This window comes from Pseudomonas sp. SG20052 (assembly GCF_031766055.1).
Classification (GTDB): Bacteria; Pseudomonadota; Gammaproteobacteria; order Pseudomonadales; family Pseudomonadaceae; genus Aquipseudomonas; species Aquipseudomonas mandelii.
Genome location: NZ_CP134498.1, coordinates 3,307,106 through 3,364,776 on the forward strand (window position 1 = coordinate 3,307,106; position 57,671 = coordinate 3,364,776).

The window sequence follows — 57,671 nt, forward strand, 5'->3', positions numbered from 1 at the left end:
TTCCGCTTGCGCAAGGCATGTGGCGACTGGCAGTGCTATTGCGAATCCTAAAGCGAACAGCAACTTTTGGGTGTTTGTCATCTCAACTGCTCCTGGCTGAGTGAAGCTATCGCGGATGCAATTTCCAACGCCAATTAGATCTCACTGTCGTTTCCACCAATCACCTTTGCAATAGCATCAATGGCTAAGCTCATCTGCAAGCCCTTTGAATAGCTACGTTGGTACTTCACTCTAGCCCATGGACTGCCTACTGCCGGTTAGCTGTCAGAAATGTAATATTTCAAACAGCGAACCAACGCTGCTCTCGCATAGGCTTTCGATTGCCGACCTCTGGCCCAGGCTGTGTGTGCGTGTATGTAAAAGCGCGGGCACCTTCTTGAAGACGTCGTTGCTACGTAAAAACTGTCAGCGACGCAAGACCGGCGCAGCGAACTTCGTCTACAGGGCACATCGAAGGACTCCATTGATCTGCGAAACCACCTGCATCGTTGCGGCTTCGATCGTTCCTTCATTACGGCATAAAACCCAGCCGTGATCTGCAATCGCTCGTTCGAACGCCTGGGTACAAGCGACATGTTCTTCCAACCGATGGATCACAGTACTGCTCAGCCCACGCTGTCGTGCCGCTGCCCTCGCCCATGAGATATCAGGGGCGGTGACAACTCCGACATGCAGGTCTGGCACTCGCACGTTTCGATCAATGTTCAACTGCAGAATCTCTGCAAACGGGATTATCCGGCGAAACGCGGCATCAGATGGATACCAGCGATCAATCAAGATGATGCTGCCTGGTGGTTGTTTAGTCAGCACGTGCCGGGAGATCCAGGCACGGCTATCGGCGAAGCGCTCACAAACTTCCAACTCCAGATCCCGGCTGGGATTTCTGACGAGTTTGTTCACGAGGGCCATTGTTTCACCCCTGTAGGGATCGCTTTTTTTCTCGCAAAGCCGGATCACTTTTTTGTTGTCTGCCCTCAGTACTTTCGTGACGGCCTCCAACAGTGTGGTTTTGCCGGCTCCCTTGGGCCCATCTAGAGAAACAAACAGCGGACGATTCATTCTTCACATAACGATTGATACACGGTTTTTTTTGCCCTGTTCGTTCGCTGGAACCGCTTGGCGCGACTACCCGAATCGAGTACAGGGCCCTTATGAGCAGACACTGATGGGCACTCTAACTTAGTTTCTGGCGAATGAATGTCCCCCGATGCATTCATGACACCTGTCGATACTGGCGCGGCGTAAACCCGGTCAATGCCTTGAACTGTCGTGTGAACGCACTGTGGTCGGTGTAGCCGCACAGCAATGCCACGTCGGTAATGGGAATTTCGGTGTGCAGCAGTCGGTGCGCATGTTCCAGTCGAATCTTTTGAATCATCTGCCGTGGCGTCAGGTGGAACACGCGCTTGCAATACCGTTCCAGTTGCGCCACCGAAATACCGGCGATCCGCGTCAGTTCGCCCATGGTGATACGGCGATTGAAATGCGCGCGAATGTATTCATCCACCGCCGCCAGGCGCTGATAGGCCGGGTGAGCATCACTGGCCGATTGCAGGTCAACCGAAATTCCCACCAGGCCCATGATTTCACCGCTGCGGTTATACAACGGGCGTTTATGCGTCAGGCACCAACCGGGTTCTCGACTCCCATATAAGTGCAATTCCAATTGGTCTTCCAGAACAAAGCCTTGCTCCAGTACACGACGATCCTGTTCGGTGTAGCCAGGCCCCAATTGTGCTGGAAAGACTTCAGCGCTGGTTTTGCCAAGCAGCGGTTGCAACTGTTTCAACCCGCAGCGCTGAACCAGCGTGCTATTGGCCATGACATAACGCGCCTTCATGTCCTTGATAAAGATCGCGGCATTGGGGATCACGTCCAGCATCGGCAACAGCAGTGCCACGCCCGCCAGTAATTCTTCGAGGGTATCGGGCCGATTCAGGTCGTTTCCTTGGCACAGGATCGCCAATGCGTTCTGCGTCATGACGCTTGTTCTCCCACTCTGCGGACAAGCAAAAATCCTCCCTTGCGCCCTCTCCGCTCAGCAACTGGCCTTCACTTCGGAGCCGGTGTCGAGGCGCGCGCAAGCAGATTGCCCCAAGGTTTACCCCGTGTCGAGGCCATAAGGATTGTGCTGATTTCGTCATTTGCATTCATGGAAAACATCAATCGCTATCGCCCCTGACGCGTTCACTCTATCCGTAGGTTCGGTGGCCTGGTGGTGGCAACCGGCGTACCGGCACACTTCTAAAGGATGGGTTCATGAAACGAGTACATGTCATCGACTCCCACACCGGCGGCGAACCGACTCGCCTGGTGATGAACGGATTTCCCCAATTGCCCGGCCAGACCATGATCGAGAAGCGTGATGCCCTGCGCGATCAGCATGACCACTGGCGCAAGGCCTGCCTGCTGGAGCCCCGGGGAAACGATGTCCTGGTCGGCGCCCTGTATTGCGAGCCGGTCTCGCCGGATGCCACCTGCGGCGTCATCTTCTTCAACAATGCCGGCTACCTCGGCATGTGCGGTCACGGCACCATCGGCCTGGTCAACTCGTTACATTACTTGGGGCACATCGCTCCGGGTGTGCACAAGATCGACACGCCGATCGGCCCGGTCAGCGCGACGCTGCATGAAGACGGCACGGTGACCCTGCGCAATGTGCCCGCCTACCGCTATCGCCAACAGGTGCCGGTAGACGTCCCCGGGCACGGCTGCGTCTACGGCGATATCGCTTGGGGCGGCAACTGGTTTTTCCTGGTGTCCGACCACGGGCAAGTGTTGCAACTCGATAACGTCGAAGCGCTCACCGATTACACCTGGGCAATGCTCAAGGCCCTCGAAGCCCAAGGCATCCATGGCGAAGACGGCGCCGTCATCGACCATGTCGAGTTGTTTGCCGACGACGACCAGGCCGACAGCCGCAACTTCGTCATGTGCCCGGGCAAAGCCTACGACCGCTCGCCCTGCGGTACCGGCACCAGCGCCAAACTGGCATGCCTGGCTGCCGATGGAAAACTGGCCGCGGGTGCGCCCTGGGTACAAGCCAGCATCACCGCCAGTCAATTCGTCGGCAGTTACGAATGGGAAGGCGAACGCGTCCGCCCGTTCATTACCGGCCAGGCCTTCATGACCGCCGACAGCACGCTGCTGATCGACGAACAGGACCCCTTCGCGTGGGGCATTTGAGCGAACACGCTGCATTCCCCACCTCAATCAAGCTGAATAAACGCTTCTAGGAGTGCCAACAATGAGCGCAAACATCTTCACTGGCTGCATGCCTGCACTGATGACCCCCTGCACTGCCGAGCGCAAACCCGACTTCGACGCGCTGGTGGCCAAAGGTCGCGAACTGATCGATATCGGCATGAGTGCTGTCGTGTATTGCGGTTCCATGGGTGACTGGCCTCTGCTCACCGAAGCCGAGCGCCAGGAAGGTGTGGCGCGTCTGGTCGCTGCCGGCGTTCCGACCATCGTCGGCACTGGCGCCGTCAACAGTCGTGAAGCGATTTCCCACGCGGCGCATGCGGCCAAGGTCGGTGCCCAGGGCCTGATGGTCATCCCTCGCGTCCTCTCCCGGGGTGCCTCGCCGGCCGCGCAAAAAGCTCACTTCGCGGCGATTCTGGAGGCTGCTCCAAATCTGCCGTCGGTAATCTATAACAGTCCTTACTACGGCTTCGCCACCCGTGCCGAGCTGTTCTTCGAACTGCGCCGCGAACACCCGAACCTGATCGGCTTCAAGGAGTTCGGCGGTGCTGCTGACCTGCGTTACGCCGCCGAAAACATCACGTCAAAGGACGATGACGTCACCCTGATGGTCGGTGTCGATACCCAAGTGGTGCATGGCTTCGTCAACTGCAACGCCACCGGCGCTATCACCGGCATCGGCAACGCGCTGCCCCGCGAAGTGCTGCAATTGGTGGCCCTGAGCAAACAGGCGGCCAAGGGTGACGCCACGGCTCGCCGCCTGGCCAAAGAGCTGGAATCTGCGCTGCAGGTGCTGTCGTCCTTCGATGAGGGCTGCGACCTGGTGCTCTATTACAAGCACCTGATGGTGCTCAATGGCGACAAGGAATACACCCTGCACTTCAACGAAACCGATGCGCTCAGCGATGCCCAACGGCGCTATGCCGAGACTCAGTACACGTTGTTCCGCCAGTGGTACAAAAACTGGTCGGCCGAACAGAACGTTGCCTGATCCCACCCTGACTGGGCCCGCTGTAAACCCGCCCGGTTTTGCAGCCGGGCCACTTATTCCAGGAAAGCGCCATGACTCTGCCTGCTGCACACAACCCGCACGACATCGCCGACATTGCCGTGGTCGGCGCCGGCATCATCGGCGTCGCTTGCGCGGTGCGGCTGGCACGTCAGGGGCTGCGGGTGGTGGTCCTCGACCAGCAAGACCCTGGCCGGGGCGCCTCGTTTGGCAATGCCGGGCACCTGGCGACCGAACAGGTGTTTCCAATCGCCGACCTGTCCATCCTCAAACGTTTGCCCGCCATGCTCACAGACCCAATGGGGCCGTTGCGCCTGGACTGGAAATACCTGCCACGCGCTCTGCCCTGGTTCACGCGCCTGTTGCTGAACCTGCGCCACGTCCCCTTCCAACGAACCATCGCCGGCCTGCGCGCACTCAACGAAAGCAGCCTGGGCGCCTGGCACCGACTGCTGGAGGACATTGCCCGCCCCCATCTGCTGCGCGAAGACGGCTCGTTGCTGGTGTTCGAACGGGCGGACTCGCATAAAGCAATCGAAGCGCTACAGGCTCGGATGCGCCATCAACACGTACCGGTCGACTACTGGCAGGCCAACGCGGTGCGCGAGGCGGCGCCACAACTCAGCGAGCGAATTCAGGGCGGTCTGTTCTTCCCGCGCACCGGTCATTTTCTCGACCCTTACCGAGTGGTCTGCGAACTGGTCCATGCCGCCAAAGCCTGCGGCGTGCACTTCCTCAAGCACCAGGTCCTGGGCGCACACCTGCATGAACACGGCGTCTCGCTTATCACCGACCAGGGCCGTTTCACCGCCCGCCAGACCCTGATCGCCTGCGGTGCTCACTCCGCGAAGTTGACGGCAGCGCTGACCGGCAAAAAAGTACCGCTGGATACCGAGCGCGGCTATCACCTGATGTTGCCCCATGAACACGGACGGCTGCCGTTCGCCGTCACCTCGCTGGAGCGCAAGTTCATCATGACCCCGATGACCGATGGACTGCGCTTGGCCGGCACCGTCGAGTTCGCCGGCCTCGACCGAGCGCCGGTGATGGAGCGTGCCTGGCAGTTGCACCGGTTAAGTGAAGGCCTGTTCAAACGAGACTTGAACGCTGAGGCGGCGACGCCGTGGATGGGGTTTCGCCCGTCCTTGCCGGATTCCCTGCCGATCATCGACCGGGTGTGCGACGGCAAAGTGCTGCTCGCTTTCGGTCACCAGCACCTGGGCCTGACACAGGCCGCAGTCACAGCCGAACTCATCGCGCAACTGGCTTCGCCTGCGCCTCATACCCATGAATTACCGGACATTGCGCCCTACAGGTTGGATCGATTCTGAAGGTCACCCGCCGCCGGGCGGGTGTGGCAAGTTTCAAACACTGGCATACACTGCGTACACCCATGCAAACGAATGACTGTTCAACGGATCGCCAGGTCCTCGGCAATCCGGGCATCCCAAAATGATCTGGGTGAAGCCAACATGAAAACGGTCACGGCCCTGTTCAGATGCCTGTTCGCTGCCAGCCTGTGCGCGGCGGCGAGCACCTGCGCCCACGCTGCGTCCCCTCCCGGCATCGACTGCGCCAAGACCAGGGCCTCCGTCGAAAAGCTTATCTGTCGCGATCCACAACTGACGCAGATGGACATCGAACTGACGCGTCTTTATCGCCTGGCGCTCACCGATGAACGTTCAGTTCCGCCCCCGGACAAAGTCATCATCGACCAGCAGTTCTGGATCGATGCCCGCAATGGGTGTGCCTCGGGACCGGAACAAAAGATGTGCATCATCCGCAGTTATGCCGAGCGTGCGCACCAGCTTCGCCAAGGCTCGGCCATCGTGCGAACCAAGGATCCAGACCGACTCACCGAAGGCCCCCTGGCGTTTCGTTGTGCAGGATTTAACACGCTGATTACCGCCACTTTCTTCAGTACGCAGCCGGGTGTCGTGTACCTGAAATGGGCCAACACCGCGATCACCCTGAGCCAGGTGCCGAGCGATTCGGGCACTCGATACACCGGCAAGGATTACCAGGGCAATTACAGCTTTTGGCAAGACGGCAACGCGGTGCTTTTCCAGAAGCCAGGCTCACGGGAAATGAGCTGTACGGTCGAACCGGTCAGTTGATGGCTTTGTCGCAAAACCACCCACCGTCTCAGTGCCCGCGAATGTAATGCTCCAATTGCCGAATCAGATCGGCCTGCTCGACGATGGCTTCCTTGACCAGATCGCCAATCGACAGCAGGCCAATCAGTTCACCGTCTTCCACCACCGGCAAATGACGCAGATGACTGTCGGTCATGACGGCCATGCAGCGCTCGATGCTTTGCTGACTCGGCGCAGTCACCACCGGCGAGCTCATGATGTCGCGCACTGGCGTCCCCACTGAAGAGCGCCCCTGCAGCACGACTTTGCGGGCATAGTCACGCTCGCTGATCACCCCGACCACCTGGCCTTTGTCGATGACGGGAAGTGCCCCGACGTTCTTTTCGGCCATGAGCTTCAGGGCCTCCAGCACCATTTCATCAGGTGCGATGCTATGCACCTGACGGTTCTGCACGACCTTGAGTTTGAGCAACTGTGCGGCTGTTTTCATACGTGGCTCCGATTCGATTGCGTGATGCAGTTAATTGCCTTCAAACCGCCGCGACCTCCACCCTCCCCCCGTTCAACCGCACCGGCCAGACCCGCAAACGCTGTTGCGGGTACTCCAGGCAACTACCGTCCTCAAGCCGGAAATGCTGTTTGTAGATCGGCGACGCCACCACCAGGTCGCCCTTGATGCTGCCGATCAATCCGCGACCGATGACATTCGCCCCGGATTGCGGGTCATGGTTGTCAATGGCGTAGAGGGTCTGCCCCTCGGCTCCGGGCAGGTAGAACAGCGCCACTTGTGCGCCGTCGAGCCAGACGACCACGCCGGAGTTACTGACCAGGTCCTGTTGCTCGCAGACGGTTTGCCAGGCGCCGGTGTTTTCCAGGGGCGCAATGCGTCGGGTAGTGGACTGGCTCATCAGGCAATCTCCTCGGTGACAGGGATAAGGTTGAGTTCGGCGGCCATGATCGGACGCCGCTGACCGCGCTCCTGGACAAAGTGAATGTCCGGGTCCGGGCGTTTGTCGTTGACGAAGGTACGGAAACGCTTGAGTTTTTCCGGGTCTTTGAGGGCGTTGGCCCACTCGCATTCATAGCGGTCGACCACCAATTGCATCTGCGATTCGAGCTCTTCACCCAGGCCGAGGCTGTCGTTAATGATCACCTCCTTGAGGAAGTCGAGGCCGCCTTCCAGGCTTTCACGCCATACCGAGGTGCGCTGCAATTTGTCGGCGGTGCGGATGTAGAACATCAGGAAGCGGTCGATGTAGCGGATCAGGGTTTCATCGTCGAGGTCGGTGGCAAACAGTTCGGCGTGACGCGGTCGCATGCCGCCGTTGCCGGCGATGTACAGGTTCCAGCCTTTCTCGGTGGCGATCACGCCCACGTCTTTGCTCTGGGCTTCGGCGCACTCACGGGTGCAACCGGACACCGCGAACTTAAGCTTGTGCGGCGAACGCAGGCCCTTGTAGCGGTCCTCGATGAGCAGGGCCATTTTCACGCTGTCCTGTACGCCATACCGGCACCAGGTGCTGCCGACGCAGGACTTCACCGTGCGGGTCGATTTGCCGTAGGCGTGTCCCGTTTCGAAACCGGCTTCGATCAGCTCGGCCCAAATGTCCGGCAACTCGTGCAACTGCGCGCCGAACAAGTCAATACGCTGACCGCCGGTGATTTTGGTGTAGAGGTCGTATTTCTTCGCCACCACGCCGATGGCGATCAGTTTGTCGGCGGTGATCTCGCCACCTGGGATGCGCGGCACCACCGAATAGGTGCCGTTTTTCTGCATGTTGGCCATGAACGTGTCGTTGGTGTCCTGCAGCGGCACCAGAGAGGCGTCCATGATCGGCTGGTTCCAGCACGATGCGAGGATCGAGCCCACCGCCGGTTTGCACACGTCGCAACCGGTGTGGCCACGGCCATGTTTGGCCAGCAGTTCTTCGAAGGTGATCACCCCTTCTACCCGTACCAATGCGTAAAGCTCCTGACGGGTATAGGCAAAGTGTTCGCACAGGCTTTTGTCGACGCTGACGCCGCGGGCAATCAGCTCATGTTCGAAAACCTGCTTGAGCAACCCGGCACACCCGCCGCAGCCGGTGCAGGCCTTGGTTTGCGACTTGAGCAGGCCGAGGTCGGTGCAGCCACCGTCGATGGCCGAGCAAATGGAGCCCTTGGTGACGTTGTGGCACGAGCACACCGTGGCCGATTCGGGCAACGCGCCCGGGCCCAGGGTCGGCGCGCCTTCGGACGAGGGCAGAATCAGGCTGGCGGGTTCCGCCGGCAAGGCAATCGCGTTCTGCATGTATTGCAGCAGCGTGTCGTAATAGCTGTTGTCGCCGACCAGCACCGCACCGAGTACGTGCTTGCCTGTCGCATCCACCACCAATCGGCGGTAGCTGGCGGTGGTTTCGTCGATGAATTGATAACTGCGCGAGCCCGGCGTGCTGCCATGCGCATCGCCGATGGAGCCGACGTCAACGCCCAACAACTTGAGCTTGGTCGACATGTCCGCGCCCATGAACGGCTCGGCGAATTCGTTGCACAGCCGTGCAGCCACGCCGCGCGCCATCTGGTAGCCCGGGGCGACCAAGCCAAAAATGCTGCCATTCCACGCGGCACACTCGCCGATGGCATAAATGTTCGGATCGCTGCTCAGGCATTGGTCGTCAACCACCACGCCGCCGCGCGGGCCGACTTCCAGCGAGCACTGGCGGGCCAAGGTATCTTGGGCGCGGATCCCGGCGGAAAACACGATCAGGTCGGCCTCCAGAAATTCGTCATTGGCGAAATTCATCCGATAGCGATATTCCTCGCCCGGGCTGATCGATTGAGTGCCTCGCGACAGGTGCACGCCGACGCCGAGGCGTTCGATCTGGGCTTTGAGTGCACGACCGCCCTGCTCGTCCAGCTGCACCGGCATCAGGCGCGGCGCGAATTCCACCACGTGAGCTTCCAGGCCCAGGCTTTTCAGGGCATTGGCGGCTTCCAGTCCGAGCAAGCCACCGCCGACCACCACGCCACGTCGGGCATTGGACGCAGCGGCACGGATTGCATCAAGGTCTTCAAGGGTGCGGTACACCAGGCGCGAATCGCCCTCGGCGCCTTCGATCGGCGGCACAAACGGGTAGGACCCGGTGGCCAGTACCAATTTGTCGTAGGCGACGCAGCCTTGCGCGGTGATCACCTGGCAGCGGGCGCGGTCGATTTCCAGGACCGGCACACCCAAGTGCAAGGTGACGCCCGGGGTCTGGTACAACGAGGCTTCACCCAAGGCGAGCGACTCGGCATCACGTCCGGTGAAGTATTCGGAAAGGTGCACGCGGTCGTAGGCGCGCATCGGCTCCTCGCTGAAAACGTGCAGCCGATAGTGATCAAGGGCACCGCGCTCGATCAGCTGTTCGACACAATGATGTCCGACCATGCCGTTACCGATCACGATCAGCGTTTGCAGCTTGTTCAACGCGGCGACATTGGAATTCATAAGAAGTACCCGACTAAGCCCATCACGGTTCAAAAAGCAAAAAAAAACGCCTGAAACCTTGCGGTTCCAGGCGTCTTTGCCTGTTCTTTTGCGGTGTTGAAACCAGACGTCTATGCCTGACCCACCGATGTTGCCCACGAATCGATCGTCGTTGACCGAGGGGGCTGCCCACTCGACTGCGTTCACGGTGGGCCTGATCGATGTAATGCAGCGATTGTGCCAAGCGCTGAATGTCAGTGTTTTACGGCACCTTCCGGGACTTTAAGGAGATCAACGTGGCGGTTTCTGCCTTGGCTTAGTGCATGCCACCGCACGAAAGCTTTATTAAAGTGCATTTGCACGCTTGGCTTATAGATACCAGCGATACTCCCGCGCACTGATCTCCTGCATGAACGCCAGATGATCCTGGCGCTTGTTCTCGCAATACACGTCTACGAACTCCGCTCCCAGCCCTTCGCGCAGCTGCGGTTGATGCTGCATGGCGCGCACCGCTTCGAGCATCTCCAGCGGGAAGTCGACCCCACTGTTGCGGTCTTCATTGAGCGGCGGGATCGGTTCGTTGCCTGCTTCCAGGCCCTGTTCGAGCCCCACCAGAATCGCCGCCAGCACCAGGTACGGGTTGGCATCGGCACCGGCCAGGCGATATTCGATGCGCAGGTTTTTCGCATCCGATTCCGGAATGCGCAGGCACGCATCACGATCCTCAAAGCCCCAGCTCGCCCGGGTGGCGATGTTGGTGGTGCCGCCCAAACGGCGAAAGGCGTTCTGGTTCGGCGCGAAGATCGGCATGCAATGCGGCAGTAGTTCCAGGCAACCGGCCACGGCATGACGCAACGATTGCTGCTGATTCGCGGCGAGGAGGTTATTGCCGGCGGCGTCATACAGACTGACGTGCACATGCATGCCGCTGCCCGGGTGCTGCAAGTAAGGCTTGGCCATGAAGCTGGCGCGGTAACCGTGTTTCAGGGCCACGCCACGGGTGCTGCGACAGAACAGGGCCGCCCAGTCCGCCGCTCGCAAGCCATCATCAAGATGCCCGAAATTGATCTCGAACTGGCCCGGGCCAAGCTCGGCGGTGATCACTGTGGTATCGATGCCTTGGGCCCGCGAGGCCTCAACCATCTCATCCAGCACCGGCGCAAAACGTGACAGGCGCTCGATGTGCATGTTCGGCTGATCGTCGGCATCGTCGGTCCGATCATCCCGGGGGAATTGCGGCAGTCCGTCGCGCAGCTTTTTATCGAACAGATAGAACTCCAGTTCGAACGCCACCACCGGATGGATGCCTTTGCCGGCGAGCCTGTCCAACACCTGCGCCAGGACCTGGCGCGGCTCGAACACAATCGGCTTCTCGGTGCCGTCCGAGGTGATCAGCATTTGCCCCAGCGGTTGTGCTTCCCAGCTGACCGGCTTGAGTGTGCCGGGCACCAGGCGGCGTAGCGCATCCGGGTCACCGTCGTTGAAGCAGTAGTCGCCAATCTTGAACAAACCGCCTTGCACACCGAGCAGCACACAGTTTTGCGGCAGTTTCAGCGCGCTGCCGGCCGCGACCTTTTCCAGCATTTCCACGGGATAGCGCTTGCCGTAGAAGTGCCCCGGAATGTCCAGGGAAATCAGGTCGACATAACGTACATCAGGGTAGCGTTGGCGAAAGGCGTGCACCTCGGCCAGCAGATCAGCGTCCATCATGGTTGGTCCTATTGTGGTGATCAGGTGTAGACCCAGAGCACTCGCGTGAGGTGCTCGGTGAGGTTGCCGTAGCGGCAACGGGTATGGCTGTCGAACTGAAAGCTGTCGCCGGCCTGCAAGGTGACGGCGTCGTCATCACCCAACCACAGCGTCAACTCGCCTTCGAGCACGTAGCCGCCCTGATCCGAGCTGTCGCTCAAGTGCCGTTCGCCACTGCTGGCGCCGGCTTCGAGGTGACTTTCGAGCATGGAAAACGAAGCCCGCATCTTCGGCGACACCAGAATGTCGGTGATGCCGTTGGCGTAGTACAACGTGCGGCGTTCATCCGGCCGGGTGACCCACGGCAGTTCCTTGGGTTTGGGCAGGCTATAGAAATAGGTGGTCGGCACGCCCAGGGTTTCGCTGATCGCCGTCAGGTCGGCCACGGTGGGTCGTGACAGGCCGCGTTCGACCTGTGAGAGAAAGCCGACGGAACGACCGATCTGGTCAGCCAGATCCTTCAAGGTGTACTTCTTATGCTTGCGCAGATCGTGAATCAGGATCGCCAGCGCGGCGATTTCTTCTTGCTTGTTCATGCCTGGAATTCCGCCAAGTGATTCATCAAATGCTGTCGCGCAGTCGATACCACGCCTTGCCGATGGCTTCCAGCGGCGCCGCCAGGTATTTACCGCCGGGGAAGCTGGGGTTACTCAAGCCCTGATACAACGCCAGTTCATCACTCTGGCCGAGAATCGCGTCGGACACGGCGCGGGCAGCGGCCAGCGTGGGCAGCACGCCATGCCCGGAATACCCCTGAAGCCAGTAGCGATCACCCTTGCGACCAATGTCTGGGGTGCGTTTGAGCGTCAGGTCAATGTGCCCGCCCCAGGCGAACTCCAGCTTCACGCCTTTGAGCTGCGGGAAAACCCGTTCCAGAAACGGCCGGGTTGCGCCGGCAATGTCCCTGGGCATCCCACCCAGATACGTGCATCCACCGCCGAACAGCAAGCGGTTGTCCGGCGTACGACGGAAATAGTCGAGAACGAACTGGTTGTCGGTGACGCAGACATTGCTCGGCAACAGCGCCGTGGCCTGCTCGGCCGTCAGGGGGGCGGTGGCGACTTGATAAGTGCCCACCGGCAACACGCAACTGGCCAGCTGCGGGTCGAGCTCGTCGAGATAGGCATTGCAGGCCAGCACCAGCACATCCGCGCGAATCGACCCGCGTTCGGTGTTTACCAGGAATTGACCGCCCTCCTCTCGATAACTCAGCGCCTTGCTTTGTTCATGGATACGGCCGCCCGCCCGCTCGATGGCGGCGGCCAGGCCGAGGGCCAGTTTGAGTGGATTGAGGTGCGCGCCTTCAGGGTCATAAAGCCCGGCCTGATAGCGCTCGCTGGCCACCCATTCCGGCAACTGTTCACGGCGGATGAACTGCAAGCCATCGTGGCCCCATTTGTGGCTGGCTTCGTGCTGCCACTCCGTCAGCAGACCAACCCGACGGGGCATCACCGATGTCCACAAATGGCCAGCGCGGTAATCACAGTCGAAACCATGGCGAGCCGGCAACTCACGCAGCTCTTGCGCAGCCCAGCGCATGCCGTCCCACAACCGCCGCGCACGCTCGTAGCCCAACGCTGCTTCCAGCGGCGGCATGTCACACGACCAGCCGAGAATGGCCTGCCCGCCATTGCGCCCCGACGCGGCCCATGCCACGCAGCTGGCTTCCAGCAGCGTCACCCGCTTACCAGCCAAAGCCAGGCGCAACGCAGTATGCAGGCCGCTGAAACCGGCACCGATGATGACGATTTCGGTGGTTTGCTCACCGGCAAGCGCCGGTCGGGTGGCCAGACGATCAGCGCAACTGTGGGCGTAATAGCTGGCGACATGCTGCGTGGACTGCTGAAACATACAAGCCTCATGAAATTATATTTTATAATTTCATGAAAAACTACAGCATAAATTTCATACAGGCAACTCAGGTGTGCGGCGATTTATGCCACGGGTAGCCTTGCGCGCTGAGTTGAAAGGCGTAATCAAACAGACGCTTCATGTACTCGCCATCGAATTTCTGATTGCGCGGGCAGATAAAATCCGCGCCGATGTACGCCAGATTGAAATCTGCGCCGTCCTGCTGGGCGATCCGGTAAATGTGATTGAGGTCGCTGATCCCTTGAGTCTGGATCAAGGTGCTGATGGCTCGCCCGCCAATGCTCAAGGTCCGGCGCTTGGTACCGGACCACTGCGGTTCCAGTTTGCCATTGCGAATGACATAGAAATGCCGGGCACGGCGGATACGCGCGCCGGCCACGCTGTTCAACGCCATCACGGTGCCCGGCGGGTAAAGGAACACCTGAGTGAGGACGCCTCCGTCCACGTGCATTTCCTGAAACTGTTGGCCGTCGACCTCCACATCGATCATGACCGGTGAAACGGCACCGGGAATGCTCATCGACGCGATCATGATGTTGCGAAACAGGTGCAGAGCGCCCGGTGCTCCGCTGGAAGCAATCGCGCCCATGTTCCAGGTGACGGGCCGCCCGGCATCGAGGTCGGTGGTGCCGATCATCAGCAGTCGTCCCTTGGCGTATTGCGCAGCGATGGCCGCTAACACGTCGGCGGTGATGTACTTGGCAATGAGGCGCGCCAGGGGCTTGCTGTCCGCGATGCCGTCGCTGGCCAGGCGGGTCAGCACACTTCGCGCATGGAACACATCTTTCGGACCGATTGCGCTGCAGATCCCCAGGATGACCGGGTCATACTCAGGCCCCAGGTAAGCGAACGGTGCGACCAGGGCACCTGCGCTGATGCCGGTGACGACTTTGAAAGGAGGTCGACTCCCATGCAAGCTCCAGCCGGCGATGATGCCCGCCGCGAAGGTGCCGGCGTCGCCGCCCCCCGAAATGGCCAGGTAGTAAGCGAGTGGCAGCGCATCGGTCGGCAACTCTGTGTCGGCGAGCGCCTCGACCTCGCGATCGTTGGCCAGGCTCGCATCCACAATGAACGCCGTCAGGTCCCGGTCCAGCCAGTAGCGCGCATTCGGGATGCCCGGAATGACTGCTTGTTCCGTCAGGTCTTGCGGCACTGCATCACGGCGTTGCAGGCACCCTTCACGCAACATATTCATTGTTGAGGCGCTGGGCCTGGGCAGAAATGGTTTCACGACGCCTCCTCCGGTCCCTGCCATCGACAGAGCGCACTCGACTGACTCGGTGAAAACTGGCCTCCGCCATCATGCGCGCACCCTAAAACCCATGACTACTTTTCAGTCAGGCGGCGGTCTCCTGAAGACCAGCAATTTGCCGGTGGCTCTCTGCACCACCTTGTCATTCTGATTGAGGGTCTCCATGAACATCGTCACTACGCCCCGGTCGGGTTTGGAGCTGGACGGGTCGATGGCCTGCACGGTGCATTGCAGGCGCAACAGGTCATTGGGGTAAGTCGGTGTCGGCCAGCTCAGCTCGATGCCCAACCCGATGATGCCGTCCGCCAACGGCACGCTGTCCACCAGCAGCTTCATGGTCAGGGCGGCGGTGTTCCAGCCGCTGGCGGCCAGGCCGCGGAACAGGCTCAACTCGGCAGCTTCAGGGTCGAGATGAAACGGTTGCGGGTCGTACTCCTGGGCGAAGGCCAGCATCGACGCTCGATGGACCCGCACGCTGTCGCTTTCGAACTGCTGACCCAGGCTCAGGTCATCGAGGTAGAGTTTTTCCCAGGCATGTACGGTCATGATTGTTCCCTGCGCAGCGCATCAGGAATAACCGATTTCGCTGAGATCGATGGCTACCAGCAAGGCATCCATGTCAGCCAGGCCGTCCTTCCCGCGTCGGTAGGCACGACGCTTGCCGGGCATGCGCAGCCCGTCAGCCTCGATGTAGTCAGACACATATTGGGTGGCAGGCATACCACCACTGACATCCACGTTGTAGTCGTGTCGCCGCAGCAGGAAGTCTTCACCGAAGTAGAAATCCTGTACGGCGCAGTGCGTGGCGATGCTTTCGGGAAAGTGCACCCGCAAACGGCGCCAGCGCTCGGTTGCTTCTTGCCAGGGTTCGATTTCCTCGGTCACCACACCCGGCCACTTGAACAGAAAAGGCATGGTCAGGTAGGACCAGAGCGCATACCCGTTGAAGTACGCGCGATGCAGCGGATCCCACGGGGTGTTTTCGGTGTGGTCGCCAAAGGATTCCCGGGGCGCCCGGCGCTCGGCGATCACCTGCCCGTCGGTGGCTTCGATGGCGATTCGATCGGGTGAATAGGCTGTCCGTTTATCCGGGCCACCGAAGGGGGTTACCGAGGCTTTCTGTTCATGCAGCCAAACGGTCATCTGGCGAGGGGCGCTGTCCTGGGTCAGCCCTTTCGCGGCCCAGAGCGAGCCGCCGGTCACCAGGGTGGCGCGCACAGTGTTGAAGCTGTTCCAGCGGTCCAGACCACCATGGGCGATCAGCACCTGATCCAGCAGTGGATGATCCTGCGCATTCACAGTGGCGGCCCTCCTGTTTCCGATGGTCGATCCTGCACCCACTGCCAGAATAATTGATAGCCGACGGCAAGGACCACCGGCCCGATGAACAGCCCGATGATGCCACTGGTGACCATGCCGCCCAACGCACCGATCAACACCACCGGCATCGGCACGTCGACACCGCGCCCCAGCAGCAAGGGTTTGAGGACGTTGTCCACCAGGCCGGCAATGAACACATAGATGGCGAAAATAATGGTCGCGGTGCTGGCGCCTTCGGTGGCAAAAACGAAGGCAATCACCGGTAGCGTAATCAGCGTCACCGGCAATTGCATGATGCCGAGCAGCAGCACCGCCAAGGCCAGCAGACCGGCACCGGGGATGCCCTTGAAGACAAAGCCGAGGCCCACCAGCAGCATCTGGATGAACGCGATGCCGACCACGCCCAACGCCACCGCACGGATGGTAGCGGTGCACAGTTCAGCGATTTTCGGGCCCCGTGCCGGACCGCTGACTCTGGAGGCAATCTGGACCGCGGCGCGACTGCCGCCTTCGCCATGGGCCATGAAAATCCCGGCAATGATCAAGGCGAAGATGAACGTCAGGAAACCCATGCCGACACCCGCGAGTTTACCCAACAGGCCCAGGCTGACGTGTTTGATTTGCGGTACGTATTTGGCGGTCAGCTCGGGAAGATTGGTGGAGGCTTGAAGCCACAGATCAGAGAGTGGCCGGCCCACCAACGGCCAACTGGCAACTGATTCGGCCGGCGGTGGAATGTGAAAACCACCGCCCTTGACGACGTCCATCGCCCGTTCGACCGAATCGGCAATCGAGGTACCCAGCAGGTAGATCGGCACCATCAGGATGACGATGGCGATCAGAATGATCAGCGTCGCGACGTGCCCGGGTTTGTGGCTCCCCCTGAGTCGCTCTTGCAGCGGATAGAGGGTGATCGCCAGGATCAGCGACCACAACATCAAGTCGCGGAACGGGCTGAATATCTGGAAACAGAAAAGTACCAGCACCGCGATCAACCCGGCACGAATCATTACATCGAGCAGGGTGCGGCTCAGCGTTTTCTCGGTAAAGGGTGTGGGCTCCACGGGTGGCTCCTTGCAGATCACTGCAACGGTAGCGGATCGGTTAGCCCAGCATAGACGCTCAATACACGGCGTGAGGCCTCAACGCAATTTCAGTGGATCGACCAGTCCGGCGGCAATGGCCATGCCCACCAGGTCCGGCAGGTTGCTGGCCTGCATGCGCTTCATCACGCGTGAGCGATACAGGTCGACGGTTTTTGCGCTGACGCCCAGTTGCTCGGCGATTTCCCGAGTGGTGTAACCCTGCACCAGCGGCAGCAAGACATCGCGCTCGCGGGGGGTCAGTGTCAGCAAACGGGCTTGCAAGGCGTCATGGCCCTGATTACCCGAACGGTTGGCCGCGCAGTTGCTCAGCGCCTGTTGCACGCTGTCCAGCAACAACTGCTCGTTGTAGGGTTTTTCGATGAAGTCATGGGCGCCCGCCTTGAACGCGCGCACCACAATGGGCACATCGGCGTGGCCGCTGACGAAGATGATCGGCAGGTTCAACTCCCGAGCGCGCATTTCTTCCTGCACGTTCAACCCGCCCATGCCGGGCATGCGCACATCCAGCAGCACGCAGGCGTCGAGCGTGGCATCACAGGCGCTGAGAAACTCCACGCCACTGGTAAAGGGCAAGGCCTTGAGCCCGACCGATTCCAGCAGCCAGACCGTTGAATCGAGCATGCCCTGGTCATCGTCGACCACATACACCACGTGCTCAGTCACACCTGCCATTGCGTTATTCCTGTTGTTGTTTTGTTGGGCCGGCAAGCGGCAAGCGGCAACCCATCAGCAACCCGACCGGTTGGCGCCGGGCCTGCAATTCACCGCCGAAACCTTCGATGATGCTGCGGCTCATGGACAAGCCAAGGCCCAGGCCATCGGCCTTGCTGGTATAGAACGGGGTAAATATCTGCTCCAGTTCGGGCTCACTGACGCCCGGCCCCTGGTCTTGAACACGGATTTCCACGGTGGCACCACCGCCCTGCTCCGCCGTCATCACGATCAGCGAGGGCTGCCCCGGATGTTGTTCGCGGTTGGCGTCGATGGCATTGCGCAACAGATTGAGCAGCACTTGCTCCAGCAACACCCGGTCGGCATAAACGGGCGGCAGATTATCCGGCAGTCGATCCTCGATTGTCACTTGGCAATTGCTCGCTTCCCAGGCACACAAACGCACGGCCTCGCGGGCGACGTCGGTAAAATTCAGGGCCTGCATGCGCCGCTGCCCCTTGCGCAGAAACGCCCGTAAGCGCTTGATCACTTCCGAGGCATGGGTGGCGTGATGGGTGATGCGTTGCAGCCCTTTCGCCACGCGTTCGGCGGCCTCGGGGTTGGTGTCGAGCGTCTGTAAATAGCGTTGACTGGCATTGGCGTAATTGACCACGGCGGCCAACGGCTGGTTGATTTCGTGGGCAATGCCCGAGGCCAGCTCGCCGAGCGTGACCAGTCGCGCCGTGTGTGCCAATTCGTCTTGATGGCGGCGCTGTTGCACCTCGCGCAATTCACGCTCGGTCATGTCCCGCGCCACCAAAGAGTAATAGCGCTCGCCGCCGGCCGAACGGTGCGCCAGCAGCACCAGCGACACCGGCACCGACGTGCCGCCACCGGGCGGTTGCAACCGTGCATCGGTGCTCCACACGCCGTCGCGTTCGGCGCTGCTCCAGCCGTCACGTTGCAGGCGCGTCAGGTCAGCGCTGGCAAACAGCTGCGCCAGGGCCGGCATCGGTTGTTGCTCGTCGATATCGAGGATGCGCCGTGCGGCCGGGTTGAGGTAAGTGACTTGCCCGTCAGGGTCGATGAACAACACCGGATCGGTGTTGGCCTCGACCACTTCCGCCAGGCGCCGCTTGTTTTCTTCGGCCTGTACCCGGGCGGTGATATCCCGGGACACGCTGACCACCTCGACCACCGCGCCGGTGTAGGTTTCACGGATCGCCCGGCTGGCGGTTTCGAACCACAGGTAATGCCCGGCGCGGTGGCGAATGCGGTACGTCATGGTGTGATAACCGTCCTGCTCCAGCGCGTCCCGCGCACGCTGCACCAGGTTGGCGAAGTCCTGGCCGTGAAACAGGCCCTGGGCCATTTGCCCGCGCAACTCTTCGGGCCAGTAGCCAAGCAATGTCCAGGATGCCGGCGAGGCATCGAGAAAACGCCCGTCCGGGGTGTGCCGGGAAATCAGGTCGGTGGTGTTCTCGATGATCAGCCGGTACAGCCGCCGTGCCGTGGCGGCTTCGCGTTCGGCCAATACTTGTACCGTGGCGTCGCGGCAACGGGCGAGCACGCGGTTGTCCTGGGGATCGGGGATAAACGTCCAGATCAGAATCTGCGCCTCGAACTGGGCTTCGACCCCTTCAATGGCACGTTGCTGGTCGAGGCAGGCACGCACTAACACCCGATGATTGACCGGCAAAAAGCCCAGCACTTCGGTCAGCGGTTTTTCCGCGAGCAGGGCCAGCAGCGCGGCGTTGAACTCCAGCGGTCGGCCCTGCGCATCTAGCAACAGACTCGGTTGTGGGTCGTGCCCCAACAGCGGCGACCCCCGCAGCATGCCGTTGACGCTGCTGAGCAAGGTGGTCAACAAATCCTGCACCCAACCCAGCCAGTCCAGACTCACGCCGTCGCAGACTTCCACCAGCAACAGGCCTGACTGCCCCGCCTGTAAGGCCAGATCAAACACTTGGCCATGGCTGATGGCTGCGCGGCGTAATCGGCCGGACAGCCAGCAATCGAGTTGCCGCACCTGGGCCAGGTCCAGGCGCCCGGTCTCGCCCAGCCGATCAAACAGCAGCTGATCGCTGGCCAGCGACGGATCGCCAAGGCCCGGCGGGAAATGCTGGGCGGCGCCTTCGTGGCTGTAAATTCGCGCGGTGGGTTGCCAACTCAGGTAAACCGCCCGCCGCACCTCGGGACATTCCTGCAGCGCACGGCACAACGCATCCGCCCGAGCGGCCAGGGACACGCCCTCGCGCTGCAGGCGCAACCAGCTGTGCAATCGAACGGGAGTCAGGGTCATCACAGGTCCGCATTGTCGGGGGAGCCAAGAATATACCGGCGCTAGAGGTATCGCCGCATTCATTTGGAGGCAGAAGAATAAAATATAGTACAAATACTATACTGCGTAGGTTGTACTTCCATATCCGTGGCAGATTGTTATATAAAGCACACCGGACATAAAGGATGACCTCAGCGGCTACGCTGAACAGGCCCATCCATAGAGCTAACAATCAGCCACCGAGTACCCGTCATGTCGATCTATGAACAAGGGCTAGGCCCTTCGGCTGTCAATCACATTGCTTTGTCGCCGCTCAGCTTCATCGAACGCACTGCCAGCGTTTACCCCCACTACCCCGCCGTGATCCACGGTTCGATCCGTCGTACCTGGGCGCAGACCTACACCCGTTGCCGGCGTCTGGCCTCGGCGCTGGCCGGTCGTGGCATCGGCAAGAACGATACGGTGGCAGTGATGCTGCCCAACATTCCCGAGATGCTTGAAGTGCATTTTGGCGTGCCGATGATCGGCGCCGTGCTCAACCCGCTCAACGTGCGCCTGGATGCCGAAGCCATTGCCTTCATGCTGCAGCATGGTGAAGCCAAGGTACTGATCACCGACCGTGAATTCCATGACGTGATTCACGCGGCCATCGGCATGCTCGATCACCCGCCGCTGGTCATCGACGTCAATGACCCGGAATACGGCGAAGGCAAGGCCGTCAGCGACCTGGATTATGAAGCGCTGCTGGCCGAAGGCGATCCGGATTACGCCTGGCAATGGCCGGACAACGAGTGGCAAGCCATCTCGCTGAACTACACCTCAGGCACCACCGGCAACCCGAAAGGTGTGGTCTACCACCATCGCGGCGCGTACCTGAACTCGCTGGGCAACCAGATGACCTGGGCCATGGGCAACCATCCGGTCTACCTCTGGACCCTGCCGATGTTTCACTGCAACGGTTGGTGCTACCCGTGGATCATCACCGCCATGGCCGGTGTGCATGTGTTCCTGCGCCGGGTCGATCCGCAGAAAATCCTCACGCTGATTCGCGAGCATCAAATCACGCACCTGTGTGCTGCGCCTATCGTGCTCAATGCATTGGTCAACATGCCGGAATCGGCGAAAGCGGCCATCGACCATCCGGTCAACGCCATGGTTGCCGGTGCTGCACCGCCCGCCAAAGTGATCGGCGCCGTGGAAGAAATGGGCATCAAGGTCACGCACGTCTATGGCCTGACCGAAACCTACGGTCCGGTGACGCTCTGCGCCTGGCATGCCGAATGGGATGAGTTACCGCTGGACGAACGGGCACAGATCAAATCCCGTCAGGGCGTGCGCTACCCGACGCTTGAAGGTGTGATGGTCGGCGACTCAAAGACGCTGGAACCTACTCCACGGGACGGTCAGACCATCGGTGAGATCTTCATGCGCGGCAACACCGTGATGAAGGGCTACCTGAAAAACCCGACCGCCACCGCCGAAGCATTTGAAGGCGGCTGGTTCCACACCGGTGACCTGGCGGTGTGTCATCCCAATGGTTATGTCGAGATCAAGGACCGACTCAAGGACATCATCATTTCCGGCGGCGAGAACATTTCCACCATCGAACTGGAAGGCGTGCTGTATCGCCATCCGGGCGTGATGGAAGCGGCCGTGGTTGCCCGTCCCGATGAAAAATGGGGAGAAACGCCCTGTGCGTTCATCACCTTGAAGGCCGACCACCAGGACGTTCGCGAGACCGACATCATCAGTTTCTGCCGCGAGCATCTGGCGGGCTTCAAAGTCCCGCGCACGGTGATCTTCACTCTGTTGCCGAAAACGTCCACCGGCAAAATCCAGAAGTACGTCCTGCGCGACAGGGCTAAAGCGCTCTAACCCGAACCGACGTTTTACCCACCCGGCGGCAGGTGTTTCATCTGCCGCTTCGGGCTCGTGCAGGCCGAATTCGGCCCTGCCCTGCCCCCAGACACATAACAAAAACAATGTGGAGCCACCCATGATCGACATCCATTCAACCGATACCCAACGTTGTGAACGCATTCGGACCAATCCGAAATTCCTTCAATTGGTGAGCAGCCGTTCGCGCCTGGCCTGGTCGCTGAGTGCCGCCGTGCTGGGCACTTACTACGGATTCATGCTGGTGGTGGCGTTTGCCCCGCAATGGCTGCATGCGCCAGTCGCCGAGCATCGGATGTTGACCCTGGGCATGCCGGTGGGTGCGGCGATCATCATTTTTTCCTGGCTGCTGACCGGTTGGTACGTCTACCGCGCCAACACGCGTTTCGATGCACTGGGCGCCGCCATTCTCGAGGAGAGCAAGTGATGAACCTGCTGCGTAAGCTCATCCTCGCCGCTGCCGGCCTGTTGCCGGCCTCCATCGTCCTCGCCGCCCCGACAATGGGCGCAGTGGAAAAACAACCGCTGAACCTGCATGCGATCGGCATGTTCTTCGTCTTCGTGCTGGGCACCCTGGCGATTACCTGGTGGGCCGCACGGCAAACCAAATCCACGTCGGACTTCTACACCGCTGGCGGTGGCATTACCGGGTTCCAGAACGGCCTGGCAATTGCCGGTGACTACATGTCCGCCGCCACGCTGCTGGGGCTGTCCAGCCTGGTGTTTGCCAAGGGCTACGATGGCTTCATCTACACCATCGGCTTCTTTGTCGGCTGGCCGATCATCACCTTCCTGATGGCCGAACGCCTGCGCAACCTGGGCCGCTACACCTTCGCGGACATCGTTTCCTATCGACTCGACCAGAACAAGGTGCGGATCTTCGCCGCGTTCGGTTCACTGACGGTGGTGTGCTGCTACCTGATCGTGCAGATGGTCGGGGCCGGTCAGTTGATCAAGTTGCTGTTCGGTCTCGACTACCCGGTTGCGGTGGTGATCGTCGGTGCATTGATGCTGGTCTACGTGATCTTCGGCGGCATGATTGCCACCACCTGGGTGCAAATCATCAAGGCTGTGCTGCTGCTCGCCGGCGGAACCACCCTGGCGGTGATGGCCATGTCGCAGTTTGGTTTCAGCTACGAAACCCTGGCCGACAAAGCCGTCCAGGCCCATGCCAGCGGCTGGAACATCATGGGGCCAGGCTCGATGCTCGCCGACCCGATCAACACCGCGTCGATGTCGTTGGGCCTGGTGTTCGGGATTGCCGGTCTGCCGCACATCCTGATGCGTTTCTTCACCGTGCCGAACGCCAAGGAAGCGCGCAAGTCGGTGTTCTACGCCACAGGCTTTATCGGTTTCTTCTTCCTGGTGGTCTGCACCCTGGGCTTTGCCGCGATGGTCATCATCGGCACCGACCCGCAGTACTACGTCAACGGTGAAGTCGGCGGCGCCCTGATCGGCGGCGGCAACATGGTTGCCATGCACCTGGCCAAAGCAGTGGGCGGCAACCTGTTCTTCGGTTTCCTCTCGGCCGTGGCCTTCGCCACCATTCTGGCGGTCGTCTCCGGACTGGCCCTGGCCGGTGCCTCGGCGATTTCCCATGACCTCTACGCCACGGTGTTCAAGAAAGGCAAGGCCAGCCAGAAACAGGAAATGCGCGTGACGCGCATGGCGACGGTAGGCCTGGGCATCATCGCGATTCTGCTGGGCATTCTGTTCGAGAAGATGAACGTCGCGTTTCTGGTAGGCCTGACCTTCGGCATTGCCGCGTCGACCAACTTCCCGGTGCTGATCATGGCCATGTACTGGAAAGGCCTGACCACCAAAGGCGCGATCCTCGGCGGTTTTGCCGGCCTGATCTGCGCACTGGTGCTGGTAATCCTGTCGCCAGCGGTCTGGGTCACCGTGCTCGGTCACGCTCACGCGATCTTCCCCTACGACCACCCGGCGCTGTTCTCCATGCCGCTGGCGTTCTTCGTGATCGTCGTGGTGTCGAAACTCGACCGCAGCGTGCGCGCCGACAAGGAGCGTGACGCCTACGCCGACCAGTTCGTTCGCGCCCAGACCGGCCTTGGTGCCGCCAGCGCTTCCGCTCATTGATTGAAAGGGCACGGTCTGCCGTAACGGCGCCGTGCCCACCGCACACCTTTTGAGGTTCACGTTATGCCCGAATTCAACGCCCCGCTGCGCGACATGCGCTTTGTGCTGCACGAAGTGTTCGATGCCCCGGCCCTGTGGGCGCGCTTGCCGGCCCTGGCCGACACGGTCGACGCCGCCACCGCTGACGCCATTCTTGAGGAAGCGGCGAAAGTCACTTCGCACCTGATTGCGCCGTTGAATCGCAGCGGCGACGAAGAAGGCGCCCAGTGGCTCGATGGCCAGGTCAGCACGCCGATCGGCTTCAAACAGGCTTATGCCACCTTCATCGAAGGGGGCTGGGTGGGCCTTTCCGGTAATGCCGATTTCGGCGGCATGGGCATGCCGAAGATGCTTGCCGTGCAGTTCGAAGAAATGCTCTACGGCGCCAACTCAAGCTTCGCCCTGTATTCGGCGTTGAGTTCCGGGGCCTGCCTGGCGCTGGATGCCCACGCCAGCGAGACCCTGAAAAATCTGTATTTGCCACCGATGTACGAAGGCCGCTGGGCCGGTTCCATGTGCTTGACCGAAGCGCATGCCGGCACTGATCTGGGGATCATCCGCACCCGCGCCGAACCCCGGGCCGATGGCAGTTTCAGCATCACCGGCAGCAAGATCTTCATCACCGGTGGCGATCAGGACCTGACGGAAAACATCATCCATCTGGTGCTGGCCAAACTGCCGGACGCGCCAGCCGGACCGAAAGGGATCTCGCTGTTCGTCGTGCCCAAGGTGCTGGTCAATGCCGACGGTTCTCTCGGCGACGCCAATGCCGTGAGCTGCGGTTCGATCGAACACAAGATGGGCATCAAGGCTTCGGCCACCTGCGTGATGAACTTCGACGGTGCCAGCGGTTGGCTGGTCGGCGAAGCCAACAAAGGCTTGGCGGCGATGTTCACCATGATGAACTACGAGCGCCTGTCCATCGGCATTCAGGGCATCGGCTGTGCGCAAGCGTCCTATCAGAGCGCCGTGGCTTACGCTCGTGAACGTGTACAGAGCCGCGCACCGACCGGCGCGATGGCCCCGGACAAAGTGGCTGATCCGATCATCGTCCACCCCGATGTGCGCCGCATGTTGCTGAGCATGAAAGCCATGACCGAAGGTGGCCGCGCGTTTGCCAGTTACGTCGGTCAACAACTGGACCTGGCGAAGTTCTCCGATGACGCCCAGGAGCGCGACAGCGCACAAACCCTGGTCGCGCTGCTGACACCAGTGGCCAAGGCGTTCTTCACCGACACGGGTCTGGAAAGCTGCATCAACGGCCAGCAAGTGTTCGGCGGCCATGGCTACATCCGCGAATGGGGCCAGGAACAGTTGGTCCGTGACGTGCGCATCGCGCAGATCTACGAAGGCACCAACGGCATTCAGGCGCTGGACCTGCTCGGCCGCAAAGTGTTGGCCGACAGCGGCTTCGCGCTGCGTCAATTCACCGGGGAGATCCGTCGTTTCGCCCATCAGCCTGACGCGCCCTACTCCGTGCAACTGTTCGATGCCGTGCAGCGTCTGGAAAACCTGAGCGACTGGCTGCAAGACCAGGCCGCCACCAACCGCAACGAAATCGGCGCGGCTTCGGTCGAGTATTTGCACCTGTTCGGTTACGTCGCCTACGCCTGGCTCTGGGCGCGCATGGCCCAGGTCGCGAAGAAAAAACTCAGCGACGACCCCCAATTCTATGGCGCGAAGATCGCCACCGCCGATTTCTACATCCGTCGCCTGCTTCCGCGCACATTGAGCCTGGAGCATTCCATTCTCGCCGGCAGCGCCTCGTTGTACGGCCTGAGCGCCGAACAGTTCTAACGATTGAACCGACGCGGCGCCACGCTCCTCTCGATTCGGCGTCCGCGTTTTTTTATTGATAAGCCCTCGTCCACCCGGCGAGGGCCGCGGGACCTGTCTTTCCATAATAAAAACAAAGGGGCTTCACCATGGACCGCAACACCCGCATCCTCGCTACCCGACTATTGCTGGCCGGCGGCGTCATCAGCCTCTCGGCCCCCGCCGCAGCTGACTTTGTCAAAGACAGCAAGGCCAGCCTTGAGCTGCGCAACTTCTATTTCAATCGGGATTATCGCCAGGACAACGCCGCCCAATCCAAACAAGAGGAATGGGCCCAGGGTTTCCTGCTGCGCTATGAGTCGGGCTTCACCGACGGTTTGGTCGGTGTCGGTTTCGATGCCATCGGCCTGGTCGGCGTCAAGCTTGATTCGAGTCCTGATCGCGCCGGTTCCGGCCTGCTCAAACGCCATCGCGACACGAGCAAAGGCGCTCAGGACGAGTACGGCGAACTGGGATTGACCGCTAAACTGCGCGCCTCCAAAAGCACCCTGAAACTCGGCACGCTGCTGCCGAAATTGCCGACGGTGCTGGCCAACGATTCACGGCTGTTGCCACAAACCTTCAAGGGCGGTCAATTGAACTCGCTGGAGATTGAAGGCTTGACCGTGGATGCCGGGCGGCTAACCCAGGTCAATCAGCGTGACTCCTCGGACTACGAGGACATGGGCATCACCCGGACCGGCGCCAAAGGCATCACCACGCGGCACCTCGACAGCGACAGCTTTGATTTCGCCAGCCTGAACTACAAATGGACCAGTAACCTCGCCACCGGCTACAGCTACGGCCACCTCGACAACTTCTATAGCCAGCACCTGGTGAACCTGACCTACGTGATGCCGGTAACGACGGGGCAATCGTTCAAGACTGACCTGCGCTTTGCCCGCTCCACGGATGATGGCGGCAGCAATGTCGACAACAATGCGATTGGCGCCATGTTCACCTACAGCCTCGGCGGTCACGCGTTTGGCCTGGGTTATCAAGGCATGAGCGGCGACACCGGTTTTGCCTACATCAACGGCACCGACGCGTTTCTGGTGAACTTCGTGCAGATCGGTGACTTCGCCAGCAAGGACGAAAAATCCTGGCAGGCGCGTTACGACTACAACTTCGCGGCCATGGGCGTGCCGGGCCTGACCTTCATGACCCGCTATATCACTGGCGACAATATCGACCTGGGCGGCAACCGTCCCGAAGGCAAGGAATGGGAGCGTGATACCGACATTGGTTATGTCGTGCAGAGCGGTCCGCTGAAGAATGTCGGGGTGAAATGGCGTAATGCGACGGTGCGTTCGACCAACTTCGGCAGCGATCTGGATGAGAATCGCTTGATTGTCAGCTACACACTGCCGATCTGGTAACGATTCAGGCTTCACAAGGGGGGACTCGCTTGGCGGCGCAGTTCCCCTTTTTGTTGTGGATTTTCGCTGAGATGGCGAGCCTCTTCGCGAGCAGGCTCGCCCCCACAAGGGGAACGCGGTCAACGGTAGGAGCGAGCCTACTCGCGAAGGCGGCCTCAAAGGCGCCAAACATGAGAGTAGGTTAAGATGCCTGCAAACCAGGCCCGCCGCGAGACGCCCCGCATGACTGATACCACCCCCCGCCTGATCAAGAAATACCCTAATCGCCGACTCTACGACACCCACACCAGCAGTCATTTGACGCTGGCGGATGTGCGCCAACTGGTCGTCGATAAAGTTGCGTTTAAGGTGGTCGATGCCAAGAGCGGCGAAGACCTGACGCGCAGTATCCTGCTGCAAGTGATTCTGGAAGCCGAAAGCGGCGGCGAGCCGATCTTCACCAGCGAGATGCTGATGGGGATTATCCAGTTCTACGGTCCGTACCAGGGTGTGCTCGGCAGCTACCTGGATAAAAGCATCCAGACCGTCATCGACATCCAGTCCCAGACCGGCGCGCAGTCATCCGAAGCCTGGAGCGACTTCATGCATCAACAGGCCCCGGTCATGCAGGACCTGATGCGCCAGTATGTCGACCAGTCCAAGGCCTTGTACCTCAATACCCAGAACCTGTTCGGCATGTTTGGCGCCAAGCCCGGCACCGATAAAGGGCCGAAAAAAAATGGCGATGGGGAATAAACCCATCGCCATCGTTTGTGCCGCTGGCCTGAAATGACTTACTTGTTACCGCTGGTGGCCTTGGCGCTCGCTTCTGGTGCTGCTTTGGTGGCAGCGGCAGTGGCGGCGTCAAAATTGCTCTGAGCCACATCGGAAGCCTGTTTCACGGCTTTCTGTGCGCTTTCAAACACGGTACTGGCATTGGCAAGGCCCGACTTGAATGCAGCCACGACAGGCTCGGAGCCGGCCGGTGCATTCTTGCTGATCGATTCAACAAACTCATTGACCTGCTGGGTGCCCGCCTCGACCTGACTCGACGTCAGTTTGGCGATGTCCGACTGCGTGCCCACGATCAGCGCTTGAACCTGACGATTGAACTCGGCCAGACGTTCGGCCTGCGCGCTCGGCTGGGTAAACGATGCCTGCAAATCGGCAAAACCTTGTGGGTCACGCACGGCCAGCAGCTTGCGCACGCCTTCGAAGTGCTCTTCGGTGGAGTCGCGCAGTGCCTTGAACTGCAACTGGCTCAGCTGTTCAACGCTGGCGAAGACTTTGCCGCTGATCTGCTGCAAAAGATCGAGGTTGGCTTTCTGAGCGGTTTGCAGTTTTTCCGAATTGAAAAAAGACATGCTTTATCTCCTGGTTCTGGAAGGCCCGGATGGGCCTGAGGACGCGATAGCGATCCTGCCAGACATCGCGTTAGCCTTGATATTGCAGTGCACAAAACTATTTGGCAACGGCTATTTTGTGCGGCGCACAATAAAGTTCGCTTCCTTGACCGTTATTCCCTATACACTCGTGAAAATCGAACGACCGGCTTGATTGCTATTAGTCAGGGCAACGTTCCCACGCAAGGCGTCAGGAGTTCACGATGGGTCAGGAAGAAAATATTGCGCTGCAAGATAAAGGGCTTTCGACTGCGTCCGGTGTGTTCGAGCACCTGAACCATCTGCAGCGCCTCAATACCCGCAACGTTATTGACGCCGTGCAACAGCGCCAGGCCAAAACCTACGCACCTTCAAGTCTTGAACAACTCAAGCAGCCGACCGCCGCTGACTGGCAGGAATACTTCACCGACCTTGGCCAACGCAGCGTGCTGTTCTGGGACACCTTGCGTCAGCGCGGCGACAACACCCTGGCCCACGAACGCGCCGGGTATCCGCTGCTGCTCAAGTTCAACCCTGAAACCCTGATTGCCGGTGAAGACCTGCCGCGCCCGGTCAACTACTCGCTGCTGCAGATCATCGCGGGCCCCGGGCAACAGCTCGACAGCAAAAAGCAGCCGGTGATCATCATCGACCCACGCGGCGGCCACGGTTCAGGGATTGGCGGTTTCAAACAGGATTCGGTCATCGGCGAAAGCCTGCGCGCCGGCCACCCGACCTATTTCATTTCGTTCAGCCATTCGCCACGCCCCGGGCAAACCCTCGCGGACATCGTTGCAGCCCAGGCGCGGTTTATCGAAGAGGTCAGCGCGCGACACCCCGCCAGCACCAAACCCGTGGTGATCGGCAACTGCCAGGCCGGCTGGGCGTTGATGGGCCTGGCGGCGACCCGCCCGGAACTGCCGGGACTGATCATCGTCAATGGCGCGCCTTTGTCCTACTGGGCGGGCGTCAATGGGCGCAATCCGATGCGCTACACCGGCGGTTTGCTGGGCGGCGGCTGGATGGCACGCCTGGGCAGCGACCTGGGCAATGACCGTTTCGACGGCACCTGGCTGGTGAGCAATTTCGAAAGCCTCGACCCGGCCAACACCTGGTGGGGCAAGTACTACCACCTGTTCAGCGAAGTCGACAGCGAGGCCCCGCGCTTCCTCGATTTCGAACGCTGGTGGGGCAGCCCGACCCTGCTCAATGGCGAAGAGATCGAGATGATTGTCGATGACCTGTTCATCGGCAATCAACTGTCCGGCGGCCTTGGGCGCAAGAGCAGCGGGCTCGACCTCAAACGCATCGAAGTGCCGGTGGTGGTGTTCTGTTCCTATGGCGACAACATCACCTCGCCCCAGCAAGCACTGGACTGGATCACCGACGTCTACCCCAGCGATCTCGCCCTGCAAAATGCCGGTCGCACCATCGTTTACCTGCGGCACGCGAGCATTGGCCATCTGGGCATCTTTGTTTCCGGCGAAGTCGCGCGGCGTGAGCACCGGGAGTTGTTGGGCGCCGTCGACGCGATCAACGAACTGCCGGGCGGGCTCTATGAAATGCTCATCGAGGACCTGCCGGAACATTCGCCAACGCCCTACGCCGTGCGTTTCGAGCGACGACGTATCGCCGACATCCACGGTGACGCGCAGCCGCCCCGTGACGATGATCGCGAATTTGCGCTGGTCGAGCGTGCCTCTGATTTCAACAACACTCTTTACGACGGGTTTGTAAGGCCGTGGTTGCGCCAGTTAATCAACGAGCCGACCGCCGAGCTGATGCGCAAGGCCCACCCGTTTCACCAGCAACAGGTGATGTGGAACAGCTTGAACCCGGCGCTCTGGTGGTTGGCAGGCAGTGCCGCCCAAGTGAGCAAGAACCGTCAGCCGGCAAACCCGTCCAATCCGTTGCTGGCCTGGCAGGCATTGTTTTCCAACCAGATACAGGATGCCTTGAACGGCTATCGGGACCTGCGTGATGCCGCTCAGGAAATGAGCTTTTACGGCGTGTATGGCGTGCTCAACAGCCTTACCGGCAACGTACCGGCTCGCAATCTCCAGGCGCATGCCGAGCAGCACGATAAAGTCCTGATCGACCGCCTTCAGAACGCCCTGCCCCTCGGCGGCTTGATGGAAGCCATGATCCGGATCCTGTTCCTGCTGGGCCGCGACAGCGACGAACCGGGCAAGCAAAGCGTCGAGAAACTCATCCTGCAATTGCAGGTGCTGCTGCAGGACTACAGCGCCGAGCCGCTGGACTTGCGCGAAACCCTGCGCCTGCAAAAACTGCTGGTCGCCACCCATCCGCAGGAAAGCCTGCAAAGTCTGCCCCTGATGCTGGCCGAGGTCGAAGAACGCCAGCAAGTGCTGGCCGCCGTCGCCAACATGCTGCCGGAACTGCTGACCAGCGGCGCAGACAATCCGTTCTGGTGTGAGCTGCACACGCTGCTCGACGTGCCACTGCCGGGGTTCAACCTGACTCAACCTCCGGGCGCAACCGATGTTGTCGAGGAGGAAACCCCGACGACAACCCCGGAGCCGATCAAGCCGAAAACCGCGGTCGTCGCACCAGAGCCCGCCAAACAAAGCGCCCCCGTGGTCGTCGCTGAGCCGATTGCCCCGGGAACGCTGACAAAAACGCGCAAACCCGCGAAGGGCAAAAAAGCCGCGAAGAAACCTCCTGCTCCCTGATGAGTAACTTGTGTGAGCGAGCCTATATGTGTGGCGAGGGAGCTTGCTCCCGCTCGGCTGCGAAGCAGTCGCATAGCTTTTGGGGCCGCTTCGCGACCCAGCGGGAGCAAGCTCCCTCGCCACAAAAGCGCGCTCCCACAGGGGGTCGTTGTCGACAAAATGTTAGAGCAGTTCACCGCGTCACACTGGCGCGGCTTCCTGGATCTCGAACGATTCATCGGACCGATACTGCCCCGGCGTCATGCCAAACCAGCGGCTACAGGCTTTGTTGAAGCTGCTGTGGTCATGAAAGCCAAGGAGATAGGCGACATGCTTCATGTTGAAGTGAGAATGGCGCAGGTAGAAATCAGCGAGTTGCCGGCGCACCGCGCTCAGCACGTCCTTGAACTGTGTCCCTTCCTTTTCCAGCGCTCGTTGCAGCGTTCGCTTGCTGATGTTCAAGGCCGCCGCAATCGATTCCATGTCGCATTGCCCCTGGCCCTGACTCAGGCGCTCGGTAATCAGCGCGCGAATTCGCCCGACAATGCAAAAACCAAACAGCAGGTCCAGTTGCGCCTCGGCAAAACTGTCATGCAGCACCGCCAGCGTTTCGTTGGCCATGCTCAACGGTCGCATCAATTCCTGCCCGTCAAACAAAATGCTGTCGTAAGGCGCGTTGAACTGCAGATTGCAGCCAAACAGCCGTCGATGCTCGGTGGTGTCTTCGGGTTCTGGATAGGTGAATTCGACGCTCAGGGGTTGCGGTGCGTTGCCGCCCGCCAGCTTGCGGCAGAACCCCAACAACGACGCCAGCCCGGCATCGGTGTATTGGCGCGGTTTGACCGAACCCTGCTGCTGATGATCGAGCCCGGACAACCGGTAATGTTGCTGTTCGGCGGTAAAGAAAAGGCTGAACCCGGTGCCAATCAGCGGACTGAAACGGACCAGGCGTTCGAGGGCGTTTTTCAGATTCAGGCTGGACATCATGGTGTAGCCGATGATCTGAAAGCTGCCGGGGTGGAAACTGCCATAGGCCCTCAAGCCAATGTCCTGATCGCCCGAGGCCTCGGCGGCCAGCTCCCAGAGTCGATAGATGGCCTTTCGCTCGCAAAACGCACCTGGTTGGTCCGCGAGGTCAATGTCTAGTCCAGCCTCCCGACACAGACTGGCAACATCCAGTCCTTGGGCCGAGAGCGTATTGACCAGCACGCTGGCATAGCCTGAACTCATTTTATACATGGCGTCCTCAATGACCTGTGGAACCGGACATCCTGTCCGGAGCCGTGACTGATCTGAAATAAATCAAATATTAACGAGTGGTTCCGTTGCCAATATTGATCCCAGTATAGGTAATCCTCATTTTTCGCCACTGTTCCCGGCCATTCGTCGCCCGGATGCAACTAAACCGGCCATGGCGCCTTTGGACACCAGCCCGTCACCTCCAAACACTTCCGCATCCCCCGCCAATACCGAACAATCGCCCATCTTGCAGCGCAAAACAATAAAGAGGAACGGAGCTTATGAAGTCGCTTGGTCGTATTGCGTTGGTCACAGGTGGTATGGGTGGGATTGGTACGGCCATCAGCCAGCGCTTGTACAAGGAAGGGTTCAAAGTCATCGTCGGTTGCAGCTCGGATTCCGCCCGCAAAAACGACTGGATTGCCGGCCAATTGGCAGCCGGTTATCAGTTCGAATGCATCTACGGCGACATCACCGATTGGGAGTCGACGCGCAAGGCCTTCGAGACGGCGCGGGAACAATTCGGCCCGATCGATGTGCTGGTCAATAACGCCGGCATCACCCGGGATGCCTCCTTCCGCAAGTTGACGCCCGAGGACTGGAATGCCGTGATCGGCACCAACTTGAGCGGCATGTTCAACACCACCAAGCAGGTGATTGAAGGAATGTTGGCCAAGGGCTGGGGACGGGTCATCAATATCTCCTCGATCAACGGCCAACGAGGCCAGTTCGGCCAGACCAACTACAGCGCGGCCAAGGCCGGCATCCACGGTTTCACCATGGCTCTGGCGCGGGAAGTGTCCGGCAAGGGCGTGACCGTCAACACCGTCTCCCCGGGTTACATCCAGACCAGCATGACCGCGGCCATCCGCCCGGACATCCTCGACACCATGATCGCCGCCACCCCCGTCGGGCGCCTCGGCCAACCCGAAGAAATCGCCTCGATCGTCGCCTGGCTGGCCTCCGATGAATCGGGCTACAGCACCGGCGCTGATTTCTCGGTGAACGGCGGCATGAACATGCAGTAGACCGATCAGGGCAAGGACGCCCTGCTCCCGCTCGACAACATCTTAATGAGGTCACGCATGAACGAAGTCGTAATCGTTGCCGCTACACGTACCGCCATCGGCAGTTTTCAAGGGGCCTTGTCCGCGATTCCAGCCACTGAACTGGGCGCAGCGGTGATCCGCCGTCTGCTGGAAGAAACCGGCCTGGACGGCACGCAGATTGATGAAGTGATTCTTGGCCAGGTGCTCACCGCAGGCTCGGGGCAAAACCCGGCACGCCAGACGGCAATCAAGGCCGGCCTGCCCTTCACCACCCCTGCCCTGACGCTGAACAAGGTCTGCGGCTCGGGCCTCAAGGCTGTGCAACTGGCGGTCCAGGCGATCCGCTGCGGCGACGCCGAGCTGGTGATTGCCGGCGGTCAGGAAAACATGAGCCTGGCGCCTTATGTGCTGCCCAAGGTACGCACCGGTTTGCGTCTGGGTCATGCGCAGTTGCAAGACAGCGTGATTCAGGACGGTTTGTGGGATGCCTTCAACGACTACCACATGGGCATCACCGCTGAAAATCTGGCCACGCAGTACAGCGTCAGCCGCGAAGATCAGGACGCCTTCGCCGCCGCCTCGCAACAGAAAGCAGCCGCCGCCATCGAAGCGGGCTACTTCAAGGGGCAAATCACCCCGATCCTGATCCCTCAGCGCAAGGGCGATCCGCTGGTGTTCGACACGGATGAACAACCGCGACCGGGCGGCACGCTGCAAGCGTTGAGCAACCTTAAACCTGCGTTCAAGAAAGACGGCAGCGTGACCGCCGGCAATTCGTCGACTCTCAACGATGGTGCCGCCGTGTTGCTGCTGGCCAGCGCCGCCAAGGCCCAGGCCCTCGGCTTGCCGGTGCTGGCGCGCATCAAGGCTTACGCCAGTGCGGGCGTCGACCCGTCGATCATGGGCATCGGCCCGGTCCCGGCCACCCGTCTGGTGCTGGAAAAAGCCGGCTGGGGCCTGGACGACCTCGACCTGATCGAAGCCAACGAAGCGTTCGCCGCGCAATCACTGGCGGTTGGCAAGGAACTGGGTTGGGACACCGCCAAGGTCAACGTCAACGGTGGCGCGATTGCGTTGGGTCATCCGATCGGCGCGTCGGGCGCGCGGATTCTGGTGTCGCTGGTGCACGAGCTCATTCGCCGTGACGGCAAAAAAGGCTTGGCCACGTTGTGCATCGGTGGCGGCCAAGGTGTCAGCCTGGTCATCGAACGATAACAAGAATCACAGGACTGCTTGCTTGACTGCTGACGCGGTGCCGAATGGCGGCACCGCGGTTTTTTTCTGCCCGGTTTACCGATGTGGGCAAGGAGTTCCATGGACAATAACGCGCACACCTTCAACACCTTCTGGTCAGGCCAGGTCCCGTTCATTGCCTCCTTTGCAGTGCAACAATTACGCTTGTGGGTGAGCACCAATCCTTGGTTCACCGGCCAGGAATACGAGAAATGGTTCGACTTGCCACGCACCACACTGGAAAGCCTGCAAGCCGAGTATCAAACCCAATGGGGTGATCTGGGCCAGCGGCTGCTGACCGGCCAGCCGTTTTCCTTTGAAGATCGACGTTTTTCCAGTGGCAACTGGAGCACGCCGCTGTTCGGCTCCCTCGCAGCGTTCTATCTGCTCAATGCCGGTTTTCTGCTGAAGCTGCTCGATAAACTGCCGATCAAAGACAAGAAACCCCGCCAGCGTCTGCTGTATCTGGTGGAGCAAGCGATTGCCGCCGGGGCGCCCAGCAACTTTCTGGCGAGCAACCCCGATGCCTTGCAACGCGTCGTCGACACTCAGGGCGGCAGCCTGTTCACCGGCCTGTTGCACCTGGCCAGCGACCTGCAAGAAGGCAAGATGCGTCAGTGCGACAGCGGCGCTTTCAAGGTCGGCGTGGATCTGGCCAACACCCCCGGAGAAGTGGTGTTCGAGAACGAACTGTTCCAGTTGATTCAGTACTACCCGCAAAGCGAAACCCAGTACCGGCGCCCGGTGTTCATCGTCCCGCCGTCGATCAACAAGTACTACATCCTTGACCTGCGCCCGGACAACTCGATGGTTCGCCATCTGCTGCAACAAGGCCACCCGGTGTTCCTGATGTCGTGGCGCAACTTCGATCAGGCGCACGCCGGCACCACCTGGGATGACCTGATCGACACCGGCATCATCAAAGGCCTGCAAGTGACCCGCGAGATCAGCGGCGAACAACGCCCCAATTGCGTGGGTTTCTGCATCGGCGGCACGCTGTTGAGTTCGGCGCTGGCGGTACTGGCGGCGCGCGGCGACAAGGACATTGGCAGCGTGAGCCTGTTGACCACCTTCCTCGATTACCTCGACACCGGCCCCATCGACATCTTCGTCGACGAACAACTGGTGGCCTACCGCGAGCGCACCATCGGTGGTCAGGAGGGCCCCATCGGCCTGTTCAAGGGCGAGGACATGGGCAACACCTTCTCGCTGCTGCGCCCGAATGATTTGTGGTGGAACTACAACGTCGACAAATACCTCAAGGGCCAGAAACCCATCCCCCTCGACTTGCTGTTCTGGAACAACGACAGCACCAACCTTCCGGGGCCGATGTACTGCTGGTATCTGCGTCATACCTACCTGCAGAACGACCTGAAATCCGGTGAACTGGACTGCTGCGGGGTCAAGCTCAACCTGCGCGCCATCGATGCACCGGCGTACATCCTCGCCACCCACGACGATCACATCGTGCCGTGGCGCAGCGCTTACGCCAGCACCCAATTGCTCTCCGGGACCAAGCGCTTTGTGCTGGGTGCCTCAGGGCACATCGCCGGGGTGATCAACCCACCGGCCAAGGAAAAACGCCATTACTGGACCAACAATCGAGTGTCGAAGGATCCCGACACCTGGTTCATGAATGCCCAGGAACAGCCCGGCAGCTGGTGGAATGACTGGTTTGTCTGGCTGGCAGACCAAGCCGGCGAGCGTCAGCCTTCGGTGTCGCACATCGGCAACGCGAACTTCCCGGCGCTGGAATCGGCACCCGGGCGTTATGTGATGCAATGACCGACAGCCCCGCGCACTGACCGATATTGCGCGGGGCCGTTCTTCAGGCGTCCTCGCAAATAACCAAACACAGCACATCGCTTCAATATTCCCACCTGAATCTGCGCAACCATGGCCTCCTCACTCACCTGTAAGGACCTCGCCATGGCCATCGCCAAAGCTGCTCCCGGCAAAACCCTGCTGACCCCGACCGACCACACCCTGATCATGATTGATCACCAATCGCAGATGTCCTTCGCGACCAAGTCGATCGACGCCGTCACCCTGCGCAACAACGCCGCCCTCGTGGCCAAGGCCGCGCGCGGCTTCAAAGTCTCGACCATCCTGACCACTGTCGCCGAGAAGAGCTTTTCCGGGCCGATCTTCGACGAAATCAAGTCGGTGTTTCCGGAACACAACGTCATCGACCGCACCAGCATGAACACTTGGGAAGACGAGCGCATCGCCGTCGAAGTCAACAAATTCGGCAAACAGAAAATCGTCCTCGCCGGCCTGTGGACCTCGGTGTGCATCGTCGGCCCGGCGCTGTCGGCCATCGACCAGGGTTTTGAGGTCTACGTGATTGCCGACGCCTGTGGCGACGTCAGCACCGAAGCCCATGAAATGGCCATGCAGCGCATGATCCAGATCGGCGCCCGTCCAATGACCTCGCTGCAATACCTGCTCGAACTGCAACGCGACTGGGCACGTACCGAAACCTATGAAGAAACCGTGAAAACCTCGATTGCCAACGGTGGTTCCTACGGTCTTGGCCTGATCTACGCCAAAACAATGTTCGGTGCCTCGGAAGGCCATTAAGCGGTCCTCCTCTGAAAAGCGAGCGACTGCGGACCCTCCGCAGTCGCTGCTGCGTGGTGATTGATGATGAAGTTTGGCAAGCAAGACCTGCGTACCCGGTTGCCCTTTTGGTTGTCGGTGCTGTTCGCGGGAACAGCCTGGGCGGATGAACCCGCACAAGGGTTTCTGGATGGCGCGGCGCTTGACGTGCTCAGCCGCAACTTCTACCTCAACAGCGACTACCGGTCCCCTTCGCCGACAGGTAAAAGCTATAAAGCCGAGTGGGCTCAAGGCTTTATCAGCACTTTTGAATCTGGATTCACACCCGGAACGCTCGGCTTTGGCCTCGACGCCCACGCCTTTCTGGGATTGAAGCTGGATGGCGGCAAAGGACATTCCGGGACCGGATTGCTGCCCGTGAATGATGACGGCCGTAGCGAAGACAACTATTCCAGTGGCGGCGGCGCACTGAAAATCAGAGCCTCGCGAACCACCTTGGCCTACGGCGAAATGATGGTGGAAACCCCGGTGTTCGACACCGCGGACAAACGCTTGCAACCGGAATACGCCACAGGCTTTCTATTGAACAGCCGCGAAATCGATGACGTGAATCTGCTGGCCGGGCATTTCACCGCGTTCAAAAACCAGGACAGTTCTTCGAGCAAAGGCAATTTCTACGGCTACGGCGCCAACACCGAAGCTGGCGGCATTACGTTTCTGGGCGCTGACTTATTCACCCAACGCCCCGTCGGCGGCGCGCTCTATGCCTCAGAACTCAGCGACACCTGGCATCAGTACTACGCCAACCTGCACCTGAAGCAGCCCGGGGTGTTCCTCGACGCCAATCTCTACCACACGCAAGACACCGGCAAAGCGCTGGCCGGCGCCATCGACAACACCGCGTTCAGCCTGACGGGCAAGTACACCGTCGATGCCCACGCCTTCACCCTGGCCTATCAAAAAATCAATGGCGATACGCCGTTCGATTTTGTCGGCGGCGACTCGATCTACCTCGCCAACTCTATCAAGTACGCCGATTTCAACGGTGCCCACGAACGCTCATGGCAGGCACGCTACGACCTCGATTTGAGCACCTTCGGCATACCTGGCCTGAATTTCATGACCCGTTACGTCATGGGCAGCCGGATCGACGGCACCCGTGCGCCCAAGGGCGGCGCCTACAACCCTTTCGATGAGTTCATCGGCGAATACGTGCCACAACAAGGCGATGGCGGCCGGCATTGGGAGCGCGACATCGACCTGCGCTACATCGTGCAGTCCGGCGCGGCCAAGGGGTTATCGCTGCAACTGTCCCATGTCTCGCATCGGGCCAATGCGGCGCAGGCCGGCGATGATATTGACCGGGTGTACGTGGTCGTTCAGTACCCGCTGAATTTCGGGCATCTATGAAGGGAAATGGCGGAAGGCAGCCGGAGTCGAACCTGCCCGGGAACGGATGCCGTCCCCAACCGGGTTTGAAGCCCGGCCGCGCCACCGGGCGCGATTGCCTTCCTTGAAGTCAGTTTCCTGATGCCTGGGCCAGGGCATTGTCGAGCCGCAGATGGCGCTTGTCGCCAAAGCGTCGGGTCAGGCCCAGCCGGTCGAAGTATTCGAGGATCTGGATGCTGCGCTTGCGCCCCAGGCCCACGGCATCGCGAAACGCCGTGACCTGAATCACCGGGTTCTGCGCGGCCAGTTGCACAAGCATAGCCGCCAATCGGCGAATGACTGCTTCGGTGTAGAACAGGTCGCGGACGACCTGATGCACCAGCCCCAGCCTCGCCATTTTTCGCAGCAGCAGGCGCACCGTCACTTCGTCATGGCCAAGGTCGCGCACCCATGGGGCATTGAATCCGGCCTGTTCGAACAACGGTTGCAGCTGTTGCCACAACGCTTCGTCCTCTTCGCTCAAGCGCACCTGATGCTCGGGCAAATGCAGCCACGGCCCGCTGGCCAGCATGGCGCCGCTGGTGAGTAATTCGTCGACCAGGCTGATGAAAGTCGGCCGATCCAAAGATGTCCCGGCGAAGCGCCGCAAGCGATCCCGGTCGGGGCCCATCTGGTCCGGTTCGAGCCGGTGGAAACGAGCCAGATGCCCCAGCAATGGCGCTTTCAGCGCTTCCCAACGGTCAGCGCTGAACAGCAAGGGTCCTTGGCGGGTATCGATCAAACGGATATTGGCGGGCAGGACCCAGGTGTCACGCGGCCGGTTGAACTGACGCTCCAGGCGTCGCGGGTCGAGCCCGGTTTCGCTGTTCAGCAATAACGCAGGCAGCACGTCTTCCAGCGCATTGCGGGTGGCGAGTGCCTGCAGCTGCGCCAATCGCTCGGGACTGCGACGGTGTCGGGTCGGGGCGAACGGGTCGAGTACCTGGCCACCGCCGAGGGTTCGTTGGGCGCTCTGGTCACGCAGAATCAACGGATCGCCCTTCACCGCCTGCACCGGCGCATTCAGCAGGATTTGCGCGAACATCCGTTCACCCGGCGCAACGCTGGCACCTTCCAACAGCGCCACTCGCCCCGTGACATCCTGCGTCCCCAAGTGAACATGCACCGTTTGAAAATGCTCGAACGCCTTGGCTTCGCTGGCCAGCAACCGCATGTCGATGTCCAGGCGCTGGGTCGGTGCGTAGAGCCACTCGGACACCAGCCAGTGGCCACGGTGAATCTGCTCCAGTGCCAAACGCTCGGCACTCAGGTTCAGCGCCACTCGCTGACCCGCAACCCCAATCTCTGCGGCCTGGTTTTGCGCATGCAAGCCACGCACGCGCACGGGTTTGCCCAACGGACCGAGCATCAGCGTATCGCCCACGGCAACCTGCCCGGACAGCGCCGTGCCGGTCACCACGATACCGGCCCCGACCACGCTGAACGCACGATCAATCGCCAGACGAAAACCGCCACGGGTGCTGCGTTGCAGCACATCACGCTGCGCATCCAGCAAGGCCAGACGCAACGTCTCGACGCCCTCCCCGGTCACGCTCGACAGGGCAATCTGCGGCGCGCCGGCATACGGCCCGGGCGCCAGCAAACTTTCGATTTGTTCGCGCACGGCCTGCACGCGGGCCGGATCGACCCGGTCGCATTTGCTGATCGCCACCAGCGCCCGAGGGATGCCCAGCAGTTCGACGATTGCCAGATGTTCGCGGGTCTGGGGCATGACGCCGTCATCCGCTGCCACTACCAGCAATACCAGATCGATGCCCTGGGCTCCGGCCAGCATGTTGTGAGTGAAGCGCTCATGACCTGGTACGTCGATAAAACCGGTCAATGCAGCGCCCGGTTCCAATGCGGCGTAGAGATAACCGAGGTCGATGGTCATGCCGCGTTCGCGTTCTTCCCGGCGACGGTCGCCGGCCTGGCCAGTCAACGCCTGGAGCAACGCCGTCTTGCCGTGGTCGATGTGCCCGGCGGTGCCGACAATCACCCTGGCACCTGCAATTGATCGAGTTGCGCCCGCCAAGCGGCTTCGTCGTCCAGTTGGCGCAGGTCCAGCCACAGCGCGTCGTCGTCAATCCGGCCTAGCACCGGAATGGCCAGCTGACGGAACGCGGCCTCCAGCCCCAGTAAATGCCGGCCGCGCAGGCGTTTACTCACCAACGGGCGCAGGCACAACGCCGCGCTCGGCAGGCGAGCCACCGGTTGGCTGCCGCTGCCGATCATGCCCAGCGCCGCCACTGCGCTGACGCTCCAGCCATCGCCCAAGGCCTGCGCCAATGACGGTTGCAGGCGTTCGGCTTGCGCAAGAATGTCGGCCTGCGGTCGGGTCAGCAGGCGCAGGCTCGGCAGTCGTTCGGCCAGTTGATCGGGATTGCGGTACAGACTCAACACCGCTTCAAGGGCTGCCAGGGTCAGTTTGTCGACCCGCAACGCACGTTTGAGCGGGTTCTTCTTGATCTTCGCGATCAAGTCTTTGCGGCCGACGATCAACCCGGCCTGTGGACCGCCGAGTAACTTGTCGCCGCTGAAGGTGACGATGTCCGCGCCATCGATCAGCGCCTGGCGCACCGTGGGTTCGGCGGGCAAGCCCCAGCGGGTCAGGTCCAGCAGACTGCCGCTACCAAGGTCTTCGAGCAGTGGCAGCCCGTGCTTGTGCGCCAATTCAGCCAACTCGGCCGTCGGCACCCGGGCGGTGAAGCCTTCAATGGCGTAATTGCTCGCATGCACCCGCATCAGCAGACCACTGCGCGGGCCAATCGCCGCCTCGTAATCCCGAGCGTGGGTGCGATTGGTGGTGCCGACTTCGTGCAGTTTGACGCCGGCCCGGGCCATGATGTCGGGAATGCGGAAGGCGCCGCCGATTTCGATCAGCTCGCCCCGGGAAATGATCCCTTCCTTGCGCGCGCCCAGGCTGTTGAGCGTCAGCAGCACGGCAGCGGCGTTATTGTTGACCACGGTCACGGCTTCGGCACCGGTCAGTTCACGGATCAGGCCTTCGATCAGGTCGTCACGGTCGCCGCGCTTGCCGCTTTGCAGGTCGAATTCGAGATTGAGCGGATAGCGAGCGGCCCTTTGCACCGCTTCGATGGCTTCGTCTGGCAATAACGCGCGACCGAGGTTGGTGTGCAGCACCGTGCCGGTCAGGTTGAACACCCGGCGTACCTGGCTGCGATGTTGGAGATCCAGGCGCTCGCCCGCTCTGCCAGCCAAGACTTCGGGGGTGATTTCAACGGCGTCGAGTTGGCTTGACAGAACCGGTTCGCGCAGGTCATCCAGCAACTGCCGCAGGCTGGCCAGCAGCGCGTCACGCCCATAGCGCTCGGTCAATGGCAGGCACGCCGGATGGCGCAGCAAACTGTCGATGGAAGGCAGCCGCAAGGCTGGGCTGGCGGATCTGGCAGGCATCAGGCGCTCCCGCAAACGTTAACTGTCGCGCCTGAGTGTAGCCGTTGTGCTTAATCGCCTCCCGGTGCGAGCAGAAGATTCGGTGCCGGGCGCACGTAACCCTCCTGTTCCAGACGCATGTCCAGCATCAGGCTGGTCAGGTCGGTCGAGAGCGCTTCGGCCTCAGCGTCGTTTTCCAGGTACAGCAGTTTCAGGTAGCTGTGGCAGCCGGGGCAGGTTTCGGCGCGCAGCGGCGCCTGATTGGCGGCATGGCGGTCGTCATCGAGGCTGACGTATTCCAGGCCTTTGCTTTGTTCGCAATACACGCATTTGACCCGCACCACGTGCCATTCGCAGGCACACAACGAGCACACCAGATAACGCAAACCGTTGTGTTTGCCGCGATGGCGAATGACCCCGGCCATGGCCGGCGAACCACAGGCCGGGCATTGGTTGAGGCTGTCGCCGGGTTTGAGCGCAAGCTTCGGCGTGTGCAGCAGCCAATGACTGAACGCGGCCTGCAACGCTGCGCCAAGAAAGGGCACCAGCGCCACCGGCAGCAGCGAATACTGGCCGCTGACCAGTGCGATCGCCCAGGCTTTGCGTTGCCCGCTGTTGGCATTGCGCAAGGACGCGATGGCTTTCTCGACGGCGGAGTCTGGTGGTGGCGAGTACCGCTGCAACAAGGCGTCGAGATACGCCAGCCAGGTGTCTTCGCGCACCAGGCTGTCGGCAGCGAACGGTGGCAGACCGTGTTGCTGGCACATTCGCAGACGCTCGGGATCGAGTGGCGCCAAGTCAGGTGGATTGTCCAACAGGTCCTGCTGAACGCGGCACAGGTCCGCCACCAGCCGCAGGTAATCGGCCAGTGGGTGCCCGTCTGCCAGTTTTTCCAGGCGCAGCGCCCGCAACGCGAACAGGTTGTTCGGTGGCAGGTGCAGGAACGGCGGAGAACCCGCCGCCGCTTCGATCTCTCCAGGCTCAAGAATGGTTGCCAAAGGGCTTATCCTTTTTTGCTGATCGGCCGCTCAGGGTGCTCGTCCCGGGTCACTTCCCGATACCAGAGCTCATGGTGCTTCTTCGCCCAGGCGCGGCTAACCCCGCCATGCACCATGGCGCTGACCGAGCCTTTGATCCAGAGGCCGGCATAGATGTGGACAATGATGCTCAACACCAGCACAAAACCCGCCAACGCGTGAAGCAGCATCGCCCAGCGAATCGAGGTGATGCCGAAGTATTCGCTGAAATACGCACGCCAGATCACCAGCCCGCTGAACAGCAACACCAGCATGCACAGCAGCAAGATCCAGAACAGCAGCTTCTGCCCCGGGTTGTACTTGCCGATCGGCGGCACACCCTCCTCTTCATTGCGGATCACCCGCCCGACGCGCCGGAGCCACAACCGGTCATTGCTGATAAAGAAATTCGCCCGAAAGAACTGGATCACCAGGCCGAGGAACAGCACAAACATCGCCACCCCCAGGAACGGGTGCAGGATACGTGTCCACGGCCCGCCGCCGAACAGGTGGCTGAGCCAGAACAACGCCGGGTGAAAGAGCGCCAGGCCTGACAGCGCGGCCGTGAAAAACAGGATCGCCACCAGCCAGTGATTGGTTCGCTGGTTTGGGGTGTAGCGCAGGATCTGTCTGCGGATCATGGTCTGTCCTCCCCACGCGGATCAAAGGTATGCACCGACGGATCGACTTCATGCGCGGCCGGGTCGTTGAGTGGCGGCAATTCATCTTCTTCAACCACTTGCGGCCCGACGCGCACGTAATGGAAGAACCCGGCCAGCACCGCCAGGCCCATGGCCAGCAAGCCCAAGGGTTTGCTCACGCCTTTCCACAATTCCACCAGCGGGCTGATCGTCGGGCTGCCCGGCAAACCGGCGTACAGCGTCGGCGTGTCGGCGTGATGCAGCACGTACATGACGTGCGTACCGCCCACGCCTTCGGGGTCGTAAAGGCCGGCGTGATCGAAGCCGCGGCTTTTCAGGTCGACGATGCGTTCGGCGGCGTGTTCTTTCATGTCTTCCTTGCTGCCGAACACGATGGCGCCGGTCGGGCAGGTTTTCACGCAGGCCGGTTCCAGCCCCACTTCCACCCGGTCTGAACACAAGGTGCATTTATAGGCCTTGTGATCCTTTTGCGAGATCCGCGGAATGTTGAACGGGCACCCGGTGATGCAATAGCCGCAACCGATGCAATGGTCCTGATCGAAATCGACGATGCCGTTGGCGTGCTTGATGATCGCCCCCGGGCTCGGGCACGCCGCCAGGCAACCCGGCTCGGCGCAGTGCATGCAGCCATCCTTGCGGATCAGCCACTCCAGGTTGCCGGCATCGGTTTCATGCTCGGTGAAGCGCATCAGGGTCCAGGTTTCTGCGCTGAGGTCTTGCGGGTTGTCGTAGGTGCCGAGGTTGTGGCCGACCTCGTCGCGCAACTCGTTCCATTCCGAGCAGGCGACCTGGCAGGCCTTGCAACCGATGCACTTGGTGGTGTCGATCAGCTTGGCCACTTCCTCCTGGTTGCGCACCGAGGACGGCACAGTGGTGGTGGCCGAACGGGCGATGATGTCTTGGCTGGCCATTTAGACTTTCTCCACGTTGACCAGGAATGACTTGGATTCCGGGGTCTGTGTGTTGCCATCGCCGAGGAACGGCACCAGGGTGTTGGTCAGGTAACCGTGGCGCGTGAGGCCGGTAAAGCCCCAGTGCAGCGGGATGCCGATCTGGTGCACCACCTGATTGTTGACCTGCAGCGGACGAATCCGCTTGGTCACCACCGCCACCGCTTCGATGTGCCCGCGCTTGGAACTGACCCGGACCCGGTCGCCGGCGACAATGCCTTTCTCCTTGGCCAGCACTTCACCAATCTCGACGAATTGCTCGGGTTGGGAAATCGCGTTGAGCTTGCAATGCTTGCTCCAGAAGTGGAAATGCTCGGTCAGCCGGTAGCTGGTCGCCGCATACGGATAGTCTTTGGCCACGCCGAGGGAATCCCACACCGAATCGAAGATCCGTGCCGCCGGGTTGCTGGTGGCTTTCTTGTTTTGCGGGTGCAGCGGGTTGATGCCGATCGGCGTCTCGAACGGCTCGTAGTGCTCGGGAAATGGGCCTTCGTTCATCTTGTCGACGGCGAAGAACCGCGCGATGCCTTCGGGGTTCATGATGAACGGATTCATCCCGGCTTCCGGCGGTGAGTCGGCCTTGAAGTCCGGCACATCAGTGCCGCCCCAGGCTTTACCGTTCCACCACACCAGGCGCTTTTTCTCGTCCCACGGCTTGCCTTGCGGGTCGGCCGAAGCGCGGTTGTAGAGAATCCGCCGGTTGGCCGGCCAGGACCAGGCCCAGCCCTGATGTTGGTGCATGCCGTAGGGGTCGCTGTTGTCGCGCCGGGCCATCTGATTGCCCGCCTCGGTCCAGCTGCCGCAGAAAATCCAGCAGCCGCACGCCGTGCTGCCGTCGTCCTTGAGCTGGCCAAACCCGGCCAGTTGCGCATTCGCCTTGATCGTCGCGCCCGTGGCGTCGGTGTAGTCGGTGACGGCCGTGCCGTTGATTTCTCGCGCCAGTTCTTCCGGCGAGGGTTCGTCGGCGATCTTGTACGGCCACGACAGTTTGAGGACCGGGTCGGGATAAGCCCCGCCCTTGGCTTGATAGCGCTGGCGCAGACGCAGGAACAGTTCGCTCATGATCTGCACGTCGGTGCGCGCCTCGCCCGGGCCATCGGCGCCTTTCCAGTGCCATTGCAGCCAGCGGCTGCTGTTGACCAGCGAGCCGTCCTCCTCGGCGAAACAGGTGGTGGGCAGGCGAATCACTTCGGTCTGGATGCCGGCGGTTTCCACATCGTTGTACGGCCCGACATTGCGCCAGAACTCCGAGGTTTCAGTGGACAGCGGGTCCATCACCACCAGCCATTTGAGCTTGGCCAGGGCCGCCATGACGCGATTCTTGTCAGGCAGCGCCGCGATGGGGTTGAACCCCTGGCACATATAGCCGTTGACCTTGCCCTGGCCCATCAGGTCGAACACTTTGAGGATGTCGTAGTTGGGAATGTCCAGTTTCGGCAAATAGTCGTAAGCCCAGTTGTTCTCCAGCGTGGCGTTGTCGCGGTACCAGGCCTTCATCAGGCTGACGTGGAATTTGCTGTAGTTCTGCCAGTAGGACAGCTGCCCCGGACGCAACGGCATTTGCGTGCGCTTGGTGATGTAGGCGGTGTAATCCTGCTCGGCGTCGTTCGGCAGGGTCAGGTAGCCCGGCAGTGCGTTGGACAGTAAGCCGAGGTCGGTCAAGCCCTGGATGTTGGAGTGCCCGCGCAAGGCATTGACGCCCCCGCCCGGCATGCCGACGTTGCCTAACAGCAGTTGCACCATCGCCGCGCTGCGGATGATTTGCGAACCGATCGAGTGCTGGGTCCAGCCCAGCGCGTAGAGAATCGTCATGGTCTTGCCCGGTTGCGAGCAGGTGGCGATTTCTTCCCAGATCTGATGCATGGCATCAACCGGCATCCCGCAAATCTGGCTCGCCAGTTCGATGTTGTAGCGGCTGTAATGCTGCTTCATCAGCTGGTACACGCAGTGCGGGTCTTGCAGGCTCGGGTCGGTTTTGACGAAACCGTCCGGGCCCAATTCGTACCCCCAGCCGGATTTGTCGGTATACACACGTTTGGCCGCGTCGTAACCGCTGAAGATGCCGTCCTCGAAGCCGTACCCCGCTTTGACGATAAACGACACGTCGGTGTAGTTGCGCACGTATTCGTGCTGGATTTTGTCCTCGTTCAGCAGGTAATTGATCAACCCGCCCATGAACGCGATGTCGGTGCCGGTGCGAATCGGCGCGTAATAGTCGGCCACCGAGGCGGTCCGGGTAAAACGCGGATCGACCACGATCAAGCGCGCCTTGTTGTGCGCCTTGGCTTCGGTCACCCATTTGAAACCGCACGGGTGCGCTTCTGCTGCGTTGCCGCCCATCACCAGGATCAGATTCGCGTTGGCGATATCGGTCCAGTGATTGGTCATGGCACCACGGCCGTACGTCGGGGCAAGACTTGCCACCGTCGGGCCGTGTCAGACACGCGCCTGGTTATCAAACCCCAGCATGCCGAGACTGCGAATGACCTTGTGGGTGATATAACCCGCTTCGTTGGACGCCGCCGAGGCCGCGAGAAAACCGGTAGTCAGCCAGCGGTTCACCGTTTGGCCTTTGTCGTTCTTCTCGATGAAGTTGGCGTCGCGGTCGGCCTTCATCAGGTCGGCAACGCGATCCAGTGCCTCATCCCAGGAGATGCGCGTCCACTCGGTGCTGCCGGGTTTGCGCACCTGCGGATATTGCAGACGCCCGGGGCTGTGAATGAAGTCCAGCAGGCCGGCGCCTTTGGGGCACAGGGTGCCGCGGTTGACCGGGTGGTCTGCGTCGCCTTCGATGTGGATGATGCTTTGCGCGACGTTTTTGGCGTTATCGCCCTGGCTGTACATGATCAACCCGCAGCCGACCGAGCAGTACGGGCAGGTGTTGCGGGTTTCATGGGTGTGGGCGAGTTTGAAATGGCGTACCTGCTCGGCAAAGGCAGGCGTGGGCAGCATGCCCAGCGCGCCGAGGCTCGAGCCCGCAAGGCCGATACCGGCGACCTTGAAGAACTGACGACGGTTGAGGTCCATCGTGCACTCCTGATCAGGTGGAGACCCGGTACTTTTGCCGGGTTTTTCTGGACGATCACGGTGCCGGCAGCGTGGCTACCGACACTTTGAACTCTAGACAATGGGAGAACTGACTGCCTGAAAACCGACCATCGGGCAGTGCCCAAATGCCAGCCATCACGCATAACCCTGTGGGAGCGAGCCTGCTCGCGATAGCGGTGGGTCAGTTTGCCTGGATGTCGAATGAGCTGACGCCATCGCGAGCAGGCTCGCTCCCACAGGGGTTTGTGTTGTTTGGGCGATTACCGTCTCGCTCCCGCAGGGGCTTGGCGTTTATCATGGCGCCACGTTCAACCCCGCTTTTTATGAGACTGAGCATGACCTTCGATTTTGATCAGGTGTTCGACCGCCACAACACCGGCAGTACCAAGTGGAGCCGCTACCCGGCCGACGTGTTGCCGATGTGGGTCGCCGACATGGACTTCGCCGCGCCGACGGTCATCCTTGAAGCCCTGCGTAAACGTCTGGAACACCCGATGGTCGGCTACAGCGTGCCTCAGGACGATTTGCGCGCTGCCATCGTCGCCGACCTCTGGAACAAATACGCCTGGCGCGTCTTGCCGGAGGAACTGATCTTCCTGCCGGGTGTGGAGTCGGGTTTCAACATGGCCCTGAAGGCGCTGATCGAGCCGCAACAAAACGTCGTGGTCCAGGTGCCGAACTACCCGCCGCTGCGTCATGCGCCAGGTCATTGGGGCTTGAACAAGGTTGAACTGGAATTCGACGCGCTGGCCGATGGCACGTACAACACGCCGCTTGCGGCCTTGAGCCAGGCACTGACCGGCGGCGGCGCGCTGTTGCTGAGCAACCCGCACAATCCGCTGGGCAAGGTTTTTCCGCGGGAAGAACTGCAAGCGCTGGCGGACATTTGCCTGGAACACAACGCGTGGATCATCTCCGACGAAATCCACGCCGAGTTGTGCTTCGACGGGCGCGTGCACATTCCCACGGCATCGCTCAGCCCGCAGATCGCCCAGCGCACCATCACCTTGATGTCGGCGAGCAAGGCTTACAACATTGCCGGTCTTAAAACCTCCTTCATGATTATTCAAGACTCGGCGGTGCGTGCGCGGGTCAATCATGCCCGTTGTGGCATGGTCGACAGCGTCAACCCGCTGGGAATGGAAGCCACTCGCGTTGCCTACAGCGAAGGCGGCCCGTGGCTGGCCGGGTTGACGGCGTACCTGCAAGACAATCGGGATTACCTGGTGGAAGCGGTTCGCACGCGTTTGCCGGGCGTGACGATGAACATCCCGCAGGGGACGTATCTGGCATGGCTCGATTGCTCAGCCCTGGGGCTGGACAATCCGCAGCAGTTCTTCCTCGACCAGGCCAAGGTCGGCCTCAGCCCCGGCCTGGATTTCGGCGACAACAACCGCCAGTTCGTGCGCCTGAACTTCGGTTGCCCACGGGCATTGCTCGAAGAAGGCTTGGCACGCATGGCGCGTAGTTTGCTCAACCTCAAGGCCTGACAACACGACAAATCCCCCTGTAGGAGCGAAGCTTGCTCGCGAAGGCGGTGTGCCAGTTGACACATGTATGACTGACACACCGCCTTCGCGAGCAAGCTTCGCTCCTACAAGGGATTTGCCTGGATTCGGGGTTTTGTGCACACACCTGAATCCAACCGAACTCAAGGCAAAACACCAGGGTCAACCCTTTGAATCCTGTGCCCCGAGATCGGAGATTTGCCATGACTGATTACTCAAGACCACCCTTCCCCAAACAAGGCCAGCCTGTCCCCGGCTCCCAAAAGAAAATGGACCCGTATCCAGACTGCGGCGAAAAAAGCTACCAAGGCTCGGGCCGGCTGGATGGCAAGATTGCCCTGATCACCGGGTCGGACAGCGGCATCGGCCGTGCGGTCGCCATCGCCTTCGCCCGTGAAGGCGCCGATGTCGCGATTGCCTACCTCAATGAACATGAAGACGCGCAGGAAACCGCACGTTGGGTCGAACAGGCCGGACGCCAATGCGTGCTGCTGCCCGGCGACATCGCGCAGAAAGCGCAATGCCAGGCCCTGGTGGACAAGACAGTCGAGCGCTTCGGGCGGATCGACATTCTGGTCAACAACGCGGCCTTCCAGATGACGCACGAACACTTCGAAGACATCCCGGACGAAGAATGGGTGATGACCTTCGACGTCAACATCACCGCCATGTTCAGGATCTGCCAGGCCGCGCTCAAGCACATGAAGGCCGGCAGTTCGATCATCAACACCAGTTCGGTCAACTCGGACATGCCCAAACCCACCCTCCTGGCCTACGCCACGACCAAGGGTGCCATCGCCAACTTCACCGGTGGCCTGGCGCAGATGCTCGGGCCGAAAAACATTCGGGTGAACAGCGTGGCGCCGGGGCCGATCTGGACACCGCTGATCGTCTCGACCATGCCCGATGAAGAGGTGCAGAACTTCGGCGCGCACACCCCGCTGGGCCGGCCGGGCCAACCGGTGGAAGTGGCGCCGATTTACGTGCTGCTGGCGTCGGACGAGGCCAGCTACATCACCGGCCAGCGCTACGGCGTGACCGGCGGTAAACCGATGTTGTGACCGCCCGCTGTAATAGCAGCTGCCTTGTGGCGAGGGGCTTGCCCCCCTCGCCACACGCTGCGCCAACGGCTACACGTCATTCCGCGAAGTCGCGAAAAAATGAACCCCTGACAAATCTCTCCCCTCAATACGTTTAGGCCCCCATCACGGGCCGTTCGAGGAGGTCGTCATGTCCGCACCTATCGTCAAACTGTTCACCCAGCCCAATTTCGCCTGGACGGATATTCGCCGGGAGGAGGAAGCACATCCGCGCCATTACCTCGCGCATTTGCTGCTGCTCGCCTTGATCCCCGCCGTCTGCCTGTTCATCGGCACCACCTATGTCGGCTGGAGCCTGGCCGAGAACGAAACCGTCAAACTCAGTACCCAAAGTGCGTTGCAACTCTGCGTGCTGCTGTACGTCACCATCATCGCCGGCGTGGCGTTGATGGGGGGATTCATCCGCTGGATGTCGCGCACCTTCGACGCGCGTCCGACCATCAATCAATGCATCGGTTTTGCGGCGTATACCGCGACGCCGTTTTTCCTGGCGGGGATTGCCGGGCTGTACCCGAGTCGCTGGCTGGCAATCATTGTGTTGATGGCTGCTTCGGCTTATTCAACGTTTTTGCTGTTCGTCGGCTTGCCGACGTTCATGCACGAGCGCAAGGAACAAGGCCTGCTGAATGCGGCGTGCGTCTGGGGCGTCGGGCTCCTGGTATTGGTGACTATTCTGGTAGAGATGATTCTGCTGTGGTTCAACGTGCTGACCCCTGAATACCTGCGCGCCACGGTCGGTTGATCCGCAGAGGCCAACAAACGCGATCCACCCCCAGCGAGAACCGAGCATGAGTTTCATTTTATGGGTGGCCGTGTTGGGTGCTGTACTCCTGACGCTGGCGCTGACCTCGTCCTACCTGCGATGGATGCCAGTGACCACGTCGGCGGTGTGCCTGGTGCTGGGCGCCGCCATCGGCCCGGCCGGGTTCGGGCTGTTGAAACTGGACACCGCTGACGCTTCGATCTGGATGGAGCACCTGACGGAAGTCGCGGTGATCTTTTCTCTGTTTGTCTGCGGCCTGAAATTGCGCTCGCCCCTCAAGCATAAAAACTGGCGGATTGCGGTCGGCCTGGCCGGCCCGGTGATGCTGCTGACCATTGTCGGCGTCTGCTTGTTGCTGCATTACGCATTGCAATTGTCATGGGGCGCGTCAGTGCTGATCGGCTCGATCCTGGCCCCCACCGATCCGGTGCTCGCCGCGCTGGTCCAGGTCAACGACGCGCGGGATGACGACAGCGTGCGCTTCGGCCTCTCCGGTGAGGCCGGGCTCAATGACGGGATCGCGTTTCCGTTCGTGATCCTTGGCCTGCTCCTGCTGCAACACGAGGGTAACCCCGGCTGGTTGGGCGACTGGGTGCTGCGCAGTCTGATCTGGGCGGTTCCGGCCGGTTTTCTGACGGGGTACTGGATGGGACGCGGCATCGGGCGCCTGACCTTGGCGCTGCGGATCAAGAACGATGACAGCACGCTGTCTCCGAACGATTACCTGGCCCTTGCTTTGATTGCCCTGGCGTATGTCGGGGCCGAGTCTATCCACGCCTATGGGTTTCTGTCGGTGTTCGCCGCCGGCCTCGGATTGCGCCAGGAAGAAGTCAGCTCCACGGGCAACGACGAAACCCCTGCCGAGCATCTGGTCCAGCCGGTGGTCGGTCACCAGAACGTCGAACCACAACACGCGGTGCATGGCGATACCGACAACCTTGAAGACACCCAGGTCGCCGCGGGCATCATGATGGGTGACATGCTCGCCTTTGGCAGCCTCGTGGAGCGGGCCATGGAAGTGTTTCTGGTGACACTGCTCGGCGTCGTGCTGATCGCTCACTGGGACTGGCGCGCCCTGCTGGTCGGCGGGGTGTTGTTTTTTCTGGTTCGCCCTTTGAGTGTCGCCGTGATGCCGTGGGGCCGATTGCTCGATTGGCGCCAGCGAATGTTGATCGGCTGGTTTGGCATCCGTGGCATCGGCAGCCTGTATTACTTGTTCTACGCCTTGAATCACGGGCTGGGTCAGTCGGTGTCGACGCTGTGCATGGACCTGACCTTGTCCGTGGTCGCGTTGAGCATTTTGATCCACGGCATCAGCACGCAACCCACCCTCGCCCGTTATAAACGGCGCAAGAAACGAATTATTTGATTTTTACCTGCGTGTTTACGGGTTGAATCAAACGAATTTTCGCCTCGAAAAATTTGAAATCCCTGTGCAACTCGAAAGTCACAACCTTAATTCCGCCTGTTTTCTTTTATACGGCGGAACTCGACAGGTTCGGTTCCACTGTGGCAACGATGCCTATTAAAAGGGACCTCGAAAAAAGTAAGGTGCCGGTCATGGTTCACTATTCAACTCCCGATCAAATCAAAGCCTGCCGGGCGTTTGCCCTGGAATGCAATCGCCAGATGTTCGAAGACGCCCAGGCGTTGAGCCGAAGCGCTTTCGAGATGCTTGAGGACGGCGACATGGACCTGGAACGGTTCGAACGTTACAGGGTGATGCGCAGGAAGGCTGATTTGAAGTTTCAGGAAGCGATTGAGCACCTGCGTTTGCTCAACGCGGACTTCCCGCCGATCCCTATGTCAGTGAATAACTCCCACCGGTTGCGCCAGCAGCTTGAAGACCGGGTTTGAGCCGCTGCCCGTCAGCCACAGCCGTTCAAGAGCCCGGCAGAGCCGGGCTTTTTCCTGCCTGACAGGCGGGCCTTACATCACCGGTATCGCCTCCGTTTCCACACGCTCTGCCAGCGGAACATCGCTTGAGCCTGGCGTCAGAATGACCTTGCGGCACTGTTCCTGTTTCTTGTCGAAGAGTTTGTAACCCTCGGCAGCCTGTTCCAATGACAGACGATGGCTAATGATCGCCTCCGGTTGCAGTCGTCCGGTTTCGATATGCCCCAGCAGTTCCGGCAAATACCGCTGCACATGAGTCTGGCCCATCTTGAACGTCAGGCCTTTGTCGAAGGCATCGCCGAACAGGAAACCGTGGATGAACCCGGAATAGACTCCGGGAACGCTCACGACGCCACCCCGGCGAACCGCCCCGATGCACTGACGCAGCGCTTTGCCGCTACTGCCCTCCAGTTTCAAGGTGGCCAGCACGGTTTCGGTGGTGCTGCCCTTGGCTTCGAAACCCACCGCATCGACCACCCCATCCACCCCGCGCCTGCCCGCTGTCTGGCGGATGATCGTGTCGGCCGGGTCATCATCGTCATCAAAATTGATCGGAATCACCCCATAGGTGTGCTGCGCATAGGCCAGCCGATAGTCGTGATGATCGACCATGAAGATTTGCTCGGCACCGAGCATTCTGGCGCACGCCGCGCTTAACAGTCCGACCGGGCCGGCGCCATAAATGGCAATGCTTGAGCCCGGTCCGATGCCGGTGTTCATAACAGCCTGCCAGGCGGTGGGTAAGATGTCCGAGAGGAAAAGCACCTGCTCATCCGCGAGCGTTCCCGGAACCTTGAAGGGGCCGGTGTTGGCTTTCGGCACTCTGACCAGCTCGGCCTGTCCGCCCGGGATGCCGCCGTAGAGTTTACTGAAACCGAATAACGCCGCCGGTGGTGGAATGGCTTTCTTGTTAACGATCGCGCCCCGGCCCGAGTTGGTGGTTTCACAACTGGCGAACAAGTCCATCTGGCAGAAGAAACACTCACCACAGGCAATCACGAACGGGACCACCACGCGGTCGCCGCGCTGTACGGCGGTGACCGCGGAGCCGGTTTCCTCGACGATGCCCATGAACTCGTGACCAAAGATATCGCCATGCTCAACCGTCGGTATCTTGCCTCGATAAAGGTGCAGATCCGAACCGCAGATCGCCGTTGCAGTGACCCGCAAAATAATGTCGTCGGCGGCTTCGATGTTTGGATCGGGAACGGTTTCTACCCTGACGTCGTGAGCTCCGTGATAGGTCATTGCGCGCATGGCTGCATCCTCGCGGGTTAATAAAGACAGCGTTTGTCTGTATTAAGGGAGGGCGATGGAGGACCGAGTTCAGTTCTGTCCGAGGCGAATCTGATCGACGGTATGGCCTCGAAAATTCACATTTTTCGACGAGTGAATTCGCGCCGCGAACTGCATGAGTCAATTTCCAGACTCATGCAGCCTGCACGACCTCAATTCGCCATCAGAGCTTCTAACTAATTGTTTTATATGGTGTTAAACATGGCGGTGAAATCGGCACGACAAATGCTCCCAGTGTAAAGGCGACCTACGGCCATGAGACCGTTTGCGCCTATTCCGTGACTATTTGAGAGATTCGACCATGAACGCCATCGACCTGTTGAAAGCCGACCATGAACGCGTAAAAGTCATCCTGACTCAGTTAAGCGAGTCCACCGAACGGGGTGTCAAAAAACGCACCGAGTTGCTGGCCAAGCTCGAAATGGAGATCACCATCCATACCCGGCTCGAAGAAGAAGTCTTGTACCCGGCGTACAAAAAAGCCGGTGGCAAGGAACAGGACGTTATGTACTACGAAGCCAAGGAAGAACACCGCACCGTGGATTCCCTGGTACTGCCGGACCTGAAAGTCACTGATCCTTCCACCCCGGAATTCGCGGGTCGGGTGAAAGTGGTCAAGGAGCTGCTGGAACACCACATCGAAGAAGAGGAAACCGAAATGTTCCCTCAGGCGAAAAAGCTGCTGGGCAAGGCCACCCTGGAAGAGTTGGGCGCGCAGATGGAAACGCTTAAGGCTCAGTACAAGAAAGAAATGAGCGCGTCCAATCTGGCGGCTTGATTTGGTAGTCGATGTCAGAGAGCCCGGCAAATGCCGGGCTTTTTAGTCTGCGATTCAGCCACCGGGATTGGTGACCTGGATGTAAACCGCATAAGTGCCCAGCAACACCCAGAACGTCGCGAAAATCCACGGCGTACGCACGGAAAACAGCAGCGATTTGCGGTAGCCCTTGTGGGACGATTCCATCTCACTGAACAGCGGGGATTCATCGTACGCCAGCCCCATCAATGGCTCGCTGCGCAACAGCTCACTTTGCTTGAAGTGCCAGTGGTCGATGATGTCGTAGGCCGCACGAATGCCCGGCCAGGCGTTCAGCGAGCTCAGTAAACCCAGCAGCGCGAGGAACGGCGGCACCACCAGGGTGAAGAGTTTTCCCCATTCGGGATTGAGGTTGGCCATGCAGGAAGCAAAGGCAATCACCAGGAACGACTGCGCGGCCAGGTAAGCGTCGGTTCGATTGGCGAGGATGCTGGTTTCGTACTGGATTTCCCGACGGTAGAAATCCAGCCGCTCCTTGGGCGAGCCGAACATCTTGGCATTGTGCTCAGTCAAGACTTCTTCGGCAGTGTGTTCGGTCAGTATTCTGGGCACGGGAATTACACAAGGACTGGGTAAGCGTTATGACGAAACCTGCCCGGGCAAAGTTCAGCCGGATTTAATGCACTTCACTCGAACGCTATTTCGCTGCCGTGGTCCTTCAAGTACACAGGCTGACTTCAAGGATTGCGGATGGACACTCTCGATTGGGTGCAATGGCCGGCGATGCTGGTCACGGTATTGGCGGCGTGGTTGATCGGCTCGCAAAACCCATCGCGCAGGGTGTGGGGTTTCAGTTGCTTCATCGTCAGCAATCTCTTGTGGGTGATTTGGGGCTACCACACCCACGCCTACGCATTGATCGTGTTGCAGTTTTGCCTGTGTGCCATGAACTTGCGCGGTTTCAAGAAGAACGTGAAAGGCTGAGCACGACGCCCGTTACTTCATGGCCAGCGCAATCACCTCGACCAAATTGAGTTGGGTATACGGTTTGGACAAGCGAGGGAGTGTGGTCGCGAAGCCTTCAAGGCGTTCGGCATAACCCGTGGCAAGAATGATCGGTATGTCCGGCTTCAACGCCCGGATGGCATTGGCCAACTGCTCACCGTTCATTTGTGGCATGGCCATGTCGGTAATGACCAGGTCAACATGCTGCTCGCGTTCGAACAGCTCAAGCGCTTGGGCACCGGACACCGCACTGATCACCCGATGGCCGAGGTCCTCAAGCAACAGGCCGGTGCTGGTCAGCACCAGGCTGTCATCGTCCACGACCATGACGCACAACTGAGCCACTGGCGGAGCGGCCACTTCCGATACGGCGGGATGATTGAGCGCAGCTGTGGTCGCGGCGGGTATCCACAGTTCGGCGACAGTGCCGATGTCCTTCTGACTCTTGAGAATGAATCGCCCGCCCAGTTGTTCTATGAAGCCATGGATCATCGACAACCCCAGCCCCGTGCCTTTGCCCACCCCTTTGGTGGTGAAAAACGGGTCCATGGCCGACGCCAGGGTGACCTCATCCATGCCCTCCCCGTTATCGGCAACACTCAGGCAAACATAGCGTCCGGGCTCCGGCAATAGTGTCGATTGGTCGCAGACGTCTTCCGTCCGGGTACTGATGACGATTTTTCCGCCGTTGGGCATCGCGTCCCGGGCATTGGTGGCGAGGTTCAGCACGGCCAGTTCGAGCTGATTGACATCGGCCATGACCGGAACGAGGTCGGGGGAAAAACGGGTTTCGAGCTGTACGGAAGGCCCGAGGGAGCTGCGCAACAATCCGCTGATTCCTTCCACCAGCGCGGGTATTTCGACGGATTCGGACTTGAGTTCCTGACGTCTGGCGAACGCCAGCATGCGTTGAGTCAGGGACACCCCTCGCAGGGCACCTTGGGTGGCGTTGTCGACCAATCGAGTGACTTTCGGATTGTCTCCCACGCGTTTACGGACGATTTCCAGGTTGCCCAGGATAACGGTCAGCAGATTATTGAAATCGTGGGCGATCCCGCCACTGAGTTGGCCGATGGCCTGCATCTTCTGCGCCTGGAACAGCGCTTCACGGGTTTGTTCCAGAACCTTCTGTGCTTGTGTGGCCTCGGTGATGTCCCGGGTAATTTTGGCAAAGCCCAGCAACGTGCCCGTATCGCCCCAGATCGGATCGACCACCACATGGGCAAAGAACCGCGTGCCGTCCTTGCGAACGCGCCAGGCCCTGTTTTCAAAGCGCCCTTCCCGCATAGCCGTCTCCAACGCACGTTGGGGTTCCCCGGCTTCACGGTCTTCGGGGGTATAGAAGAGTGAAAAATGTTGACCGATGACTTCTTCGGGTCGGTAGCCCTTGATGCGCTGGGCCCCTTGATTCCAGTTGGTCAATCGTCCATCCGGGGCGAGCATATAGATGGCGTAGTCAGTCACGCTTTGAACCAGCAAACGAAACTGCTGCTCGCTTTGCTTGAGCGTCTCTTCG

Annotated in this window: 49 protein-coding genes and 1 tRNA gene (2 of these 50 running past the window's edge); 23 read left to right on the forward strand and 27 right to left on the reverse strand. The window is 60.5% G+C overall.

The genetic code is table 11. The features are described from left to right. The 3 genes from RHP74_RS15215 to RHP74_RS15225 all read right to left on the reverse strand — a co-directional run. On the reverse strand, nt 1-81 hold the 5' end (the start) of the coding sequence (locus RHP74_RS15215) for an iron transporter (protein WP_311100306.1). The gene continues 513 nt to the left of window position 1, outside the view; 81 of the gene's 594 nt are visible here — the first part of the coding sequence; its start codon is at nt 79-81; its stop codon lies beyond the left edge, outside the window. A 357-nt stretch (nt 82-438) separates the two neighbouring features. After that, on the reverse strand, nt 439-1,059 hold the full coding sequence (locus RHP74_RS15220; RefSeq protein WP_010460277.1) for a dTMP kinase: 621 nt from the start codon (nt 1,057-1,059) through the stop codon (nt 439-441). 154 nt (nt 1,060-1,213) lie between these two features. After that, a complete protein-coding gene (locus RHP74_RS15225) occupies nt 1,214-1,981 on the reverse strand; it encodes an AraC family transcriptional regulator (RefSeq protein ID WP_311100309.1) in 768 nt (255 codons plus the stop codon). Nucleotides 1,982-2,259: 278 nt separating this feature from the next. Here RHP74_RS15225 and RHP74_RS15230 point away from each other — a divergent pair, with 278 nt between their 5' ends. The 4 genes from RHP74_RS15230 to RHP74_RS15245 all read left to right on the forward strand — a co-directional run bounded on the left by RHP74_RS15230 (nt 2,260) and on the right by RHP74_RS15245 (nt 6,330). Next, on the forward strand, nt 2,260-3,186 hold the full coding sequence (locus RHP74_RS15230; protein WP_311100312.1) for a 4-hydroxyproline epimerase: 927 nt from the start codon (nt 2,260-2,262) through the stop codon (nt 3,184-3,186). 61 nt (nt 3,187-3,247) lie between these two features. Next, on the forward strand, nt 3,248-4,195 hold the full coding sequence (locus RHP74_RS15235; protein ID WP_010460283.1) for a dihydrodipicolinate synthase family protein: 948 nt from the start codon (nt 3,248-3,250) through the stop codon (nt 4,193-4,195). A gap of 71 nt (nt 4,196-4,266) precedes the next feature. Next, the gene (locus RHP74_RS15240; protein ID WP_311100315.1) at nt 4,267-5,544 is read left to right on the forward strand and encodes an FAD-dependent oxidoreductase; all 1,278 of its coding nucleotides are present in this window, start codon (nt 4,267-4,269) and stop codon (nt 5,542-5,544) included. A gap of 141 nt (nt 5,545-5,685) precedes the next feature. After that, nucleotides 5,686-6,330: an MliC family protein gene (locus RHP74_RS15245; RefSeq protein WP_077748464.1), complete on the forward strand. Its 645-nt coding sequence runs from the start codon at nt 5,686-5,688 to the stop codon at nt 6,328-6,330. Between the two features lie 28 nt (nt 6,331-6,358). On the opposite strand, the gene RHP74_RS15250 is transcribed toward RHP74_RS15245, so the two are convergent. The 12 genes from RHP74_RS15250 to RHP74_RS15305 form a co-directional block, all read right to left on the reverse strand. Beyond that, a complete protein-coding gene (locus tag RHP74_RS15250; protein WP_010460288.1) occupies nt 6,359-6,799 on the reverse strand; it encodes a CBS domain-containing protein in 441 nt (146 codons plus the stop codon). 40 nt (nt 6,800-6,839) lie between these two features. Then, nucleotides 6,840-7,217 (reverse strand): nitrite reductase small subunit NirD, encoded by a 378-nt coding sequence (nirD, locus tag RHP74_RS15255; protein ID WP_311100318.1) that lies wholly within the window; start codon nt 7,215-7,217, stop codon nt 6,840-6,842. Continuing rightward, on the reverse strand, nt 7,217-9,778 hold the full coding sequence (gene nirB / locus RHP74_RS15260; RefSeq protein WP_311100320.1) for a nitrite reductase large subunit NirB: 2,562 nt from the start codon (nt 9,776-9,778) through the stop codon (nt 7,217-7,219). The genes nirD and nirB overlap by 1 nt, the downstream gene beginning before the upstream one ends. A 348-nt stretch (nt 9,779-10,126) precedes the next feature. After that, nucleotides 10,127-11,467 carry a glutamine synthetase family protein gene (locus tag RHP74_RS15265; protein ID WP_409201926.1) on the reverse strand — a complete coding sequence of 447 codons (1,341 nt, stop codon included), beginning with the start codon at nt 11,465-11,467 and terminating at the stop codon, nt 10,127-10,129. A 20-nt stretch (nt 11,468-11,487) separates the two neighbouring features. Next, on the reverse strand, nt 11,488-12,042 hold the full coding sequence (locus RHP74_RS15270) for a cupin domain-containing protein (RefSeq protein WP_311100322.1): 555 nt from the start codon (nt 12,040-12,042) through the stop codon (nt 11,488-11,490). Nucleotides 12,043-12,067: 25 nt separating this feature from the next. After that, nucleotides 12,068-13,357, reverse strand: a complete 1,290-nt coding sequence (locus RHP74_RS15275) for an FAD-binding oxidoreductase (protein WP_102593681.1) — start codon at nt 13,355-13,357, stop codon at nt 12,068-12,070. Nucleotides 13,358-13,424: 67 nt separating this feature from the next. Continuing rightward, entirely contained in the window at nt 13,425-14,567 is a 1,143-nt protein-coding gene (locus RHP74_RS15280) for a patatin-like phospholipase family protein (protein WP_010460300.1), read from the reverse strand. Nucleotides 14,568-14,711: 144 nt separating this feature from the next. Next, nucleotides 14,712-15,176, reverse strand: a complete 465-nt coding sequence (locus RHP74_RS15285) for a MaoC family dehydratase (RefSeq protein WP_311100324.1) — start codon at nt 15,174-15,176, stop codon at nt 14,712-14,714. Between the two features lie 21 nt (nt 15,177-15,197). Beyond that, a complete protein-coding gene (locus RHP74_RS15290) occupies nt 15,198-15,929 on the reverse strand; it encodes a hypothetical protein (RefSeq protein WP_154911703.1) in 732 nt (243 codons plus the stop codon). Beyond that, nucleotides 15,926-17,014, reverse strand: coding sequence for an AI-2E family transporter (locus RHP74_RS15295; RefSeq protein WP_083376750.1), 1,089 nt, complete (start codon nt 17,012-17,014; stop codon nt 15,926-15,928). Before RHP74_RS15295 ends, RHP74_RS15290 begins: the two co-directional genes overlap by 4 nt. Nucleotides 17,015-17,092: 78 nt before the next feature. Beyond that, nucleotides 17,093-17,728: a response regulator transcription factor gene (locus tag RHP74_RS15300; protein WP_010460308.1), complete on the reverse strand. Its 636-nt coding sequence runs from the start codon at nt 17,726-17,728 to the stop codon at nt 17,093-17,095. Between the two features lie 4 nt (nt 17,729-17,732). Continuing rightward, the gene (locus RHP74_RS15305) at nt 17,733-20,009 is read right to left on the reverse strand and encodes a PAS domain S-box protein (protein ID WP_311100330.1); all 2,277 of its coding nucleotides are present in this window, start codon (nt 20,007-20,009) and stop codon (nt 17,733-17,735) included. A 231-nt stretch (nt 20,010-20,240) separates the two neighbouring features. Between RHP74_RS15305 and RHP74_RS15310 the strand changes: the two genes are divergently transcribed. The 6 genes from RHP74_RS15310 to phaR all read left to right on the forward strand — a co-directional run bounded on the left by RHP74_RS15310 (nt 20,241) and on the right by phaR (nt 27,949). After that, the gene (locus RHP74_RS15310; protein ID WP_077748472.1) at nt 20,241-21,863 is read left to right on the forward strand and encodes an acyl-CoA synthetase; all 1,623 of its coding nucleotides are present in this window, start codon (nt 20,241-20,243) and stop codon (nt 21,861-21,863) included. Nucleotides 21,864-21,984: 121 nt separating this feature from the next. After that, a complete protein-coding gene (locus RHP74_RS15315; protein WP_010460314.1) occupies nt 21,985-22,311 on the forward strand; it encodes a DUF485 domain-containing protein in 327 nt (108 codons plus the stop codon). Further along, a complete protein-coding gene (locus RHP74_RS15320) occupies nt 22,311-23,981 on the forward strand; it encodes a cation acetate symporter (RefSeq protein ID WP_010460315.1) in 1,671 nt (556 codons plus the stop codon). The genes RHP74_RS15315 and RHP74_RS15320 overlap by 1 nt, the downstream gene beginning before the upstream one ends. 63 nt (nt 23,982-24,044) lie before the next feature. Then, nucleotides 24,045-25,817, forward strand: a complete 1,773-nt coding sequence (locus RHP74_RS15325) for an acyl-CoA dehydrogenase C-terminal domain-containing protein (protein ID WP_311100332.1) — start codon at nt 24,045-24,047, stop codon at nt 25,815-25,817. 128 nt (nt 25,818-25,945) lie between these two features. Continuing rightward, nucleotides 25,946-27,214, forward strand: coding sequence for an OprD family porin (locus RHP74_RS15330; RefSeq protein WP_010460319.1), 1,269 nt, complete (start codon nt 25,946-25,948; stop codon nt 27,212-27,214). A 186-nt stretch (nt 27,215-27,400) separates the two neighbouring features. Further along, nucleotides 27,401-27,949 carry a polyhydroxyalkanoate synthesis repressor PhaR gene (gene phaR, locus RHP74_RS15335; protein ID WP_010460321.1) on the forward strand — a complete coding sequence of 183 codons (549 nt, stop codon included), beginning with the start codon at nt 27,401-27,403 and terminating at the stop codon, nt 27,947-27,949. A gap of 38 nt (nt 27,950-27,987) precedes the next feature. On the opposite strand, the gene phaP is transcribed toward phaR, so the two are convergent. After that, nucleotides 27,988-28,557: a TIGR01841 family phasin gene (phaP, locus tag RHP74_RS15340; protein WP_077748474.1), complete on the reverse strand. Its 570-nt coding sequence runs from the start codon at nt 28,555-28,557 to the stop codon at nt 27,988-27,990. Nucleotides 28,558-28,799: 242 nt separating this feature from the next. Between phaP and RHP74_RS15345 the strand changes: the two genes are divergently transcribed. After that, entirely contained in the window at nt 28,800-31,268 is a 2,469-nt protein-coding gene (locus RHP74_RS15345) for a DUF3141 domain-containing protein (RefSeq protein ID WP_311100337.1), read from the forward strand. Nucleotides 31,269-31,448: 180 nt separating this feature from the next. Here RHP74_RS15345 and RHP74_RS15350 read toward each other — a convergent pair whose 3' ends face one another. Next, on the reverse strand, nt 31,449-32,486 hold the full coding sequence (locus tag RHP74_RS15350) for an AraC family transcriptional regulator (RefSeq protein WP_010460330.1): 1,038 nt from the start codon (nt 32,484-32,486) through the stop codon (nt 31,449-31,451). Nucleotides 32,487-32,767: 281 nt separating this feature from the next. Between RHP74_RS15350 and phbB the strand changes: the two genes are divergently transcribed. From phbB to RHP74_RS15375, 5 genes are all read left to right on the forward strand, one after another. Next, nucleotides 32,768-33,514, forward strand: coding sequence for an acetoacetyl-CoA reductase (gene phbB, locus RHP74_RS15355; RefSeq protein WP_288110221.1), 747 nt, complete (start codon nt 32,768-32,770; stop codon nt 33,512-33,514). A gap of 57 nt (nt 33,515-33,571) precedes the next feature. Then, the gene (locus tag RHP74_RS15360) at nt 33,572-34,750 is read left to right on the forward strand and encodes an acetyl-CoA C-acetyltransferase (protein ID WP_311100339.1); all 1,179 of its coding nucleotides are present in this window, start codon (nt 33,572-33,574) and stop codon (nt 34,748-34,750) included. A gap of 99 nt (nt 34,751-34,849) precedes the next feature. Next, nucleotides 34,850-36,553, forward strand: a complete 1,704-nt coding sequence (gene phaC / locus RHP74_RS15365) for a class I poly(R)-hydroxyalkanoic acid synthase (RefSeq protein WP_010460337.1) — start codon at nt 34,850-34,852, stop codon at nt 36,551-36,553. 144 nt (nt 36,554-36,697) lie between these two features. Beyond that, the gene (locus RHP74_RS15370; protein WP_010460339.1) at nt 36,698-37,351 is read left to right on the forward strand and encodes a hydrolase; all 654 of its coding nucleotides are present in this window, start codon (nt 36,698-36,700) and stop codon (nt 37,349-37,351) included. A 66-nt stretch (nt 37,352-37,417) separates the two neighbouring features. Then, nucleotides 37,418-38,740 (forward strand): OprD family porin, encoded by a 1,323-nt coding sequence (locus tag RHP74_RS15375; protein WP_311100342.1) that lies wholly within the window; start codon nt 37,418-37,420, stop codon nt 38,738-38,740. Between the two features lie 7 nt (nt 38,741-38,747). On the opposite strand, the gene RHP74_RS15380 is transcribed toward RHP74_RS15375, so the two are convergent. From RHP74_RS15380 to fdnG, 7 genes are all read right to left on the reverse strand, one after another. Beyond that, nucleotides 38,748-38,843, reverse strand: a tRNA-Sec gene (locus RHP74_RS15380). A 6-nt stretch (nt 38,844-38,849) separates the two neighbouring features. After that, complete coding sequence (gene selB, locus RHP74_RS15385; protein ID WP_311100344.1) at nt 38,850-40,757, reverse strand: selenocysteine-specific translation elongation factor; 1,908 nt, start codon at nt 40,755-40,757, stop codon at nt 38,850-38,852. Then, on the reverse strand, nt 40,754-42,175 hold the full coding sequence (gene selA / locus RHP74_RS15390; RefSeq protein ID WP_154504695.1) for an L-seryl-tRNA(Sec) selenium transferase: 1,422 nt from the start codon (nt 42,173-42,175) through the stop codon (nt 40,754-40,756). The genes selB and selA overlap by 4 nt, the downstream gene beginning before the upstream one ends. Before the next feature lie 50 nt (nt 42,176-42,225). Then, nucleotides 42,226-43,152, reverse strand: coding sequence for a formate dehydrogenase accessory protein FdhE (fdhE, locus tag RHP74_RS15395; RefSeq protein WP_311100347.1), 927 nt, complete (start codon nt 43,150-43,152; stop codon nt 42,226-42,228). 5 nt (nt 43,153-43,157) lie between these two features. Then, nucleotides 43,158-43,811: a formate dehydrogenase subunit gamma gene (locus tag RHP74_RS15400; RefSeq protein ID WP_010460348.1), complete on the reverse strand. Its 654-nt coding sequence runs from the start codon at nt 43,809-43,811 to the stop codon at nt 43,158-43,160. Beyond that, the gene (gene fdxH / locus RHP74_RS15405; RefSeq protein ID WP_311100349.1) at nt 43,808-44,743 is read right to left on the reverse strand and encodes a formate dehydrogenase subunit beta; all 936 of its coding nucleotides are present in this window, start codon (nt 44,741-44,743) and stop codon (nt 43,808-43,810) included. Before fdxH ends, RHP74_RS15400 begins: the two co-directional genes overlap by 4 nt. Then, the gene (gene fdnG, locus RHP74_RS15410) at nt 44,744-47,809 is read right to left on the reverse strand and encodes a formate dehydrogenase-N subunit alpha (protein ID WP_311100351.1); all 3,066 of its coding nucleotides are present in this window, start codon (nt 47,807-47,809) and stop codon (nt 44,744-44,746) included. 356 nt (nt 47,810-48,165) lie between these two features. Between fdnG and RHP74_RS15415 the strand changes: the two genes are divergently transcribed. The 5 genes from RHP74_RS15415 (at nt 48,166) to RHP74_RS15435 (ending at nt 53,058) form a co-directional block, all read left to right on the forward strand. Further along, a complete protein-coding gene (locus RHP74_RS15415) occupies nt 48,166-49,320 on the forward strand; it encodes a PatB family C-S lyase (protein WP_311100353.1) in 1,155 nt (384 codons plus the stop codon). 221 nt (nt 49,321-49,541) lie between these two features. Then, a complete protein-coding gene (locus RHP74_RS15420; RefSeq protein WP_311100355.1) occupies nt 49,542-50,399 on the forward strand; it encodes an SDR family oxidoreductase in 858 nt (285 codons plus the stop codon). Nucleotides 50,400-50,568: 169 nt separating this feature from the next. Beyond that, on the forward strand, nt 50,569-51,180 hold the full coding sequence (locus tag RHP74_RS15425) for a Yip1 family protein (RefSeq protein ID WP_010460359.1): 612 nt from the start codon (nt 50,569-50,571) through the stop codon (nt 51,178-51,180). 46 nt (nt 51,181-51,226) lie between these two features. Continuing rightward, a complete protein-coding gene (locus RHP74_RS15430; RefSeq protein WP_311100358.1) occupies nt 51,227-52,570 on the forward strand; it encodes a sodium:proton antiporter in 1,344 nt (447 codons plus the stop codon). Between the two features lie 191 nt (nt 52,571-52,761). Continuing rightward, nucleotides 52,762-53,058: a hypothetical protein gene (locus RHP74_RS15435; protein ID WP_311100360.1), complete on the forward strand. Its 297-nt coding sequence runs from the start codon at nt 52,762-52,764 to the stop codon at nt 53,056-53,058. Between the two features lie 72 nt (nt 53,059-53,130). On the opposite strand, the gene RHP74_RS15440 is transcribed toward RHP74_RS15435, so the two are convergent. Next, a complete protein-coding gene (locus RHP74_RS15440) occupies nt 53,131-54,354 on the reverse strand; it encodes a zinc-dependent alcohol dehydrogenase (protein WP_311100362.1) in 1,224 nt (407 codons plus the stop codon). Nucleotides 54,355-54,694: 340 nt separating this feature from the next. On the opposite strand from RHP74_RS15440, the gene RHP74_RS15445 reads away from it, so the two are divergent. Next, entirely contained in the window at nt 54,695-55,171 is a 477-nt protein-coding gene (locus RHP74_RS15445) for a hemerythrin domain-containing protein (RefSeq protein WP_145307579.1), read from the forward strand. A 54-nt stretch (nt 55,172-55,225) separates the two neighbouring features. On the opposite strand, the gene RHP74_RS15450 is transcribed toward RHP74_RS15445, so the two are convergent. Beyond that, on the reverse strand, nt 55,226-55,762 hold the full coding sequence (locus tag RHP74_RS15450) for a hypothetical protein (protein WP_077748489.1): 537 nt from the start codon (nt 55,760-55,762) through the stop codon (nt 55,226-55,228). A 138-nt stretch (nt 55,763-55,900) separates the two neighbouring features. Between RHP74_RS15450 and RHP74_RS15455 the strand changes: the two genes are divergently transcribed. Beyond that, nucleotides 55,901-56,134 (forward strand): hypothetical protein, encoded by a 234-nt coding sequence (locus tag RHP74_RS15455; RefSeq protein WP_077748490.1) that lies wholly within the window; start codon nt 55,901-55,903, stop codon nt 56,132-56,134. Nucleotides 56,135-56,146: 12 nt separating this feature from the next. On the opposite strand, the gene RHP74_RS15460 is transcribed toward RHP74_RS15455, so the two are convergent. Then, on the reverse strand, nt 56,147-57,671 hold the 3' portion of the coding sequence (locus RHP74_RS15460) for a PAS domain S-box protein (RefSeq protein WP_311100364.1). Its footprint extends 398 nt past the window's final position; the window shows 1,525 of its 1,923 coding nt (coding positions 399-1,923); its start codon lies beyond the right edge, outside the window; it ends in the stop codon at nt 56,147-56,149.

Excerpts from the sequence above, each read along its gene's own strand:
- RHP74_RS15220 (WP_010460277.1), bottom strand. The coding sequence starts at position 1,059 with ATGAATCGTCCGCTGTTTGTTTCTCTAGATGGGCCCAAGGGAGCCGGC.
- RHP74_RS15225 (WP_311100309.1), bottom strand. The coding sequence starts at position 1,981 with ATGACGCAGAACGCATTGGCGATCCTGTGCCAAGGAAACGACCTGAAT.
- RHP74_RS15230 (WP_311100312.1), top strand. The coding sequence starts at position 2,260 with ATGAAACGAGTACATGTCATCGACTCCCACACCGGCGGCGAACCGACT.
- RHP74_RS15235 (WP_010460283.1), top strand. The coding sequence starts at position 3,248 with ATGAGCGCAAACATCTTCACTGGCTGCATGCCTGCACTGATGACCCCC.
- RHP74_RS15240 (WP_311100315.1), top strand. The coding sequence starts at position 4,267 with ATGACTCTGCCTGCTGCACACAACCCGCACGACATCGCCGACATTGCC.
- RHP74_RS15245 (WP_077748464.1), top strand. The coding sequence starts at position 5,686 with ATGAAAACGGTCACGGCCCTGTTCAGATGCCTGTTCGCTGCCAGCCTG.
- RHP74_RS15250 (WP_010460288.1), bottom strand. The coding sequence starts at position 6,799 with ATGAAAACAGCCGCACAGTTGCTCAAACTCAAGGTCGTGCAGAACCGT.
- nirD (WP_311100318.1), bottom strand. The coding sequence starts at position 7,217 with ATGAGCCAGTCCACTACCCGACGCATTGCGCCCCTGGAAAACACCGGC.
- nirB (WP_311100320.1), bottom strand. The coding sequence starts at position 9,778 with ATGAATTCCAATGTCGCCGCGTTGAACAAGCTGCAAACGCTGATCGTG.
- RHP74_RS15265 (WP_409201926.1), bottom strand. The coding sequence starts at position 11,467 with ATGATGGACGCTGATCTGCTGGCCGAGGTGCACGCCTTTCGCCAACGC.
- RHP74_RS15270 (WP_311100322.1), bottom strand. The coding sequence starts at position 12,042 with ATGAACAAGCAAGAAGAAATCGCCGCGCTGGCGATCCTGATTCACGAT.
- RHP74_RS15275 (WP_102593681.1), bottom strand. The coding sequence starts at position 13,357 with ATGTTTCAGCAGTCCACGCAGCATGTCGCCAGCTATTACGCCCACAGT.
- RHP74_RS15280 (WP_010460300.1), bottom strand. The coding sequence starts at position 14,567 with ATGTTGCGTGAAGGGTGCCTGCAACGCCGTGATGCAGTGCCGCAAGAC.
- RHP74_RS15285 (WP_311100324.1), bottom strand. The coding sequence starts at position 15,176 with ATGACCGTACATGCCTGGGAAAAACTCTACCTCGATGACCTGAGCCTG.
- RHP74_RS15300 (WP_010460308.1), bottom strand. The coding sequence starts at position 17,728 with ATGGCAGGTGTGACTGAGCACGTGGTGTATGTGGTCGACGATGACCAG.
- RHP74_RS15305 (WP_311100330.1), bottom strand. The coding sequence starts at position 20,009 with ATGACCCTGACTCCCGTTCGATTGCACAGCTGGTTGCGCCTGCAGCGC.
- RHP74_RS15310 (WP_077748472.1), top strand. The coding sequence starts at position 20,241 with ATGTCGATCTATGAACAAGGGCTAGGCCCTTCGGCTGTCAATCACATT.
- RHP74_RS15315 (WP_010460314.1), top strand. The coding sequence starts at position 21,985 with ATGATCGACATCCATTCAACCGATACCCAACGTTGTGAACGCATTCGG.
- RHP74_RS15320 (WP_010460315.1), top strand. The coding sequence starts at position 22,311 with ATGAACCTGCTGCGTAAGCTCATCCTCGCCGCTGCCGGCCTGTTGCCG.
- RHP74_RS15325 (WP_311100332.1), top strand. The coding sequence starts at position 24,045 with ATGCCCGAATTCAACGCCCCGCTGCGCGACATGCGCTTTGTGCTGCAC.
- RHP74_RS15330 (WP_010460319.1), top strand. The coding sequence starts at position 25,946 with ATGGACCGCAACACCCGCATCCTCGCTACCCGACTATTGCTGGCCGGC.
- phaR (WP_010460321.1), top strand. The coding sequence starts at position 27,401 with ATGCCTGCAAACCAGGCCCGCCGCGAGACGCCCCGCATGACTGATACC.
- phaP (WP_077748474.1), bottom strand. The coding sequence starts at position 28,557 with ATGTCTTTTTTCAATTCGGAAAAACTGCAAACCGCTCAGAAAGCCAAC.
- RHP74_RS15345 (WP_311100337.1), top strand. The coding sequence starts at position 28,800 with ATGGGTCAGGAAGAAAATATTGCGCTGCAAGATAAAGGGCTTTCGACT.
- RHP74_RS15350 (WP_010460330.1), bottom strand. The coding sequence starts at position 32,486 with ATGTATAAAATGAGTTCAGGCTATGCCAGCGTGCTGGTCAATACGCTC.
- phbB (WP_288110221.1), top strand. The coding sequence starts at position 32,768 with ATGAAGTCGCTTGGTCGTATTGCGTTGGTCACAGGTGGTATGGGTGGG.
- RHP74_RS15360 (WP_311100339.1), top strand. The coding sequence starts at position 33,572 with ATGAACGAAGTCGTAATCGTTGCCGCTACACGTACCGCCATCGGCAGT.
- phaC (WP_010460337.1), top strand. The coding sequence starts at position 34,850 with ATGGACAATAACGCGCACACCTTCAACACCTTCTGGTCAGGCCAGGTC.
- RHP74_RS15370 (WP_010460339.1), top strand. The coding sequence starts at position 36,698 with ATGGCCATCGCCAAAGCTGCTCCCGGCAAAACCCTGCTGACCCCGACC.
- RHP74_RS15375 (WP_311100342.1), top strand. The coding sequence starts at position 37,418 with ATGAAGTTTGGCAAGCAAGACCTGCGTACCCGGTTGCCCTTTTGGTTG.
- selA (WP_154504695.1), bottom strand. The coding sequence starts at position 42,175 with ATGCCTGCCAGATCCGCCAGCCCAGCCTTGCGGCTGCCTTCCATCGAC.
- RHP74_RS15400 (WP_010460348.1), bottom strand. The coding sequence starts at position 43,811 with ATGATCCGCAGACAGATCCTGCGCTACACCCCAAACCAGCGAACCAAT.
- fdxH (WP_311100349.1), bottom strand. The coding sequence starts at position 44,743 with ATGGCCAGCCAAGACATCATCGCCCGTTCGGCCACCACCACTGTGCCG.
- RHP74_RS15415 (WP_311100353.1), top strand. The coding sequence starts at position 48,166 with ATGACCTTCGATTTTGATCAGGTGTTCGACCGCCACAACACCGGCAGT.
- RHP74_RS15420 (WP_311100355.1), top strand. The coding sequence starts at position 49,542 with ATGACTGATTACTCAAGACCACCCTTCCCCAAACAAGGCCAGCCTGTC.
- RHP74_RS15425 (WP_010460359.1), top strand. The coding sequence starts at position 50,569 with ATGTCCGCACCTATCGTCAAACTGTTCACCCAGCCCAATTTCGCCTGG.
- RHP74_RS15430 (WP_311100358.1), top strand. The coding sequence starts at position 51,227 with ATGAGTTTCATTTTATGGGTGGCCGTGTTGGGTGCTGTACTCCTGACG.
- RHP74_RS15435 (WP_311100360.1), top strand. The coding sequence starts at position 52,762 with ATGGTTCACTATTCAACTCCCGATCAAATCAAAGCCTGCCGGGCGTTT.
- RHP74_RS15440 (WP_311100362.1), bottom strand. The coding sequence starts at position 54,354 with ATGCGCGCAATGACCTATCACGGAGCTCACGACGTCAGGGTAGAAACC.
- RHP74_RS15445 (WP_145307579.1), top strand. The coding sequence starts at position 54,695 with ATGAACGCCATCGACCTGTTGAAAGCCGACCATGAACGCGTAAAAGTC.
- RHP74_RS15455 (WP_077748490.1), top strand. The coding sequence starts at position 55,901 with ATGGACACTCTCGATTGGGTGCAATGGCCGGCGATGCTGGTCACGGTA.